The sequence below is a fragment of the Streptomyces drozdowiczii genome (assembly GCF_026167665.1).
Taxonomy (GTDB): domain Bacteria; phylum Actinomycetota; class Actinomycetes; order Streptomycetales; family Streptomycetaceae; genus Streptomyces; species Streptomyces drozdowiczii_A.
Genome location: NZ_CP098740.1, coordinates 3,779,357 through 3,837,027, shown reverse-complemented (window position 1 = coordinate 3,837,027; position 57,671 = coordinate 3,779,357). Strand labels below are relative to the sequence as shown.

Here is a 57,671-nt window from a genome sequence, read left to right as displayed (position 1 = left end):
AGTTGTTCGCGAGCGGGGTCTCGTCGGCGGTCACTCAGCCCCGGATACCCGGCGCCTCCCCGCCCATTCGGGCGCGGTCCGCCGCCTCCGTGCCGTGCGTCCAGCCGTCCAGGTCCGTCGCGCCCCTGACCCGGGTGGTCGTGGTGCGGGGGAACATCTGCTCGGCGGTCTCGGTGACCGCGAGGTCGCGGGCGGCGAGGACGGGGAGCAGTGCGGTGTCGGCGGCCGTGTCGCTCTCCGCCTCGGCCGTGGCGCGGGCGGTGCCGTCGGCGAGACGGCTGCCCAGGCGCTGGGCGTAGGCCATCAGGAAGGACTGCCGGAACGTCTTGGTCCGCTTACGTCCGCCGGCCCGCTGGCCCGCCTCCGCGCGGGTCATCGCGGCCGTGCCCTGGACGAGCAGCGAGGTGTGGAGCAGTTCCACGGCCTCCAGGTCGGCCTCGAAGCCGACGACCGTGGTGAAGCCCAGGTCGCTGTTCCACACGGCCCGGCAGCGGTTCGCCGAGGCCACCGCGTCGAGCAGGATCGCCTTGGCCGTCTCGTACGGGGCGTCCACGCCGATCCGGCAGGCGCCGGGGGTGCGGTCGCCGTGGGTACGGGCGGCGAGCAGGGCCTCGTCGATGCTGTGCCGGGCCATCAGCTCCTGCGCCTTGGTGGTCAGCGCCTCGGCCTCCTTCGGGTAGCCGGTCGCCTCCGCCTTCGCGAGCAGGGCGCGGATCCGGGTCAGCATGCGGGGTTCACCGGCGGCGGGCGGCCGGGTCAGGGCCTCGCGCGCCGAGCCCGGCGGGGGCCCGACGGGCTCGATGGCCGGGAGGGCGAGCAGCAGCCGGTAGAGGGCGAGGAGCGCGGAGGCGTACGAGAACCGGTCGGGCCTGTTCGCGGGCGGTGCGGCGGGCAGCTCGTCCAGCTGGGACCGCCAGCGCGGCGGCAACTCGTCGTAGCGGCGGACCTCGGAGACGATGAGCCCGGCGGCCAGGCCCGCCGCGTGCTCGTCCAGGTCGCGGCGGACGAGGCGGACGACGTCGGCGGGGAGCCAGCCGCGCTGCCAGGCCCGGCGGACGAACTCCTCGCCCCGGCGCATCAGCTCCGCGTCGGCCTTCGGGGCGGCGGCGAGCAGCGAGGCGCCGGTGTCGAGACCGGCGTCGCCCTCCGTGTAGAGGGCGGCCGCGAACGCCTGGTCGATCACCGATTCCATGAGGTCAGGGTAGGCGGCCCACTGTCCACAGGCTGTGGATATCGAACGCGCGCACGAGAGTATCGGCTCCCGGCCGCTGTCAGTGCCGGGTGCCAGACTCGGCCGTATGACCGAACGCTGGGCGCTGGCCGTCACGGAGGGCGGGGGCGCGCGCCTCGCCCCGCTGGACCGCGCCGGCCACCCGGCGGGCCCGGTCCTGACCGAGCCGGACCTCGCGCGGGCGGTCCGCTCCCGGCCGGACGTGGCCCGCTGGGTGTGGCGCTCGACGGCCGAGGTCTACCCCCGGCTGCTGGCCGCCGGGGTGCGGGTCGAGCGGGCCTACGACGTGGAGGCCGCCGAGTCCCTGCTCCTCGGGCACGAGGGCCGGCTCGGCGAGCCCCGCTCGGCCGCCGCCGCGCTCGCCCGGCTGCGCGGCGGCCCGGTGCCGCCCGATCCGCCGCCCCGGTCGGCGGAGCCCGGCTCCCAGTCCTCCCTGTTCGATCCGCCCTCGGGCCCGGAGCTGCCGTTCGAGGCGCTGACCGAGGTGTACGCGGCGCAGCTCGCGCGCCACGACGCGGCGGACCGGCCGGACCGGATGCGGCTGCTGACGGCCGCCGAGTCGGCGGGGATGCTGGTCGCCGCCGAGATGAACCGGGCGGGCCTGCCCTGGCGGGCCGACGTCCACCGCGAGGTGCTGCGCGAACTGCTCGGCGAGCGGTACGCGGGCGGGGGCGAGCCCCGCCGCCTCGCCGAGCTGGCCGACGAGGTGTCCGCCGCCTTCGGGCGCCGGGTGCGCCCGGATCTGCCAGCCGACGTGGTGCGGGCGTTCGCGCAGGCCGGGATCAAGGTCCGCTCGACGCGCCGCTGGGAGCTGGAGTCCCTGGACCACCCGGCGGTCGCTCCGCTCGTCCAGTACAAGAAGCTGTACCGGATCTGGACCGCGCACGGCTGGAGCTGGCTCCAGGACTGGGTGCGCGACGGCCGCTTCCGCCCCGAGTACCAGCCGGGCGGCACCGTCACCGGGCGCTGGACGACCAACGGCGGCGGGGCGCTCCAGATCCCCAAGGTGATCCGGCGGGCCGTCGTCGCGGACGAGGGGTGGCGCCTGGTCGTCGCGGACGCCGCGCAGATGGAGCCGCGGGTGCTGGCCGCGATCTCCCGCGACCCGGGCCTGATGGAGGTCGCGGGTCACGAGGGCGACCTCTACACCGCGCTGTCCGACCGCGCCTTCCACGGCGACCGGGACCACGCCAAGATCGCGCTGCTCGGTGCCGTCTACGGGCAGACGTCCGGGGACGGCCTGAAGAATCTGGCGGCCCTGCGCCGCAGGTTCCCGCGTGCGGTCGCCTATGTGGACGACGCCGCGAAGGCGGGCGAGGAGGGCCGTCTCGTACGCACCTGGCTGGGCCGGACCAGTCCGCCGGCGGCCGGGCACGGGGAGGACGGGGAGGCGGGCATCCCGCAGGAGGCGGACGGCGAGCGCGGGGATTTCACGCCCGGTTACGCCTCGTCGGACGCGCGGGCGCGCGGCCGGTTCACGCGGAACTTCGTGGTGCAGGGGAGCGCGGCGGAGTGGGCGCTGCTGCTCCTGGCGGCGCTGCGCCGGGCGATCGCCGCCGCCGGGCTCCGGGCCGAGCTGGTCTTCTTCCAGCACGACGAGGTGATCGTGCACTGCCCGCTGGCGGAGACGGACGCGGTCGTGGCGGCGCTCCGGGAGGCAGCCGGGGTGGCCGGCCGGACGGCCTTCGGGGAGACACCGGTGCGCTTCCCGTTCACCACGGCGGTGGTGCAGCGCTACTCGGACGCGAAATGACAGCGGAGCGCTGCTCCGGCGCGGCGTGAGATGAAACGGCCCGGGACCGAACCCCCTCCGGCCCGGGCCGTGCGCCGTACGCGCCCCGGGGAGAGAGCCCGGGGCGCGTGGCGCGGCGGTTACGACCGCCCTCCGCAGGTCTGCGTGTCTACCCGCGTTCCCACAACGCGGGGACATTCGGCGGCTCCCAGCCGGTCAGGGCGGTGTGAGCCTGCAGACAGCGGTAGGCGGCCCCGCCGTATGTGACGCGGTCTCCCGCGGTGTAGGCCGTCCCGGCCGCCCAGGTGCCGCCCGGGGTGGTCGGCGGGTCGGTGGGGTCGGTGGGCGGATCGGTCGGGTCCGTGGGGTCCTGGGCGACGTCGAGGACGAAGTCGAAGGTGCCCTGCTTGCCGGAGCCGACCGTCCGGACGTTCATCAGCAGCGCCGCGTCGTACAGCATGTCGGTGCTGTTGCGCGGCTCGCCCGGGAAGTACAGCTGGGTGGTGAGGATGCCCGTGCCGGGGGCCTGGGCCTTCACATGGATGTGCCGGGTGCGGCCGGGGTAGAGGCCGGGCACGATCGTGATGAGTGTGAACGCGCCGTTCCGGTCGGTGAACTGGTGGCCGCGGAAGTTGAATCCGCTCATGTCGTACGCGCCGTTGGTGTCGGCCTGCCAGAAGTCGAGCAGCACGCCGGGGATCGGGCGGCACTCGCGCCCGAAGACGTAGCCGCTGACGGTGAGCGGGACGCCGGGCGTCGACGAGGTCACCAGGCTGGTGCGGAGCGGGGAGTTGGGCTTGTAGTACGGGCCCTCGATCTGGTCGTGCGTCGGCTCGTCGCCGTCGTCGCAGTCCGGGGTGGGGGCGAGCGGGGCGCCGCTCGCACCGGTGTCGCGCGCCAGTGCCACCCCGCCGCCCGCCAACAGCGGTACAGCGGTGGCCACGAGCGCCGCCCTGAGGAGGGACTTGCGGCTGATCGCGGGGCCGCCGGCGGCTTCGGCGGAGGGCTCGTTGTTCTCGTAGCTCTCGTAGCTCTCGTTGCTCTCGGGGATGCGGGGATGCGGGGGATGCGGGGGCATGGTTGACGGACTCCTCGGGGTGGTGGGGGAAGGGGCACGCACGCGGTGCGGGGGCCCGGGGCGGTGCCGGTCGCCCCGGGCCCGTTCCTCGATCGCCTGAGGGGCGGGGGTTTCCCGGTGCTACACGGCCTGCCAGAGGGCCGGCACGTTCGGCGGGGTCCAGCCGGGCTGGGCCTGGTGGCCCTGGAGGCAGCGGTAGCGCGCCGAGCCGTACGTCACCACGTCACCGGCCGCGTAGGTGGTGCCGGCCGCCCAGGTGCCGCCCGGGTCGGTCGGCGGGTCGGTCGGGTCCGGCGGGGTGGTGGAGCCGTTGGTGACCAGGGTCAGCCCGTACGCCTGGAGCGCCGGGTTCAGCGGCTGGAAGTAGGTCACCCCGCCCTGCGAGCAGTTGCCGGTGCCGCCGGAGGTGACGCCCTGGGCCTGGCTGCCGGAGATGAACGAGCCGCCGGAGTCGCCCGGTTCGGCGCAGACGTTGGTCCGGGTCACCCCGGAGACGGTGCCTTCCTGGTAGGTGACGCTGCTGTTGCGCTGCTGGACGGTGCCGCAGTGCCAGCCGGTGGTGGAGCCGGAGCGGCAGACGGACGAGCCCTCGATCGCCTCGGTGGAGCCGGTGACCGTCACGTCGCCGTTGCCGTAGCCGTTGACCAGCGGGCGCGGGGTCCAGTTGGTGTTGGTGGCGACCCAGGAGTAGTCGCGGCCGGGGAAGGTGGAGCCCTGGAAGGAGCCCTGGGCCTGCTGGTTGTAGCCGCTGGTGGAGACGCCCGGGGTGCCGCAGTGCCCGGCGCTGACGAAGCCGCCCTGGGTGCCGCGCTTCACGGGGAAGCCGATGGAGCAGCGGCCCGAGCCGTTCATGTAGTACGCGTCGCCGCCGCGCAGGTCCGTGAAGGTGCGGGGCCGCTCGGTGGACCGGGCGACCGTCACCAGCTCGCGGGAGACGCCGGCCTTCGCGAGGAACGCGTCGGCGGCGGACGCCTTCCCGGCCTGGACGACGACGCGGTTGCTGCGGACGTCGACGTACCAGGCGGTCACGTCCTTCGGTGCGGTGCGCAGCGCGACCGCGTCCAGGGCCGCCTTGGCGGCGTCGAGTTCGGCGAGGCTGTGGTCGACGACCTCGGCGCGGGCACCGGCCTTCGTGATGCGGGCGGCGTCCGCGGCGTCGGTGGTGGCGACGGTCAGGTCCGCGTCGTCACCGCTGACCCGGGCACCGGCGAACCGGTTGCCGAGCGAATACCGCAGCCCTGCGGTGAGCGCGGCGGCGCGCGACTCGCCGGCTATGCGGTCACGGGCCTCGGCGGCGGTGAGCCCGAGGTCCCGCTGCATGGCTTTCAGCAGACCGGGCGAGAGGTGGGCGGAGCCGGCGGCGGGGGCGGGGGTGCCGGCGGCGGGGGCGGGGGTGCCGGCGGCGGGGTCGGCGGACGCGGTGCCGGTCAGACCGGCGAGGGCGAGTGCGCCGACGGCCACGGTGGCGGTACAGGCGGCCAGAGCGCGCTTGCGGAGCATGGGTCTCTCCACGGAACTCTCCTTGACTTCAGGGGAATCGCTTCGGAGGAATCGCTTCGGGGAATTGCTCGGGGCGGGGGAAGCGTTTCGGGGGAATCGCCGCCAAGGTAGCCGCGTACACGTCAGCTTCAGGAGATCCCGTCCGCCCCATCGCACCGCGTTATGGGGCGCCGGATCCAGGCCCGAACTCCCTTTGTATACGGGACCGAAGTAGGTTCCCCTCATGCGAATAGGCCGACTGCTGGGCAGTGGACGCAACGCGGACGTGTACGAGCTGGACGAGGCGTGGGTGCTGCGGCGTTACCGCGACGGGATGGACGCCTCCCGGGAACTCCCCGTCATGTCCTACCTGTCCGCCTCGGGTTACCCGGTGCCCCGGCTGGGCCCGCGGCCCCCGTCCGCCGGCCCCGGCGACCTGGTCCTCCAGCGCCTGCACGGTCCGACGATGCTGGAGTCCCTGATGTCCGGGGCGGTGGGCGCCGAGGAGGGCGCCGACCTGCTGACCGGGCTCCTCACCGAGCTGCACTCCGTCCCGGCCCGGCTCTCGCCCGACCCCGAGGACCGGGTGCTCCACCTGGACCTGCACCCGGACAACGTGATGCTGACGGCGGACGGGCCCGTGGTCATCGACTGGAGCAACACCGAGGAGGGCCCGCCCGCCCTGGACCGCGCCATGTCGGCGCTGATCCTGGCGCAGGTCGCGGTGGACCCCGGCCACCCGGCGGCGGACGGGGCCCGGGAACTGGTCACCGCGCTGGTGCCCCGCCTGGCCGCCGACGACGGCATCCCCGCCCCCACCTTGCCGACGCGACCGCCCGGCGCACCCGCAACCCCACGATGAGCCCGGCCGAGTCGGCCCTGATCGGCGAGGCGGCGGACCTGGTCACCGCGCTGGCGGGCCGGTGACACCCGTCAGATCGGCCGGGTGCGCAGGGCGATCCGGGCGGGCAGCACGGCGAAGACCACCGCCAGCGCCGCGCTGACCGCGACCACGAGCCCTATCGCCTCCCACGGCACGACGACCGCCGCCGGGACGTCGAGCCGGCCGAGCGCGGCCCGTATGCCGAGCAGATTCAGCGCGGCCACCGCTCCGCCGAGCACCGCGCCCACCGCGACCACGGCCAGCGCCTCCGCCCCGGCCAGCCGCAGCACCTGCGCCTTCGTCGCCCCGGCGAGGCGCAGCACGGCGAAGTCGCGAACCCGGTCCGCGGTGGCCATGACCTGGGTGTTGGCGAGGGCTATCCCCGTGTAGACCAGGGCGATGGCGAGGATCATCAGCAGCCCGGTCCGGGTGGAGCCGCCGCCCGGCACCTGGGTCGCGGACCACTGCTCACGGGTCAGCACCTCGGTGCCGGTGGCCCGCCCGGCGGCGCGCAGCCCGCGTTCGACGGCCTGCCGGTCGGCCCCGGCGCGTATGGCGATCCCGACGCGGTCGACGGGGGCGCCGGCCGCGTTGTGCGGGGTGAGGTAGACGCCGTTGTCGCCGGTGCCGACGGCGAGCACGGCCGCGATACGGAGGGTGGCCTCGCGGCCGTCGCCGAGCCAGACCCGGACGCGGGCGCCGACCCTGTGCACGGCCCACTCCTCGTTGACGACGATCGAGCGGTCGTCCAGGTCGGCGAGCCGGCCGGCGACCACGGGCAGCGCGGACACGGCGGCGAAGTGGGCCGGGTCCACCGCCCGGGCGTCGGAGCGGACGAGGGCGGTGCCCTCTTCGAGCACGGTGACGGAGGTGGCGCGCGAGGCGCTGACCCGGGCACCCGGAACGCGGCGGGCGCGGTCGGTGAACTCCGCCGGAATCCCGGAGCGTTCATCCACGGCCACGAAGTCCGCCGTCACCTGGCCGCGCGCCTCCGCCGCCTTCGCCGCGTCGATCGTCGCCTTGGTGCCCATCAGCGACGCGGCCAGGGCGACGGTGACGAGCACGGGCGCGGCGACGGCGGCCGTCCGGCGCAGCCCGGCCGAGGCGTTCTCCCGGACCAGGAGGCCGGTGGCGCCCGGGAGCCGGGCGGGCAGCCAGGCCAGGAACCGGATCGCGGGGCGCACCAGGACGGGCGCGAACAGGGCGCATCCGGTGATCAGGAGCATCGGCTGTGTGGTGTACGTCTTGCGCTTGAGGAGCCCCGCCGGGTCCTGGACGAGCCCGAGCACCACCAGCACCGCTCCCGTGAGCAGGACGGCGGCGCCCAGCACTATCCGTACCGGCGGCATCGTGCCGCTGTCCACGGCGGCGTCCCGCAGCGCCTCGGCCGGGCGGACCCGTCCGGCGCGGTGTGCGGCGGCGACCGCTCCGGCGAGGGCGACGGCGAGGCCGGTCCAGAAGGCGGTGTGCAGCGGCCAGTTCTGGTCCCCGATGGTGAACCAGGCCGGGGCGAGGCCCTGTTGGACCATCCAGTCCGCGAGCCGGGGCGCCCCGGAGATCCCCAGCCGGCAGCCCGCCGCCGAGGCGAGGACGCCGACGAGCGCGGCCTCCGCATAGACCAGGCGGCGCACCTGGCCGGGTGTCGCGCCCGCCATGCGCAGCAGGCCGAACTCGCGGCGGCGCTGGGCCACGGCGAAGGAGAACGTCGAGGCGACGACGAACACGGAGACGAAGGCGGTGATGCCGGCGGCGGTGCCCAGCAGGGCGTTCACGGAGGCCAGCGCCTCGGCGTCCCGGTCCGGGTCGCGGTCGGCCCTGCGCCGCTCGTCGCCCGTCAGGACGTCGAGGCCGGGTCCGACGGCGGCGCGTACGGCGGCCGGGTCGGCGTGCACCACGACGGCGTCGATGTCCGGGGAGAGCCGGGCGGCCTCCGCCTCGCCGAAGAACACGGCGCGCTCGAAGGGAGCGGGGCGCACGGTCCCGGTCACCGTCCAACGCCCCTTGCCCGCAGGCGTTATGAGCACGATCCGGTCTCCGACGGCCCCCTCCCCCGCCGCGACCACGACCTCGCCGGGCGCGGCGGGCGGACGCCCGGAGAGCAGCCGGTACGGGGTCGCGGCGGCGACTGCCCAGGGATGCCCGACCGCGTCGCCGGTCCCGTTCCCCGCCGACACCGGGAACGTGCGGTCCACCGCCGTGCGCCCCAGCCCCGCCAGCCGCGCGGCCACCTCGGCCGGAACCGGACGGGGATCGGGGAGCTTCCGCGTACGGACGCCGATCGAGGTGCGTACGCGCACCTGGTCCGCACCCCGCACCACCACCGGCGCCGCCGCGAACCGTTCCGGCGCCTGGTCCGGGCCGTCGAAGGTGGCGGCGAGGGCCAGCCCGGTCGTGGCGATGATCCCCGCGCCGAGGGCCAGCGCGATGAAGGAGCCGGCGAGGGTGACCCAGCGGGCCCTCACGCCCTGGAGCAGGAGCTTCAGCACGGGACGGCTCCCATCCGGGTCATCCGGGACGCGATCTCCTCGGCTGCCGGGGCGTGCAGCTCGTCGCGCACGCGGCCGTCCGCGAGGAACAGCACCCGGTCCGCGTAGGAGGCGGCGACCGGGTCGTGCGTCACCATGATCACGGTCTGGCCGTCGTCCGCCATGGTGCGGAGCAGGGTCAGCACCCCGCGGCCGGTCGTGGAGTCCAGCGCGCCCGTCGGCTCGTCGCCGAAGAGCACGTCGGGCCGGGTGACCAGGGCGCGGGCGAGCGCCACCCGCTGCTGCTGGCCGCCGGACAGCTCACCGGGGCGGTGCCCCGCGCGGCCCCCGAGGCCCACCCTCTCCAGCACGGCGAGGACTTCGGCGCGCTTCGGGCGGCGGCCCGCGAGCCGGAGCGGCAGGGCCACGTTCTGCTCGGCGGTGAGGGCGGGGAGCAGGTTGAACGCCTGGAAGACGAAGCCGATGCGGCTGCGGCGGAGTAAGGTCAGCCGGCGCTCGCTCAGCCCGGTCAGCTCCGTGTCTCCGAGGAACACCTCTCCCGCGGTGGGCCGGTCGAGGCCGGCGGTGCACTGGAGCAGGGTGGACTTCCCGGAGCCGGAGGGGCCCATGACGGCGGTGAAGGAGCCCCGGGGGATGTCCAGGGTGACCGCGTCGAGCGCGGTGACGGCACCGGATCTGCCGGCGTAGGACCGGGTGACCGAGCGGAGTCGGACGGCTGCGTGATTCATGCCCTCAGCCAACCCCGGCCGCCTGCCCGGCACATCGCAGCGGTTTCTACTCTTGAGGTGGAGCTATCTCCACCTCAAGAGTAGAAACCGCTGGGTGGTCCGGGTCCGCGCGCGCCACCTACCGTTTCCCCATGTCCTCCTCCCCCGGCCTCCACCAGGCCCTGTGGCAGCGGCGGTACGTGCGCGGCCCCTGGCCGTGGCGGGCGACGCTCTATCTGCTGACCGGTGCGCTCACCGGCGCCCTGGCGCTCGTCGTCCTGCTGCTGCTCGCGGTCGCCGGCGGCGCGCTCGCCGTGGTCCTCGTCGGTCTCCCGCTGCTGCTCACCCTGGGTCTCTCCGGCATCCCGTTCGCCGCCCTGGAGCGCCGGAGGCTGCGGCTGGTGGATCCCGGCCCGCTCGCCCCGGTCCACGGCGAACCGGACGGCCCCGGGCCCACCGCCTGGCTGCGGACCCGGCTGCGGGAGTGGGCGACCTGGCGGGAGCTGGGGTACACGCTGCTCACCGCAGTCGTCCTGTGGCCGGTGGAAGCGGTGACCGTGGGGGCGGCGCTCACGGTGTGCGGCGGGATGATCGCGGCGCCTGTGATGCTCGTCGTGAGCGGCGGCGAGGAGGCCCGGGTCCTGAAGCTCTGGCTCGTCCACTCCTATCCGGCCGCCTTCGCGACGCTGCTCGCCGGGCTGGCGCTGCTCCCGGTGTTCGCCTATCCGCTGGGGGTGCTGGCGGCCTGGCGCGCGACGGTGGCCCGGGCGCTGCTCACGGACTCCGGGGCGGGGGCGCAGCTGCGGGAGCTGGACCGGTCCCGCACCCGGCTGGTGGACGCCTTCGAGGCAGAGCGGCGGCGCATCGAGCGCGATCTGCACGACGGGGCGCAGCAGCGGCTGGTGGCCCTCTCGATGACGCTCGGACTGGCCAGGCTCGAGGGCCCGCCGGAGCCGCTGGCGGGGCTGCTGGCGAAGGCGCACGGCGAGGCGGACACCGCGCTGGTGGAGATCCGGGAGCTGATCCGGGGCATACACCCCCAGGTCCTCACCGACCGGGGGCTGGGTGCGGCCGTGGAGGACGTCGCGGACCGTTCGGTGGTGCCGGTCGACGTGGAGCTGGACCTGCCGGAGCGGCTGCCGGGGGCCGTGGAGGGCGGGGTGTACTTCGCGGTGTGCGAGGCCCTGGCGAACGCGGCCAAGCACAGCGGGGCGGAGCGGGTCCGGGTGTCCGGGCGGGTGGCGCGGGGGCGGCTGGTGGTGGAGGTCGCGGACGACGGGCGGGGCGGCGCTTCGGCGGGGGACGGGACCGGGCTCCAGGGGGTCTCCGACCGTCTCTCGGTGCTGGACGGCCGTTTGGTACTGTCCAGTCCCCCCGGCGGGCCCACGGTGTTCCGCCTGGAAGTGCCGGTGCCGGCCGCGAGCGAGAGGCCCTGAGCGTGCGGATCGTACTGGCCGAGGACAGCGTGCTCCTGCGCGAAGGTCTCGTCGGTCTCTTGGAGCGGTTCGGCCATCAGGTGGTGGCGGGTGCGGGCACAGCGGACGAGCTGATCGCGGCCGTCGGCGAGCACAGCCCGGACGTCGTGGTGACCGATGTCCGCATGCCGCCGGGCTTCTCCGACGAGGGCCTGCGCGCCGCTCTCCAACTGCGTTCGGAACAGCCCGGTTTGCCGGTGCTGGTGCTCAGCCAGTACGTGCAGCGCACCTACGCGGAGGACCTGCTCGACTCGGCGGACGGGCGGGGCGTCGGCTATCTCCTCAAGGAACGCATCGGCCACGTCGAGGAGTTCGTGGACGCCCTCGCCCGGGTCGCCGCCGGGGACACCGTGGTCGACCCGGAGGTGGTCCGGCAGCTGATCCGGCACCGCAGGGACCCGCTGTCCCGGCTGTCCGCGCGCGAGCTGGAGGTGCTGGCGCTGATGGCGGAGGGCAAGTCCAACGCCTCGGTGGCGGAGGCCCTTTCGGTCAGCGAGGGCACGGTGAGCAAGCACTTCGGCTCCATCCTCGGCAAGCTCGACCTGTCCGTGGACGACACCACCAATCGCCGGGTGCTCGCGGTCCTGGCGTACCTCAGGGGATAACGGGCGGGGGTACGGAGCCGGCCCGCCTCAGGGGCCCGCCTCAAGGGCCCACCTCCACGGCCCGCCTCAGGGACCCGCTTCAGGGGCACGCCTCAAGGCCCCGCCTCAGGGACCCGCTTCAGGGGCACGCCTCAAGGCCCCGCCTCAAGGACCCGCCTCAGGGGCCCGCCTCAAGGACCCGCCTCAAGGGCCCACCTCCACGGCCCGCTTCAGGAAGCCGGGCCCACGGCCGGCACGTCGGAGAGGGCCTGTCGGGCGAAGGCCACCACATGGGCGCGCAGGTCGAGGCCGTCGGCCGCCTCCGCGTCGGGGCCGATGATCAGGCGGGCCAGTTGCGGCACGGCGTTGGGCCAGGCGGCGAGCCCGATCAGGCTCAGCAGACAGGCCGCGACCTGCGGCGACGCCTCGGTCCCGAAGCTCTCCGCGAGGGCGGCGATCTTCTCCTCGTAGCGACTGCGGCGGCCCTCCTCGTTGGGCAGGACGCCGTCGCGGTAGTGCAGGCCCTCCCAGAAGAAGAGCCGGACGAGGACCGGATTGTCGCGGTGGAAGTCGTAGACCCGGCCCACGTACTCGGCGGGGTCGTCGCCGCCCTTCAGCGGGACGGCCGCGGCCAGCTCGTCCAGTGCACGCCCCACGACGGCGTCGAACAGTTTCTGCTTGTTGCCGAAGTAGCCGTAGATCCGTTCCTTGTTCACGCCGGCCAGCTCCGCGATGCGGTCGACGCGCGCCCCGGCAATGCCGTGAGCCGCGAATTCCTCCTTCGCCGCAGCGAGGAGCCGTTCCTTGGTGTGGGTCGTGTCCGGGGCCATGGCACCAGCGTAGAACGAGTTCGCACGGATGCCAACCAACTGGATGGTTGACACCCAACCAGTTGGTTGGCACAGTGGGGCGCGTCACCGAGGGCAGCGCCACCGCCTTCCGCAAGCGTTCACACCGACCCGGAGGGGACTCCTCATGACCACCACCGCCCGCCCCACCGCCGCCCGCCCGACCACCACGTCCGCCACCTCCCCCGCACAGCCGGCCGCACTGCCTTCCGTGCACACGCGGGCCCTGCTCACCTGGATCGCGGTCTTCGCCGCCCTGACGGTCGTGCAGCTGCTGGTCGGCCCGTACGTCAAGGGCTTCCCGATGCTGCTGCGCACCCTGGTGATCACCGGGATCGTCGTTCCGGCGGTCGTCTACGCGCTGGTGCCGAACCTCCTGAAGGTCCGCGCCGCCGTCCTGCGCCGCCGATGAGGGCCCGACGGCACCCCTTGTCCCGTGCGCACCCGGTCACTAGGGTCACCTCGGTCACCCGGGTATCGAAGCGCTTCGACAGACAGGAACGGATGCCATGCCAGTCCGAGACCAGACGGGCACCACCGTCAGCAACCCGGTGATCCCCGGGTTCCACCCCGACCCCAGCGTCTGCCGCGTGGGCGACGACTACTACCTGGTGTGCTCCAGCTTCGAGTACTTCCCGGGCCTCCCGCTCTTCCACAGCCGCGACCTGGTCCACTGGACGCAGATCGGCAACGTCCTGGACCGCCCCGAGCAGTTGCACCTGACGCCGGGGACCCGGGCCTCCGGCGGCATCTACGCGCCGACGCTCCGGCACCACGACGGCCGGTTCTGGCTCGTCGTCACCAATGTCGAGGTGGGCAACCTGCTGTTCACCACCACCGACCCGGCCGGCCCCTGGTCCGACCCGGTCCCGCTGCCCGGCGTGCCCGGCATCGACCCGGACCTCGCCTGGGACGAGGACGGCACCTGCTGGTGCACCGTCGCCGGGGTCTCCCAGGTCCGCATCGACCCGCACACCGGCGAGACCTTCGGCGAACCGCGCCGCATCTGGTCCGGGGCGCCCGGGGCGAAGGCGCCGGAGGCCCCGCACCTCTACCGGATCGGCGACCACTGGTACCTCCTGATCGCGGAGGGCGGCACCGAGCGCGGGCACGCCGTCTCCGTGGCGCGCGGCCCCTCGCCCGCCGGTCCGTTCGAGCCCTGCCCGGACAACCCGGTCCTCACCCACCGGGGCCGCGAGCACCCCGTCCAGAACACCGGCCACGGCGACCTGGTGCAGGGGCCGGACGGCTCCTGGTGGCTGGTGCTCCTCGGGGTGCGGCCGGGCGGCGGCACCCCCGGCTGGCACGTCCTCGGCCGGGAGACCTTCCTCGCCCCGGTGACCTGGGTGGACGGCTGGCCCGTGATCGGTGAGGTGACCACCGAACTCCCGGCCCCGCCCTGGCCGTTGACGCCCGTCCCGGCCGCCGCCGGCCCGGACCGGGACGACTTCGACCTGGCCGAGCCGCGCCCGTACTGGATCTCGCCGCGCCGCTCGACCGCCGGGCGGGCCGGGACGAAGGAGCGCCCCGGCTGGCTGACCCTGCACGGGCGGGGCGGCACGCTGGACGACCCGGACGCGGTGTTCACCGGCCGCCGCCAGCAGCATCCGGCGTGCCGGACGCGTGCGTTGACCGACGCGGCGGACGGCCACGGCGGGCTCGCGGTCCGGCTCGACGAGGCGCATCACTACGCGGTCGAGGCGGGCGGCGGCCAGATCCGGCTCGTCGCCCGGATCGGCCCGCTCCGCACGGTGGTCGCGTCCCGCCCGGCGCCCGCCGGACCGGTGGTCCTCGGGATCGACATCGCCCCCACCCGGGCCCCGCTCGACCCGTGCACAGGCCCGGACACGGTGTCCCTGGGCGTCGAGGAGCCGGACGGCACGTTCACCGCCCTCGGCTCACTCGACGGGCGCTACCTCTCCACGGAGGTCACCGGCGGCTTCACGGGCCGGGTGATCGGCCTGTACGCGGCCAGCGGCACGGTGCACTTCGACTGGTTCGCGTACGAAGCGCTCTAGGCCGCCGAGGTGGCCCCCACGACCGGCGCGTCGGGGAGGGCCTTGAGGATGTCCCGGAGCAGGTCGATCGTCTCGTCCTCCGCGTCGGTCCCCAGCTCCTCGTTGAGCCGGTTCAGCCGGTCCGCCGCCTCGATGACGGCGGACCGGTCGCCGCGTGCCGCGTGGGCCCGGAAGAGGTCGCGGGTGAGCAGTTCGCTCTCCGGGGAGGCGACCAGGCCGCGGGTCGCCGCCGCGACGACGCCGGTGAGGTCACCGGCCGCCAGGCACCGTTCCGCCAGCTCGTGGGCGACGTCCACGACCGACGACACGATGTCGTGGAACATGGTGTCCGCCCACAGGTAATTGCGCGGGTTGGTCCCCGCGAACGGGGTGCCCCGGACCAGCGAGAGCGCCCGCGCCAGCGCGGTGTCGGCGGCGGCGCCCCGGGCGTGCATGCCCTCCTGGTACAGCTCCTGGAAGTCCAGCCAGTCGCACCGCACGTACGGGGCGAGGGCGTACCGCCCGTCCGTCACGAACGGCAGATAGGACTGGCCGCCCATCCAGGCGCGCAGCTTGCTCACATTGGAGTTGCGCAGCGAGTGCCCGACCTCGCGGCCCGGCCAGATCGCCTCGTCCAGGGCCCGGTGCTCCAGACCCGGGTGCAGGACGAGCCAGGCGGCCATCTCGGTCAGGCGGCCGCGGCGGTTGGACTCGACGGGGCCCTCGGCCGACTCCATCTCGACCGGCCCGAGCACCCTGATGTACGGGTGGGCGGGCACCGGTGCCGGAGCGGTGATCGTTTCCTCCACGGGGACGGCGTGCATCGGGTTCCCGTCCTTCCCGGCGGCCTCCGGTTCCGGGGCGGCCATGACGGCGAGCGTGAGTCGTGGGTCCTGCGGCCGGGCCCAGGTGGGCGTCGGCTCGTCCATGGGCCGCTCGGTCACCGCCATCAGCTCCAACAAGGCGGCGTACTGGGCGGGTTCGAGGCGTTGCAGCATCACTTCGAGGTCGGTCTCCGGGATCGTCACGACGACGCCGGGCGCGGCATCGACGCTCCAGGTCTCCGGCAGCCCCAGCTCGGCGTCGGCGCTCGTCACGGCGGCCAGCGAGGTGCGGGGCTGTGCCGCCGTCAGGTCGAGCAGGGCGCGCGCGCTCGGGTCCGAGCCGGTCAGCGGCAGGGCGCACAGCACGATCTGCGGCGCCCAGGCGTCCGCCCCGGTGCCCAGCAGCCGGGCCTCGCGCAGGCTCTCCGACCCGCTCTCCGCCAGCGCCCGCCGCTGCGCCTCGTCGTGGGCGCGGAGGCCGGTGACGGCGGCTTCCAGGGTCGCGTGGTGCACGACGCGGCCCGGGAACGCCGCCCGCAGCTCCTCGCCGAAGCCGACCAGCCGGACGGTGTGCTCGGCGTGCAGCGAGTCGGAGGCCAGCTCCACGGCCAGCGCCAGCAGCACGGACCGTACGTCCTCCGCCTCGCCGTCCAGCCGGAGCATCCCGATCCGCTCCAGGTCGACCAGGACCGGGAACCCCTCGAAGCTCGTGCCCAGGCTGATCAGCGCCGGATACGGCAGCGCGGTCGCCGAAGCGCCCTCGGCGGGCAGCAGCGCCTCCGAGTCCTTCGGGCACCACCAGATCTCGTCCCCGCTCACCACGGGCACGAACGGCGTTACGGGGACGGCCGGTTCGCAGAGGTGGAGCGCGGCCCCGTCCGGGGTGACGACGACGGCGTCGAGCTGCGGCAGCGGCGTGCGCTCGCGCGCCAGCTCGGCGGAGAGGGTGCGCAGGGCGCGGTCCAGCAGGTCGAGCCCCTCGGGCACGTCCGCCGAGGCCGCCCGCATGTCCCTCTCCAGCACAGCGGCATCGCCCTCGGGCAACGCGATGCGGCGCCGGGGGCGCCGACGACGCTGCTGCACGATGCGGCGCGTGCCGAGGACGCCGAGGACCCCGGCGGCGAGCAGGGCGCCGATTCCGGCGCCGGTACGCGCGGAGAACCCGGCGTCCTCGTCACCGGAAGCGGCCCCGGCCGGGGCGGCCGCCCCGGGCTTCTCCTGCCCGGGGGATGGCGTGGCCGTCTCCGCCGGCGCGGGCTTGGCCGACTCGACGGGCTTCGGCGTGGCCGTCTCCGCCGGCGCGGGCTTGGCCGACTCGGCAGGCTTCGGCTTGGCCGTCTCCGCCGGCTTCGCGCTCTCGGCGGGCTTCGGCTTGGCCGTCTCCGCCGGCTTGGCGGGCGCGGGCTTGGCGCTCTCGGCCGGGTTGGCCGACTCGGCCGGGTCCGGCTTGGCGCTCTCCTCCGGCTTCGGCTTCGCCGTCTCCGCCGGCTTGGCCGGCGCGCTCTCGGCGGGCTTCGGCTTCGCCGTCTCCGCCGGCTTCGCGGGCGCGGGCTTCGCCGTCTCCGTCGGCTTCGGCTTGGCGGTCTCCGCCGGCTTGGCCGGCGTCGGCTTCGCCGGTGCGGGCCGGGCCGACTCGTCCGGGGCCGGGTCAGCGGGCTTCGGCTTCGCCGGGCCGGAGGCCGGTAGCTTCAGCTTCTGGCCCGGGATGATCAGGTCCGGGTTCGTGAACGTGCCGCCACCCGGCACCTCCGTACCCCGGTTGAGATCGAAGATCTCCCCGTAGCGCGCCGGGTCGCCGAGTTCGCGGTCCGCGATGGCGCCCAGCGAGTCGCCGGGGCGGACGGTCGCCGTCCCGCCCGAGGACGCCGCCGCCTCGTGGGCGGCACCCGTGCCGGCCGGCATCCGCAGCTTCCAGCCGGGCTGGAGGAAGCCCTGGGCGTGGAAGACCGTGCCGTCCGTCATCACCCGGCCCTCGTTGAGCGTGGCGATCTCGTGCCAGCGGTTGCCGTCGCCCAGCCGGTCCTCCGCGATGCTCCACAGGCTCTCGGCAGGACGGACGTCCCGCACGGTGTACGAGTCGGCCGACGCGGCCTGCCGCGTGGTGCGGGCGTCCGTGGTGTGCGCGGTGTCCGTGGTGCCGGTGTGGGCGTACGACTGGGTGGCGGAGACCGGCGCGGCGGCCGGTGCGGCGAGGGCCGAACCGGCCGTCGGCAGGAGCACCAGGATGGAGCCGATCAGCGTCGCGGCGGCCCGCTGGCTCGCCCCGAGGCCGCTCAGCCGGCGGGCCGTACGGCCGCGCAGCTGGGCGGGGATCTCCAGGAGGACGGAGAAGGCGAAGCCCGCCCAGCCGACCCAGCCGGCGGCGGCGAGCAGGAGCAGGAAGGCGCCCCCGGTGTCCTGCCGGGAGAACAGGTGGGTCAGGTCCTCGATCCCGTTGTCGAGGACGACGCCGGTCGCCCACCAGAGCAGCACCGGCAGCCCGGCGAGCAGCGCCGCGAGGACGACGAGGCTCAGCAGGGCCCGTATCAGCTTGCCAACCGAACGCACCGCGATCACGACCCTTCGGGGGCGACGACACCGTGGATGAGCGTGGCGTGCCCCTCCCCGTGGACGGACATGGAGGAAATGCCGACGACCGTGAGGAAGCGGGTGTCGTACGTGTCGGTCACGGTGACCGTCACCCGCTTCCCGTCGGCCGACACCGTCGCGCTGCCGTGCGCCCCGGCCGCCGAGAGGTACGCCTGCGCGGCGGCCTGCGCGGCGGCGGGCTGGGCGACGACGGCCTTGCCCGGGATGGCCTGGGCGGGGTCGATGGCCTGGCCGCCGGCCCGGGCGGCCTCCATGGCGATGGCGTCGGCCCGCTCCGTGGCGCGCAGCTTGCCGCCGCCGTCCACGGTGATCCCGATGACCGCGAGGAGCGCCACGGTGATGATCGCGCTGTAGACGGCGATGCCGCCCCGGTCGTCGTACGTACGCATCAGTCGCGCTCCCGGTACGCGTCGACCGCCGAGGTGAACGTCGACGTGAGGGTGTGGCTGCCGGGGGCGCCCGGCAGCATCAGGTCGGACAGCGGCACGGTGCAGGCGACGGTCACGCGGACCGTTCCGACGGTGCCCAGGGGGGCGTTGAGCCCCGAGGCGTCCACGCTGACGCGGGTGCCGGAGCAGGTGAGGCCCTGGTCGGCCAGGGTCTCCTGCGCGGCGGCCAGCGCGTTGCTCCGCGCGGCCCCGGCGGTGCGCGAGATGGACGCCTCGCGGGCCGCGTCCTCGGCGGCGGCGTCCACCTTGTTGCCGGCGGTCACCACCCGGCCGCCCGCGAGGGCCAGGCAGAGGAAAATGATCATCAACGGCGTGACGATCGCGGCCTGGATCGCCTCGCTCCCCCGGTCGTCCCAGTTCACTTCATCCCCCGGTCGTCCAGCGCTCCACGGGTCCGGACGCGCTCTGCGTGATCGTCAGCCCCGGCACCCCGGGCAGCAGCGAAGGGGCGCGTCCGGTGACCTGGACGCGGATGCGCTCCGCCGTGCTGCCGCCCGTGGAGACGGACGGGCCGAGCAGCGTGTTGCCCGCGATCCGGCCGAGCACGGCCCGCGCGCGCTCCGCGCCGGCGCCCGGGCCCGACTCGTAGACCCGGGCGGCCGCGACGCCCTCGCGCGCGGCGGTCAGGGCCACGTTGCGCGCGTAGTACCAGAGCGACACCTGCACCACGGCGATCGTCAGCAGGATGATGAACGGGAAGACGATCGCCATCTGGACCGAGGTGTCGCCGCGGTCGTCCAGCGGGCGGCGCGCGACGACCGCGGGCTTCATCAGATGCCCGCCAGCTTGCCGTTGTACCTGGCGATGACCGTCGCGATGGTGCCGGCGATGAGCAGCGCGCCCGTGACCGCGGCGACCCAGATGATCACCGTGGTGATGGAGACGTCACCGCGGTCGGGGTCCTTGGCGCCCTGCTCGACGCGGTCGGCCAGCACCGCCAGGACCATGGTCAGGGATACAGCGGCCCGGTTCGTGAGCTTGTTGATCGCGTTCATGCTGCGAGCCTCCTCGTTCCTTCTCTTCGTGTGCGTCGACTCCCTTGTGAGGAGACGCGGTTGGGTGTGACGGCGGTTCGGCCCGTAGCCGGTTGTTACCGCTGTTACGTGGCCATGATGTTGATCACCGCGGGGAAGGCGACCATCAGCATCACGAGGACGGCGAGGAGCGCGCCGGGGGCGGTCATCTTCTCGCTGTTCTCGTTCGCCTCGGCGGCCTGCTTGGCGAGCAGTTCGGTCCGCAGGGACTTGGACCGGGCCCGCAGCGTCGTGTAGACGGCGGCGCCGTCGTGCGCCGACATCCGCATGATCTCGGCGACGTCCTCCAGGACCGGCAGGTCCAGCTCCTGGGTCAGCTGGACCAGCGCCTCCCACGGCGGGACCTTGTCCACGCGGGCCCGCATCATCGCCTCCTGGAGCCGGGTGAAGGCCCAGCCCCGGCCGACGGCGGCGGCCCGCTCCAGGGCCTCGGTGGGCCCGGAGTCGGCGGCCCGCTTGAGGGCGACGAGGTCCAGATAGGCGGCGATCGCGTGCGAGAACTCCTCGCGCGCCCGCGCCGCCTGGTCCCGTACGGACAGGTCCGGGATGAACCAGAGCAGCGTGCCGAGCACCAGGCCCACGACGACGGGCAGGTAGAACGGCACGCCGAGCCCCATCAGCGTCCAGGCGCCGACGACGAACGGCGGGATCAGCAGACCCCCGCCCGCCAGCGCCGCCTTGAGCAGCAGGAACCGCTCGGGGGTCTGGCCGACCAGCGCCAGGTCCTTGCGCGGGATCGAGACCCCGGGCAGCCCCTGGAGGTGTTCAAGCAGCCAGGCGCCCCACTCGTCGTCGCGGCTGGCCGGGCCCGTCTCCTGGTCCGGTTCCGGCGCGGTGGCGTTCAGGCGGCGCAGGCTGGCCGCCAAGTCGGGTTGCGGGCCGACCAGTTCACGTATGAGCAGAGCGAGGCCGCCGCCCACGGCGAGGCCCGCGAAGATCGCGGCCGGGGGTATCACGACTGGGCCTCCTGGAGCGGTTCGGGCGGTTCCGGCAGCTTGACCCGGCTGCGCGGATCGGCGATCAGGAAGCGGGCCACCGGGCGGTGGTCGGCCAGCGAGCGCATCCAGATCAGCACCCCGGCGAACGCCGCCGTCAGCAGGGCCAGGACGAGCTGTCCGAGGAGCGTGCCGTAGGGCGCGGTGTAGCTGGGGACGAGGAAGCCGGCCCCGACCACGCAGAGCGTGATGATGGTCATCCACCGCACGGTGGTGCGCGGCTTGGCCCGGTCGGCCTCGATCTGGCGGCGCTTGCCGACCTCTTCGCGTACCGCTTCGGACAGGTCCTCCAGCGCCTGCGCGAGGCCGGGGCCCCGGTCCGAGGCGCAGAGCATCAGCGCGGCGAGCACCTTGTCGGCGGTGACGTCGTCCAGCGCGTCGGCGAACGACTCCAGCGCCTCGGCGGGGCGCCAGCCGACCTGGAGGCGGTCGGCGAGGTCGGCGATCTCGTGCTCCAGCTCGGCGGGCGCGCCGCGCCGGCTGGCGATCATCGCCTGTTCCAGGCCCATGCCGAGCCGCAGCACGTCGGACAAGCGCTGGGTCCACTCGCCGAGCGCCTCCAGCTTGTCGATGCGCACGGTGGCGTTCTTCGTGGGCGAGAGCAGCCAGGGCACCCCGACCACGGCGGCGCCGACGAGCACCCCGCCGATGAAGACGCCGGTGATCACCCAGACGGCCAGGCCGAGGACGCCGCCCGCGATCCAGCGGGTGCGGCGGCGCATGGCCGCGTCGTGCGCCACGCCGCCGCCGAGGCCCTTGCGCGAGCGGCGGACGGGGCGCGGGGCCGTCGTACCGACCAGGCCCACGACCAGGCCCACCAGGCCGCCGGCGACGGCGAGTCCGGCGAGCACCCACATCAGCATGAGGTTCATCCGGCCATCACCTGGAGGTCCAGCGGGCGCGGCCAGGAGCCGTGCGGATGGTCCAGCAGGTGGGCGGGGAAGCCGACCCGGACCAGGTCCTCCAGGCAGGAGGGGTGCATGTGCGGGACGGCCCGCGGCTCGCCGGGGCGGGGCGCGAAGATCCGGTTGGTGGCGGGGCGGCCGTTCTCGCCCATGCCGGTGACCTCCAGGACGTGCGAGACGAACCGGTGGCGCTTGCCCTCGATCCGGGTCTCGTCGCGCATGGAGACGAACACGATGAAGTCGAGCCCGTTGGCGGCCTGGCGGTATGCCAGCTGCTCGGTCATGTTGTCCTGCGCCAGCAGGTACAGCTCCGCGATGCGGTCGAAGACGATCTCGGGGCGGCGGGCGTGGATGGTGCAGAGGTTGCCGCCCTTGCCGTTGGTCATCGCCTGCATCATGGCGACGATCTCCTGGCCGCGGACCTCGCCGACGACGACCCGGGACAGCGACATGCGCAGCGCGCGGTGGATGAGGTCGAGCAGGGTGATCTCGCCCGCGCCCCGCCCGTCGGCGCCGCGTTCGCCGTTGGACTCGCGGGACTCCATCGGCACGACCTGGCGGTGGAAGCCGTTGGTGTGCGCGAAGAGTTCGAACTCGGTCTCGATGGTGGCGAAGCGCTCGTCCGGGTCGATCTCCTTGAGCAGGGCGCGCAGCAGCGAGGTCTTCCCGACCGCCTGCTCGCCCGTGATCATGATGTTCTTCTCGGCGCGCACGGCGGCGGCCAGGAAGGCGGCCAAGGTCTCGTCGATGGCGCCGAGTCGGATCATGCCGTCGAGGTCGACGTCCTTGACGCGGTGCCTGCGGATGGTGACGAAGGTCTTCGGGGTGACCCCGGTGACGGCCTGGAGCCGCGAGCCGTCGGCGAGGCGCAGCGCGAGGAACGGGTCGGCGGTGGACAGGGTCCGCTCGCTCTGCCCGGTGCGGCGCGCCAGGTCCCGGAGCATCTCCTGGAGCTCCTCGTCGGAGTCGGCGACGGGCGCGACCCGGACCCGCCCGCTGTCCCCGTAGTCGAGCCACACCTCGTCGTAGCCGTTGATGAGGATGTTCTCGACGCGCTCGTCGTCCAGATAGGGCTGGAGGCGCCCGGCCCGGAAGAGCATGTCGTAGACGGCGGAGGCCAGGGCGGCGTCCTCGGCCTGGGTGGTGCTCGCCCCGCGCTCGACGGCGATGGCGTCGGACCAGACGGCGACGGCCTCGTTGATCAGCGCCCGGCCGCGCTGGGCCTGGGACTCCGGGCTCATCCGGGCCGACGACTTGATCTCCTGGGCGAGCCGGTCCGCGACCCGCTTCTTGATCTCGCCGGCGACCCGGTAGTCCACGGTGGCCTGCGGGAGGCGCGTCTCGCCGATCGCCCGGATCGAGGAGACCCCGGCGGTGGGCCGCTGCCCGGCGCGCGGGTCGGTCCGGGGCGGGACGGGCGGGCCGAACTCGCCGCGCTTGAACGCGACGGTGTGCTCGGCCGCCGGGCTGGGGTGCATGACGGGGTCGGGGTGCAGCGGATTAGCGCGCATGGGCCATGTCCCCTTCCCCGTACGGGCCTTGCTGCTGGTAGGTGCCCTGGTTGTACGGGCCCGGGGCGCGGGGCGCGAGGCGGTCGCGGCGCAGGGCGACCCGCTCGCGCAGCGGTCCGGTGGCCGCGCGGGCGGCGCGCATCAGGTCCGAGCGGTCGAAGCGGCTGCCGCCGTCCACCCCGTCGGACAGGACCTCGGCCTGCTTGGGCCGCCACGGGATCGTGGCGAGCACCGGCACCCCGAGCGCCTTCTCCACCTCGCCCGACTTGTAGGGGCCGCCCTCGACCAGCAGGACGGCGAGCGCGTCGGCGCCCGTGCCGCCGGGGCCGGCCAGCGACTTGCGCAGCGCCTCGACGCGGACCTGGGCGCTCTGGACCCCGCGCAGGGTGTTGCGCACGACCATCACGACGACGTCCGCCCGCTTGGCGAGCACCGCCGAGGCGCCGAACGCGCCGCGCCGGCCGAGGTCGACCAGGACGTCGTGCTGGTGGTCCTCGATCCGGGCGAAGAGCTCGGCGAGGCTGCCCCAGGCGGGGTCGAGCCCGGCGGCCTGCGCGGGGTCGGTGATCCCGGGCAGCAGGAGCCGGCTGCTGCTGTTGTCCTCGGAGATGTCGACCAGCTGCCGCCAGAACGCCTCGACCAGTTCGTCCTTCCGCTGGGCCACGGCGAGGTTGCGCAGCCCGTAGCGGGCGTCCATGCGGCCCTGGAGGGCGCCCGCGAGCACGGCCCCGCCGTCGGGGTCGCACTCGGCGAGGATCATCCGGCGTCCGGGGTCCAGGGGCCAGGCGAGCAGCAGGGCGAGCGCCGTACTGGTCACCCCCGGGGCCCCGGTCCCGCCGGCCAGCGCGATCACGGACATCAGGAACCGCTCCCGCTCTTCACGACGATCGCCACCCGGCCGGTGGCGGCCCGTGCCGCGAGGGCCGGTCCGTCGGTCGCCGGGACGGCCACGTCGATGGTGGCGACCCCGGTGGCGTCGGCGGGGTCGCCGACCGCGACGACGGTGGCCGCGATGGTCTGCGGCGGGGCGTCGGCCGCCTCGTCGTTCTCGCCCGGGGTGCTGACGATGAGGACCTTGCGCCCCGGGAACAGCCCGGAGGTGGGCCGCTGGGACGGCTTGGTGGCGACGCCGACGAGGGTGTCGCCCTGCTTGAGGAGGCTGGTGGCGGTGTACTGGTCGCGGGCGAGCAGGGCGCCCGGGGTGAGCGCGACCGCGGCCCGCTTGCCGACGACGCTGCCCCGGTCGGCCGCCTTGACCGGCTTGAGGGCCGGGTCGAGGGATATGGAGACCTCGGTGAGGTCGCCGTCCTCGATGACCTCGCCGGCGGCCACCTCGTGGCTGACGGCGAGCACGTCGGTGCGCTCGCCGGTCGCCGTGAACAGCAGGGCGCCGGAGAGCCCGCCGACCGCGGTCAGGGCGAGGGACAGCGCGATGAGCGCCGGGCGGCGCCGTCGCTGCTTCAGTGCCCGCGGCGGAGCCACGGGGGTGGGGCCGGGGGTGCCCGGCGCGCCGCCCTGGTGGGGCGGGGCGGCGGTCTTGGTCCTGCTCAATGGGTGCCTCCAGCAGTGCTTTCGCTGCGCGCGCTCGTCATCGGGCGGTGGTGCGTCCCGGTCGTCAGCCGACGACCTGGAGTTCGCCGATGGCCACGGTGGTGGCGGACTCCCGGGTCTCGGTCAGGTCGCCGCTCTCACCGCCGCCCTCCCAGTGGATGGTCCACGTGGACGTGGCGGTGACCTTGAACTTGTTTCCGGCCTCGCCGCGCGAGGTGTGGCGGTAGACGTGCCCGCAGTCGGGCGACTCCCGCTTCCCGTACGACGCCTGGTAGGGCTCGCCGGGCTCGGTGCAGGTGACGGATGAGCCGTCGCCCATGTTCCACACGACCTTCGACACCTTGGCGGTGGCGGTGACCGTGACGGCCCCGGCGGTGACGGACTTGACCTGCGGTCCGGTGGTGTTCGGGTGCTGCTTGTTCCACATCCAGACCGGCAGCCCGACCAGACCCGTGCGGCCCGGCTCCGGCGCGATGCCGATGTCGGCGCCCTTGAGGGTCATCTGCGCGACGGCGCGCTCGGCCAGCTCGGCCGGGGTGGGCCCGGCGTCCTTGCCGATGGTGCCGTTGGGGAAGAACGTGTCACGGGGTACGAAGGTCCCGGCGCCCTTGTACGGGAAGTCGGGGCATGAGGTGGGGTGGTAGATGTCGCCCTCGTCCGGCTTGTGGTTGCCCCACATCATGTAGTCGTCGGCGGGGGCTGCGGGTCGAGGATCTTCCAGTAGCAGCTGGTGTTCCAGTAGCCGAGCGACGGGACGTAGCAGGGGATCTCCTGGCCGTTCTCCCGGTGGCAGCCGGAACCGCCGCCCGAGCCGCCTCCCGTGCCACCGCCGGAGCCGCCGCCGTCACCGGGGTCGCCCGGGTCCTCGGCCGTGATGTCGCACTTGGCCGCGCCGGGCGGGCACTTCACGCCGGTGTCGGCCGAGGCCGCCTGCGTCCCGGCCGTCATCAGCGCCCCGGCGGCGAGAGCCGCGAGTGCGGCCCGTACAAACCGCCCCGTCGTCAGCATGGCCGGTCCCTGTCGATCGTGTAGTCGGTGATCCGCCAGCCGCCCTTGCCGTCCTTCGCGGTGGTGGCCCGGGCGGTCCACGGGTGGCGGTCGCCCTCCTTCGCCCTAGCAATGGGCTTGCCCGACGAGCGCCGGATCAGCACACCGGTCATGTCGACGCAATCGTCGATCGTGGCCGTGTGGACCGAGGAGGCGACATCGACGGCGGAGACCTTCGGCGAGGTGTCCGGCCTCCCCTTGAAGGCGAGGTCGTTCGCGTTGTAGTAGGTGAAGCTCTCGATGATCATCGCGGCGGCGTCGCCCGTCGTGTAATCGCCCAGCTTCGCGTTCTTCATGCTGCCCGAGGAGTACGCCTCCACCTGCGCGTCCCACATTCCGCGATACGCGGCCAGTGCGTCGCGCTCGGCCGCCGCGCGCTTCTTCTCGCCGTCGTCCTTGCCGGCGCTCGCCTTCGGCTCGGGGTGCTTCTCGTCCCCCGACGAACCGCAGCCCGCGGCCAGTACGAGGAGACACACCGCCGCCCCCGCACAGGCCATCAGGCCGGACTTCTTCCCGCGTGCCATCGGACCCCCCTGGTCATGCTCCGTCGCGTCGCACTGTCGTCTGCATCCGGAAAGTGATGTGCCGTCATTCTGCATGAAGGCCCTGCGGCGTAGAGGCGCCGTTCTGTCACAACTATGTCCGACTGCGGTGACAGCAGGGCCGGTTGGAGACCCATGTGTGAGCAGAATCTGATCACCTCACCCGCCACACCGACCACTCCGCCCACACCGTGACACATCAGACGGGAAGGCGCACGGCGGTATCCGCCGACGCGAGCCCACCTGCTGCCGAGGCTTTCCGGCCAGTGCGGCGGAGGTGCGCGCGCCGCCGATAACCGTGTGACAGCGCCCGGTTGGCCGGACAAGATCTTGTCCGGCCCGCCTCCGGTGCGGCAGCCACCCTTGACCGGCACGCGGCACCGCACGGACAAGGGGGTGGTCAAGGGGTGAGGAGCAGCATCAGCCGTGTTCCGCAGCACGTCCAGGGGGAGACCATCCAATGCGCACCGTCGCACCACGCATCAACACGCCCCGCCTCGGCGGCCAAGGGCTCGTGGGCAGCCTCAACACCGAGTGGGAGCACCTGAGTCAGGACGCGACGCTCCTGCTGCACCTGCGCCACTGGTACGGCGACCCGTCGCTCACCGGTCCGCAGTCCGTACTCGACAGCCTGCGCGCCTGCCGGACCGCAGACGGCCAGGACCGCATCCTGCTGCCGCTGCTCCGGGCGGCCGTCGCGGGCGGTCCCGGCTCCCAACTGGCCGCGCGCACCGTGGTGCAGACGATGCTCCCGAAGGCGATACGCATAGCCCGCAGCCAGCTGCGCCCGCAGTACGACTGGGAGGAGACCGTCTCCCTCACGGTCGGCGCCCTCTACGAGGTCGTCCGCACCTACCCCGTACACCGCCGGGGCCGGCGCGTAGCCGCCAATCTCGCCCTGGACACCCTGCGCCTGACGCGCCGCCTGATCGGGCACGACCCGACCGCCGTACCCCTGGACCCCGACAGCGCCGCCGGGCTCTCCGCCGCTTCCGACCCCTGCCCCGCGTCCCAGGCCGAACTGACCCTGCTCCTCGCCCGGGCCGGCGAGTACCGCCTGCTCACCGAGGACGAACCGATGCACGCGGCCGGCTGGGACGCCCGCGCCGAACTCGTCGAACTCCTCGTCTGGGCCCTCGAATCGGGCGCCCTGGATGTCGAGGACGCCCGCCTCATCACGGGCTACTACCGGGACCGCCCGGCGTCCCACCCGGTCGCCCCGCGGCCCTCCGCGCGGGACGGTGCACGCCAGCGTCAGCGCCGCAGCAGGGCCGTCCGCCGGCTCGCCGTTGCCGCCTCTGACAGGTTCGCAACAGCGAAGTGACGATCCAGTGACACAAGTCACCCAGGATGTAGGCCAGTTGAAGTCACACCCGCACGGCCGGAGTCACCTCCCCCGTACGCGCCCCTTGTCCAGCCCGGCGCACCACCCACCCAGAGGCCCCGGAGGACCCCCGTGACCACCAGCACCACCGCGTCCTCGGACGAGGACGGACACGACGTCGTCGATCCCCGGCACCCGGTGCTGCGGACCGCTCAGGGAGACATGCGATGAAGCGCGGCCTCAGGCTCACGAAGAAGCAGAAGACGGAGCAGGCACCGCCCCCGCAGCCGAAGGCCACGCGCACCTCGCGCTACGCCCCGGCACCGCAGGCGGTCCCGGACATGGCCGACGAGGACGGGACCGACGAGCTGGACGAGGCGTCCACCGGCTGGCAGCAGACGACCGTCAAGCTGGCGGGCCTCACCAGGATGGTCACCGTCGTCGTGTGGATCCTGGTCCTGGCGGGGCCGCTGCTCGCGTTCTTCGCGATCGCCGTCGCGAGTTCGTCGCGGGCGACGACGGCGACGCAGACGCAGAGCCGGGCCGACTCCGCCCCGTCGGCCACCGGCCCCTCCGGCTTCGCCGAGCTCTACGTCGCGGCCTATCTGGCCGCGGGCGAGGGCACGGAGGACGACCTGCTGCCGTACTACTCGGAGCCCGTGACGTTCGCGAACGAGCCCGGCTCGCGCTCCGCCTCCCGGGTCGTCACCGTGGCGGCCGAGCAGGTGGAGAAGGGCTACTGGTCCGTGACGGTCGCGGCCCGGGTCTCGGCGAAGAACAAGGCCGGCAAGATGACCGACCGGGGCATGCACTACTACCGGGTGGGCGTCCAGGTCTCGGGCACGCCGGAGGCCGGCGGCACGATGGAGCCGTCGAAGCCGGCCAAGGCCCCGGCACAGGCGGCCCCTTCGAGTTCGGCCTCGGGACCGGCCCCCGCCTCCGCCGCGGCCTCGCCGACGCCGGCCGGCTCCGCGTCCCCCGCCGCGTCCGGCGGTCCGGTCCCGCTGTACGCCGCGACCTCCCTCCCGGCCGAGGTCAACGCCCCGGCCTCCGCTTCGCACGGAGCGCTCGACTACGGATCGGAGAACGGCAGCCGCCACGACGACGCGGTGTCCGACACCGTGAGCCGCTTCCTCTCCGCCTACCTGACCGGCCGGGGCGAGCTGAACCGTTACGTCTCCCCCGGCCTCCAGGTCGCGGCGATCTCCCCGGCTCCGTACGAGTCGACGCTCGTCACCGGTCTCCAGGACGACGCACCGGAGGACGAGGACGAGGACGACACCGTCCCGCAGGACGGCACGCAGCGGCACGTACTCGTCTCCGTGAGCGCGACGACCGGCGGCCAGGACTACCTGCTCAGCTACGCACTCACCCTGACCACCCGGGACGGGCGCTGGGAGGTGGCGTCGTTCGACTCCGCCCCGGCGCTGTCCCCGGAGCAGACCGGACCGGTCGCCGACGAAACCGAGTCCGCACCGGACGCCTCGTCGGACGAGTCCTCAGACGCCTCGGCGGACACCGCCGGGGAATGACGCACCACCCAGCTGATCACACGAGGGGAAGCACAAGTGAGTTACGCGAACACCGAAATGGTGCAACTTGCGGCCAATGGCAAGGTCTTCACCTGGGTCCAGGACACGATCTCCAACGTCCAGACCCTCGCCGTCTCGGCGGCCATGGCCATGGCGATCGTCGGCACCGTCCTCGCCTACGTGAAGACGAAGTCGTGGGCGGGCACCCTGACCGCGGCCATCCTGGGCGCCGTCGTCGTCTTCGCTGTGAGCAACATGGACGCGCTCAGCAACATGGTCGACAGCGAGGTTCCCAACGCGCCCCAGGACAAGGCGGCGATCTCGGTCGTCCAGCCGCACGCCCCGCTGGACACCGCGGTGAGCCCGGCCGACCTGCTGTGAGCGGCGGGCAGCCGTCCGGCGAGAAGCCTCTGATCGGGCGTTCCTACACCCGCGCACGCAAGCACCCTCTCGTCATCGGCAAGCTTCCCGGCGGCGGACGGATCCCCGGAGGGCCGTACACGATCACCCAGATCGTCACCATGGTGGTGGTCTTCGTGCTCCTGCTGGCTCTCCGGGATCTGTGGGCGTACTTCGGACTCGGGAACGCCCTGGTCCTGGTCGCGGTCCCGTGGGGACTCGCGTGGCTGATGCGGTACGCCCGGATGGACGGCCGTGACCCCGCGCGGGCCCTGCTGGGGCTCCTGGCCTACGGCACCTCGCCGCCGGGGGGCCGGCTGGCCGGCCGCCCGCAACGGACCTTCAAGACCAAGCTGGTGACGGGACGGGTGACCGTCAACGTGCGGCTCCCCGAGGAGCCCGCGCCGTCCCCCGCCCCGAGGCCCGCCCGGTACGGCTCGTCACCACGACGGGCCGTACCGGAGGGCCCCCTGCCGAGGCGGCACCGCCCGCGACCGGCACCGCGCCGGCCCGGCCCCGTACCCGCCTCCAGGAACTGCTCGACGAAGCAGAGCGGCAGCACTGAACCGAAGGATGGATGAACTGCCATGCGTCTTCCCGTGCGCCACATCAGCGGCCATCTGATCTGGACCACCAACGCGACGGTGTGGGCCGTGTGGCGGGTCGATTCCGACAACTACAGCCACGCCTCCAAGGCGGCCAAGCACGAACGGCTCAACGCCCTGGAGTCCCTGTTCAAGGCGATCAAGGGCGAGGCCCTGCTGCTCAGCCTCTGCCCCCAGGTGGACGCGGCCAGCGTGGTCACCCGCATGACGGCGGGCATCGACCTGGACGCGTCCCCGGAGTACGTGGACCTGTCCCTGCGGGTCCTGGACGAGCTGGAGGAGATGGAGCTCTCGGGGCGGGTCGACTTCCTGGCCGTCCCGATGAAGCACACCGACTTCAAGCAGGGCGCGCTCGCGGTCCTGTCCTCCGCCCACTACGAGGTCATGAACACCCTCGGGCTGCCCACCACCCCGGTCAGCAGGGCCGAGGAGGAGCGCCGGATCGAGCAGGCCCGGCACCTCGCGGCGACCTGGCCGACCGCCATCCGGCTCCGGCCCGCCACCGAGGGCGAGATCCTCTGGATCTACGGCCACTGCGCGCGCCGGGGCCTGGCCGAGCCGCTGCTCCCGGAGCACGACGAGCCGCGCTCGGTGGTGGGACGCGGGCGCCCCGTGGCCGCGTACAGCGAGGTCATCCTCGACGAGGGCGGGCGCGGCGACGGCATCCAGGAGCGGCGCGGCGTCCCCCTCAACCCCTTCCGGCACCGCTATGTGAAGGCCGCCACCGAATTCGGCGACAGCTACCAGTCGTTCTCGATCCTGGCCGAGATGCCGGACTCCTTCGCCTTCCCGGGCAGCGAATACCTGGCCGCCCTGGACGACTTCGGCTTTCCGGTGGACTGGGCGGTCCGGCTGCACATCGAGCAGGGCGCCAAGGCCGAGCCCAAGTCGCGCCGGCAGGCCCGCGAACTCGCCCACCAGCGCGGTGAGTACGACGGGGAGACGGCGGGCGTCCCGGCCAGCCTGGACAAGGCCAGCACCGCGCTCAACGAGTACCGCTCCCGGCTCACCTCGTCCTCGACGGAGGTCGAGATCAGGGCGAGCGTGGTGACCTGCGTATGGGGCGGGACGCCGGAGGAGACCGAGGAGAAGGCCGCCGCGCTGATCAACCACTTCGGCGGCAACGACTACACGCTCGTCCGCCCGATCGGTGAGCAGACGTCCCTCTTCCACAGCATGCTCCCGGGCACACCCACGCCCCGGGTCATGAACGACTACGCCCAGTTCCTGCTGGCCAAGGACTTCGCGATGTCCCTGCCGTTCTGCGGCCAGGCGCTCGGCGACGACGGCGGCTCGCTCTTCGGCCTCCAGCTCAACGGCGGCGGCGCCCGCCCGGTCCTGGTCGACTTCAGCCTGGGCCCGCGCATGAACGCCTCGGCGTCCGCCGTGTTCATCGGCGAGCTGGGCTCCGGCAAGTCGGTCGCCATGAAGACCGCGATGTACTCGATCCTGACGACCGGCCGGCGCGTCGGGCGCTCCCGCAGCCGCGGCCGGGCGCTGGCCATCGACCGTACGCCCCAGCAGGAATGGGCCCGCTTCGCCCGCGCCTGCCCCGGCGAGACCCAGGTGATCACCGTCGACGAGGACGCCTCGGTGTCGCTGGACCCGCTGCGCGTCTTCAAGGGCCCGCGCGCCGCCCGTTACACCGAGTCCTTCCTGACCCCGCTGCTGGACATCGCCTCGATGTCCACCGAGGGCGTGACGCTCGCGGACGCCATCGACGCCACCCACAAGGCGCCCGAGCCCAGCATGCGGCTGCTCCTGGAGACCCTGACGGAGCGCGCGCAGACGCCCGATACGCAGGACCCGGACGACCACAACGTCCGCGCGGCGGCGAGCGAACTGGCCCGGAAGCTGCGGTCGCTGGCCAAGAAGGACCTGGGCCGGGTGATCTTCGACCCGACGCTGCCGATCGTGGAGATCACCGACGCCGACACGATCATCTTCTCCGCCGCCAACATCGGTCTGCCCAAGAAGACCGAGCTGGAGGGCCACCGGCTGTCCAGCCTGGAGGTCGAGAAGAAGTTCGGCTGGCGCCTGATGTATCTGGTGGCCGCCCTCTGCCGCGAGATCGCCTTCGCCGACCCGGAGGAGTTCGTCGGCGTCTTCCTGGACGAGTGCTGGTGGCTGACCTCGTCCGCCGAGGGTACGGAACTCCTCCTGGAGATCATCAACGACGGCCGCAAGCACGGCTGCGGCGCCTTCGCCGGCTCCCACGACCCGTACGACGTCGGCCCGGCCAACTCCGAGTACGGCGAGAAGATCCGGGGCCTGGTCTCGCACCGGTTCCTCTTCCGCCACCGCAACCGCCAGCTGGCCGCGCGCGGGCTGGAGTTCCTGGGCCTGGACGGCACCGATCCGGAGCTGCTGAAGCTGGTCACCGAGAACCTCTCGCCGATCAACGTCTCCGACGACGAACGGCTGCTGCGTTCCGGCGAGTGCCTCTACTACGACCTGAAGAAGCGGATCGGCGGCATGAAGGTGCTGATCCCGGCGGACGAGCACGCGGCCGAGGCCATCCACACGACCCCGGGCCGCGCCACGCTGGACGAGCCCGCCGAGGCCATCGAGGCGGCCGACGCCGCCATGGAAGCGGTGGAGGCGCAGCGCATATGACCGCGCTCACAGGGGTGATCCGGCAGCCGCGCACCTGGCTGCGCCTGCTGGTACTGATCGGCGTGCCGATCGTGCTCACGCTCATGTTCACGCATGGCGCCTGGGCCGAGGAGTGCAAGTCGGTGGAGCCCGGCACGGTGCTCGATCTCCGGTGCACACCGCCGACCAAGACCCCCGATCCCGGCAAGGTCATGGGCATCTTCGACGTCGTGGACAGGAACGGCGTCCCGATCAGTTCGTACGGCCTCAATGTCGACTCGGGCGGCATGCTCGACGTCATCAGCAAGATCATCTCCTTCCTGATAGGCGTCGGCTTCAGCGTCATCAGGACCGTGATCGGCTTCGCCTGCTGGCTGGTCGACTGGGCCCTGGACTTCGGCCTGGCCAAGACCCTCCTGACGCCCGTCTCCGACATCGCGGCCACCGTCAAGGACCAGGTCATCGACAACCTGGCGCTGAAGACCCTCTTCCTGACGATCGTCGCGCTCTGGGGTGGCTACCTCATCCTCTTCAAGCAGCGCTCCAAGGGCTGGATGGAGATCTGCACCTCCCTCGTCGTCGCCTCCATCGCCACCGTGACCCTGGCCAGCCCCGGAACCTTCCTGATCGGCAACGGCGACGACACCGGCGTGCTCGGGAAGACCAAGGAATTCTCGCTGGAGATCGCCGATGTGATCCTCACCCAGCGGTGTGACGACGACACGAAGCAGGCGGAACCGGACTCCGACGGCAAGAAGATCGAGCCGACGACCTGTTCCGGGCGGGACGACGGCCGTGAGAAGGGCGTGAGCCGCCCGATCACCGACGGACTGGTCGACGCGTTCATTCAGCGGCCCATCTGGGTGCTCTACACGGGCAAGGGCATCAGCAAGGAGTGCAGTTACGCGTACGGGCAGGCCACCCTCGCCCGTTACAACTTCAACCGCTTCGTCCTGCCCGGCCTGGTCAAGAAGGAGCAGAAGGACTCGAGCGGGTGGCTCGACACGCTCGGGAAGGTGTTCGCCAACACCTTCTCGCTCGACGGCCTCGCCAAGAACCTGCTGGCCGCCACCGGTAATCCCTGGGCGATCTACACCGCGGTGGACGACGCCCAGCAGGCCGCGATCGAGAAGTTCAAGAAGGACGTCGTCAAGAGCGACCCGTCGTGGAAGACGTACATCGACGGCGAGGGCAGCAAGAACGTCAAGGGCACCGACCCTGCCGTGCAGGACGCGTGCGGCGGCGACGTCCCCATGGACGACCAGAAGATCTCCGCCTCGCTGGACAACCTGCTCAGCGTCTGGTTCATCGCCCTCGCCGCGATCATCGTCGTCGCGCTGGTGCTGGCGGTCTCCTGCACCTTCCTGATGTCCCAGATCTGGATGGCCGTCGAAGTCATCCGGGCTCAACCGGCCCTGGTCGCGGGCATCCTGCCGGGTGGCGGCCGGCAGATGATGTGGAAATGGGTGTCGGGGGTCGTACGCGTCATCCTGGCCGTCTTCCTGTCCGTGATGTTCCTGGCCTTCTTCCTGGTCATGATCATCGCGGTGCTGGACGCGGACACCGGCCAGGTCATGACGATCAAGTTCCTCTCCATCGACTTCATCGCCCTCGGCTTCCTGGTCTTCCGCAAGAAGGTCACCGCGGCGGCCAAGAACGTCTCGGCGAACTTCGGCCAGAAGATGGCGGCCAAGACCGGAGGGGAGGCCAGCACCTTCAAGGGGGCCGCCAACGGCGCTCCGTCGGCGCTGGACCAGTTCAAGAAGGACGGAGCCACCTTCAGCAAGGTGGGCGGGAAGACGCGCGATCTCTGGCGCGGCAAGGTGCCCGGCGAAGAGGGCGAGGGCGAGGGCGGGGGCGAGGGCGGTGACGGCGCCGGGAAGGCCGCCGGGAAGGGCGCGGGCCAGAAGAAGCCGAAGAAGGGGCTCAAGGACCGGGTCCAGGGCGCGGTCAAGCTGGGCACCACGGTCGCCGCCGCGGTGGGAACCGGCGGTACGTCCGCCGCGCTGCAGACGTCGGCCAAGGCCGCACTCAAGGCACGGCTCAAGAACGCCGCGAAGAAGCGTGCGGCCAACGCCCGCAAGGCGGCGACGCAGCGCCTGAACAAGAGCCGTGTCGGCCGGGCCACGCTGGCCACGGCCCGTACCGGCCGCTACCTGGCCAAGGACGCCCCGATCACCAGGAGCAGGTTCAAGAACGCGGTGGCGACCGAGAGGCGCAACCTTCTCAGGACCAGGCCGGAGCCGAGCCGGGCACAGAACCTCTCGCGGGACGCGTCGCGGCAGATGCGGCAGACGAGGAGCCAACAGCGCAGCGAGAGCCAGCGGTTGAACCGCGCCGTGAACGGCAGGCGGGACCAGCACCAGAACCGCCGCCGCTCCACCGCCGGCCGCCCCCGTGCCCGCCGCCCGCGCAGCGGAGGCGGTGGAGGTAGTGGCGCGTGAGCACAGCCACCAAGCCGAAACCGACGAGCTCGGCCGGCACGTCCGAGCCGATGAGCAGTGGCAAGAAGTGGGCCATCGGCCTGGTCATAGCCGGGCTCCTGCCCTGGCTGTTCTTCATCCTCGCCATGTTCATCGGCACGGGCCTGCTGCCCGGGGGCGGTGCCAGCCTCCATCAGGACCCCGTGCCCACCCAGACCAGCTGCGTCGAGGTGGCGGGCATCCCCAAGCCCACCTGTGAGGCGTACCTGTCGGCGGAGCAGAAGATCAAGAAGGTCCGCCCCAAGTGCAAGAACCTCAAGTGGACCCTGCTCGCCGGCATCGGGAAGATCGAGTCCCACCACGGCACGTTCATGGGCCGCAAGGTCAACGACAAGCCCGGGGCGAGCTACGGCGACGTGGAGCCGCCGGTCATCGGGCCGGTTCTGGACGGCACCCACAACACCCAGCGCATCCCCGACACCGACGGCGGCAAGTACGACAACGACACCACCTACGACCGGGCGGTCGGGCCCACCCAGTTCATCCCGCAGACCTGGGAGAGCGTCGCCCAGGACGGCGACGACGACGGTGACACCGACCCGCAGAACGTCTTCGACTCCGCCCTGAGCACGGCGGCGCTCCTCTGCGGCAAGAACAGCGTCGACATGTCCGACCCGACGACTGAGCACGACGCCATCTACCGCTACAACCATTCCGAGCAGTACGTCAAGGATGTACGGAACGCCAAGGCCGAGTACGACGCGCTGGGCGACATCACCGAGCCGGTCAACGCGACCGGTGACGCCAAGAAGATCATCGCGGCGGCCAAGTCGCAGAAGGGGGTGCCCTACTCCTGGGGCGGCGGGGACACGCTGGGCCCCTCGTACGGCATCTGCTGCTCCCCGGGCGGGTATTCCGGCCGGTTCATCAAGGGGTTCGACTGCTCGGGCCTGACCGAGTACGCCTATGGGAAGGCGGGCATCATGATCGGCGGCACCGCCCAGGCGCAGCACGACAGCGGCAAGGTGAGAGTTACCCACCAGACGAATCTGAAGGGTGCGGAACCGGGTGACCTGCTCTTCTTCTCGGACAACCCAGGGAGCGGAAAGGGTATTTTCCATGTCTCCATCTATCTGGGGGGAAACAGACAGATCGAGGCACCGCGAACGAATGACGTCGTCAAGGAGTCCGACGTCCGCATGGGATCGCTCGACAGCATTGGACATCTGAAGTGACGAGCAGCGCGGAGCGCTCGGGCCTCATCATGCTCGCCATGGCCGCGGTTCTCTCGATCGTCGGTGTCGTCCTGCTCTGGCCCGACATGAGTGCCGACCGGGCACCGGCGGCCCGCCCGCCGGCCACCTCGCCGGCCCCTTCCCGCGCCGGGGACGCCCCGGCGTCCCCGGCCGCGCCGAGCCCGACGCCCACCACCGCCGCCCCCTCGGCGTCGCCGTCCCCTCCGCGTCACGGGAGGGGGACGCCCTCGCCGGGACGGTCAGCGACGGCGCCCTGCAACGCTCCCTGCAACTGACCCGCCAGGCGAACGTCCCGCCCACGCTGGAGAAGCGCCTCGTCGACCTCGGCGGCAAGGTCCTGCTCGCCGACGTCACCGGCAAGGGCCGCAAGGCGTACCCCGACTACTTCAAGGGTGAGTCGGCCACCGACCGCTGGCGGGACTGCCGCATCCGCGCGGGTGTAGCGGAACGCTACGACAACCGCTCGGACGCCGTCCTCGTCCATCTCGTCTGGGCCGGTACGAGCCCCGAGGGCGAACGCGACGACCGCAGGCCGACCGCTGTCCTGCTCGTCAGGGACGTGAACGGCGAGTGGGGGCCGCAGCCCCTGCCGGTGGAGGAGAACTGAGGACGGAGGACGGAGACCGCTGCCTGATGGCTCGGAGCGTAACGCGTCCCGCGCGTCCGGTAGCCTTCCGTAATGCGCTATTTCATCCAGTACCCGGCCGGAACCAGTGCAATCGTCGCCGAGGCGATGACGCATTTCGTCGAGGATTTCCAACCGGAATACCAGGATGACAGCGCCACGCTTTTCCGTTCCACCTCACCGATGGAACGAGTGGCATCCATTCCGTTCGCCAAAAACGCCTTCGCCGTGATCAGTGAGACCCGCCGCGGTGACATCGACGCGAATGTGGCCCAGTTGACCGGTTCGCTCCGCACCCGCCAATTCCCCGCTCTTCTCGGGGAACGCTCCCGGGGCTTCCGCGTCATGGTGCATGTGGACGGCGAGCTGGCGTCCATCGGCGGCGCCCAGAAGCGCGAGCTCGAGCGCACGATCTCCGCCTGCACGGGGCTGCGCCTGGAGGCCGGCGGCCGCGGGCAGGAGTACTGGGTCATCGGCCGCCTGGACATGGACAGTCTGATGTTCTGCGCCCGGCTCCCCAAGCCGGCCCAGCCCAGGAAGGCGCGCGGCGCCCTCTCCCACGAACTCTCCTCGATGCTCGTCCTGGCCTCCGACCCGCATCCCGGCGACACCTTCCTCGACCCCTTCGCGGGCAGCGGCTCCTTCGTCGTCGCCCGGCTCGGCATGCCGGCGCGGGAGATCGTCTACTCCGACCTGGACCTCGCCGAACACCGCGAGAACCTGCCGCCCGAGGCACTGAGCGACGGCCGCGTCCGGCTCCTCGCCGAGGACGCCCTGACCCTCCCCTCCGTCGCCGACGCCTCGGTGGACGTCGTGGTGACGGACCCACCGTGGGGCGAACACGAAGAACTGCCCATGCCTTACGAGGAGTTCGCGGACCTCACGAGCCTCTCCCTCGCACGGGTCCTGCGCCCGGAAGCGGGCCGCTTCGTCCTCCTCTGCGCCCGCCGGGGCGTCCCGGCCTTCGAGGAAGCCCTCGAGAGCGCCGGACTCCGTGTCGCCGCCACCCACGACATCCTGGTCAACGGCCACCCGGCCACGGTCTTCACCGGCACCCGCGACGCGGCGCCGCAGCCCGAGCGGGCAGCGACCGGCGCCTCGCGGAAGACCCCCTCCAAGCCCCTGCTCATCGGCATGGGCACCTACCGCCGCTCCCTGAACCGCTTCTCGCGCTGAACCCGGCCCGCCCACGCGATCGACGTCGTAGGGTGCGGCTCATCGCACCTTCCGGCACTCACAGGGCGGAGTTCCCATGGACCACCCCGTCGATCCCCGGCAACCGCGTCAGCCCGCGGGTCCCGGCGGAGTGCCGGGCGCGAACGCCTTCCGGTCGCCGCCGCCCCACCCGCACGAGCAGCGGGCCCGCCCGCAGCCCCCGCCGGACCACCCCGGCCCCGTTCCGCCACCGCCGCCTTCCGAGGATCCCCACATACCCGGCGTATGGCCCCCGCCCCCGTACGACCCCGCGGCGCCGCCGCCCACGCGTCGCAGGGTGGACTCGTCGAGCATCACCACGCTCCTGCTGCACCTGCCCCACCTGCTGGCGAGCCTCCTGATCGTCTGGATGATCTCCCTGATCCTCCCGACGTGGCTGGGCACATCGCTCATCCTCGCCTGGCTCGCTTCCGGCGCCCTGATGTTCCACCGCCCCACCGAGCGCGTGGTGGCAAGGCTCTTCTACAAGGTGCGCCCGCCCACCGCCGCCGAGCTCGCGCGCCTTCAGCCCCTGTGGGACGAGGTCACCCGGCGGGCCGGCCTGGACGGCTCGCGCTACGACCTGTGGATCGAGGACAGCGACGAAGTCAACGCCTTCGGCGCGGCGGGCCACATGGTCGGCGTGACCCGCGATTCCCTGAACCGGCTCACTCCGGACCGGCTGTCCGCCGTCCTGGCCCACGAGTTGGGGCACCACGTCAACGGCCACACCTGGGCCGGACTCCTCGGCGTCTACTACGGGCTCCCTGCCCGGATCGCGATGATCATCGCGACGTACGTGACGGTGTTCGCCGTGGCCGTGGCGGCGGAGTTCTCCGTCCTGGCCGCGGCCATCCTGGTCCTGGTGATCGGCGGCTTCGCGATCGCCATCGCCTTCGCCTTCCCGCCGGCGCTCGCCCTGCTCGCGATCCCCCTGCTCGTCGCCCGGACCGGCCGGCACGGCGAACTGCGCGCCGACAGGTTCGCCGCGGAGATCGGGTACGGCCCGATGCTGATCACCGTATTCACCGACTACCTGAACCGGGGCGCCGACATGGAGGAAAGGGCCCAGGGCCCACTGGGCCGGCTCATGTCCACGCACCCCCCGCTCCACACACGCATCCGGGCACTAGAGATCTCTACTACCGGACCCCCCGGCAGCCGCCCCTCATGACGTTCCGCCCAACAGCCGGCCGCGGCCCTCATGCCAACGAAACCAAAAAACCCCAGGCCGGATGCCCGACCTGGGGTTCAACGGAGCCGCCTTCGGGATTCGAACCCGAGACCTACGCATTACGAGTGCGTTGCTCTGGCCAACTGAGCTAAGGCGGCGCGCCCTGTTCGCACCATGATGCGATCAGCAGCGACGCCAAGTCTACACAGTTTCCGGGGGTGCTCCGAACCACCCCGCTTCGGCACCGTTTACGCAGGTCAGGTGCACTTCTTGGCCTCGGTCGGCGGGGTGCCCTCCAGGAGGTACGTGTTGATCGCCGTGTCGACGCAGTCGCTGCCGCGCCCGTACGCGGTGTGGCCGTCGCCCTCGTAGGTGAGGAGGGTGCCCGAGGAGAGCTGGTCGGCCAGGGACTCGGCCCAGGCGTACGGGGTGGCCGGGTCGCGGGTGGTGCCGACGACGACGATGGGGGCGGCGCCCTTCGCCTCGATGCGGTGGGCGGTGCCGGTGGCGGGGGCGGGCCAGTGGGCGCAGTTCAGGGCCGCCCAGGCGAAGCCCCTGCCGAAGACCGGGGACGCCTTCTCGAAGGAGGGGAGGGCCTTCTCGACGGCCTCGGGGCCGGTGAAGGCGGGCGGGAGGTCGAGGCAGTTCACCGCGGCGTTGGCGAACATCAGATTGGTGTACTTACCGCTCGGCTCCCGCTCGTAGTAGCTGTCGGCCAGGGCCAGCAGCCCGGAGCCGTCGCCGGACTCGGCACCGGTCAGCGCCGCGCGCAGCTGGGGCCAGGCCGACTCGTCGTACATGGCCGCGATCACGCCCGTCGTGGCGAGCGACTCGCCCAGCTCGCGCGATTCGCCCGTGGGGATCGGGTCCGCGTCCAGGCGGTCGAAGAGCTTCTTCAGGCGGTCCGCCGCATCGGAGGCGGACGTGCTCCCGAGCGGGCAGTCCTTCTGCCGCACGCAGTCCTTCGCGAACGACTGGAACGCCGTCTCGAACCCCGCCGTCTGCGCCCGGTTCATCTCCACGGACGAGAGCGAGGGGTCCATCGCCCCGTCGAGGACCAGGCGGCCGGTGCGGCCGGGGAACAGCTCGGCGTACGTCGCCCCCAGGAACGTCCCGTACGACGCCCCCACATAGTTCAGCCGCTCGTCGCCGAGCAGGGCGCGCAGCATGTCCATGTCGCGGGCGGTCTCCACGGTCGAGACATGCGGCAGCACCTCGCCCGAGCGCTTCTCGCAGCCCGAGGCGAACTTCTCGAAGGCGCCGCTCAGCTTCGTGACCTCGGCGGCGTCGTCCGGGGTCTGGTCCACCTGCGTGTACGCGTCCATCTGCGGCCCGGTCAGGCACTCGACGGGCTCGCTGCGCGCCACCCCGCGGGGGTCCACGGCCACCATGTCGTAGCGGGCCCGCACTTGAGCCGGGTAACCGATTCCCGCGTAGCCCTGGAGGTAGCCGATGGCCGATCCGCCGGGGCCGCCCGGGTTGACCAGGAGGGAGCCGATCCGCTTGCCGGGGCCGGTCGCCTTCTTGCGCGAGACGGCGAGCTTGATCGCGTCGCCGTCCGGCTTCGCGTAGTCCAGCGGCGCCTTCATCGTCGTGCACTGGAAGCCGCTGACACCGCAGTCCCGCCAGCTGAGGTGCTGCGCGTAGTACGGCTTCAGGCCGGCCGGGACCGCCGACGGCGACGCGGACCCGGCGTCGGCGGAGGACGCGGCTCCGGACGACGAGTCTCCGCCGCTGCACCCGGAGACGAGCAGGCCGGCAGTGCCGAGCGCGAGGGCAAGAGTGCGGAACGGGCGCCTGGTGTCCATGCCCGGAGCGTAGCCGCCCCCTCACCGCACACCCGATTCCCGCCTCTTTCGGGTGATGCGCCGCGCCCTGCCCCTCAGCCGGCGCGCAGCGCCATCGTCATCGCCTCCACCGCGAGCAGCGGCGCCACATTGCGGTCCAGGGCGCGGCGGCAGGCCGACACCGCCTCGATCCGGCGCAGCGTGCGCTCCGGGGTGGACGCGCGGGCGACGCGGTCCAGGGCGTCCTCGGCATCGGCGTTGGCTATCGCGATCCGCGAGCCGAACTGCAGGGCGAGCACATCGCGGTAGAAGCCGGTCAGCTCGGTGAGCGCCAGGTCGAGGCTGTCGCGCTGGGTGCGGGTCTTACGGCGCTTCTGCTTGTCCTCCAGCTCCTTCATCACCCCGGCCGTCCCGCGCGGCATCCGGCCCCCGGCGGCGGCCCCGAGCGCCGCCTTCATGTCCTCGGTCTCCTTCGCGTCGACCTCCTCGGACGCCTGCTTCGCGTCCTCGGTCGCGGTGTCGATCAGCTCCTGCGCCGCCTTGAGGCAGCCCCCGATGTCCTCGACGCGCAGCGGCAGCTTCAGCACCGCGGCCCGCCGCGCCCGGGCCCGCTCGTCCGTGGCGAGGCGGCGCGCCCTGCCGATGTGCCCCTGCGTCGCGCGGGCGGCGGCGGCGGCCCGCTCCGGGTCGATGCCGTCCCTGCGCACCAGGACATCGGCGACCGCGTCGACCGGCGGCGTCCGCAGCGTGAGGTGGCGGCACCGCGACCGGATCGTCGGCAGCACGTCCTCCAGCGAGGGCGCGCAGAGCAGCCACACCGTGCGCGGGGCGGGCTCCTCGACGGCCTTCAGCAGGACGTTGCCCGCGCCCTCGGTGAGACGGTCGGCGTCCTCCATGACGATGACCTGCCAGCGCCCGACGGCCGGTGAGAGCTGGGCGCGTCGGACCAGCTCACGGGTCTCCTTCACACCGATGGAGAGCAGGTCGGTGCGGATCACGTCGACGTCCGCGTGCGTACCGATGAGGCTGGTGTGGCAGCCGTCGCAGAAGCCGCAGCCCGGCGCCCCGCCCAGCGCGCGGTCGGGGCTCGTGCACTGGAGCGCGGCGGCGAAGGCCCGGGCGGCGGTGGAGCGCCCGGAGCCCGGCGGGCCGGTGAACAGCCAGGCGTGCGTCATCTTCGAGCCGGGCGGCACCGGCTCCCCCGCCGCGTCGGCGGTGACCAGCACATCGGCGTCCCGGGCGGCGGCGCTCAGCTGCTCCTGCACCCGGTCCTGGCCGACCAGGTCGTCCCACACGGACATGGGGGCACCGCCTTTCCGCTTCGCTCGACGCGTGGCTCTCGTCGCTCCGGTCTCCCATTGTGAGGGACGGGTCTGACAACACGGACGCCGATGGCCCCGCACCCGTGGAGGGCGCGGGGCCATCGGCGTACTTCCGTCGGCGCCGGAAGGTCAGCGGCGGGGCCGTCGTCCCCGGCCGCCCGAGGACTCCGGGCCCTCGTCGTCGTAACCGCCGAGCAGCTCGTCGGCCAGGCTGGGCAGGTCGTCCAGCGGGGTCTCCTCCGCCCAGTCGGGCCGGGGGCGCCGGGGCCGCTGCTGCTGCGCATCCGGGTCGGTGATCTGCGGCAGCTCACGGGTGCGCTCGTTGTCGCCCTCCGCCTGCCGCTCGTCCCGGAACATGCCGCGCGGCACGCGGTCGGCCGGGTCGGAAACCGGTACGGCCGGCAGCACCGTCGTCTCCTCGGAGTCGTCCGAGAACTTCGGGATCACGGTCGTCTCGTCCTGGTCGGACGGCCAGGGCCCGCGTCCCCGGCCGGAACCGGAGGCCGGCTTCCCGGGCGCCGGTACGGGCTGCGTGATCTCGTTCGGGTCCACGATCGGCGTGGGCACGGTCAGCTCGTTGTCGGGCCCGGCGGCCTCGTCGCCGCTGCCGGAACCCTTGCCTTCCGAGGGGCCCCCGGAGTCCTGCCGCAGCCGGGACTCCTCCTCGCGGGCAGCCCGGGCGCGGGCTTCCTGCTGGGCGGCCAGGGCGCGGGCCTCCTCCTCGCGGGCGGCCCGCTCACGGGCCCGCTCCTCGGCGGCAGCCGCATCGGCCCGGGCCTTCGCCTGGGCCTCCGCTTCCGCCTGGCGACGGGCGGCCTCGGCCCGGATCAGGGCCTCCTCGGCCTTGCGCTGCTTCTCCAGTCGCGCGGCCTCGGCCTCCTTGCGGAGCCGGGATTCCTCTTCCGCCTGCCGGCGCAGACGGGCCTGCTCCGCTTCGTACGCCGCCTCCTCGGCCTCGCGGCGCGCGCGCTCGGCCTCGGCGACGCGGCGGGCCTCCTCGGCCTGCTGCCGCTCCTCCTCGGCCTTGCGGGCGGCCTCCTCCTCGGCCCGGCGCCGGGCCTCTTCGGCGCGCTGCCGGGCCTCCTCCGCCTGGCGCTCGGCCTCGCGGCGGCGGGCTTCCTCCTCCTCGCGGCGCTTGCGCTCCTCCTCCTCGGCGCGGAGCTTGGCGAGCTGTTCCTGCCGCTCGCGCTCCAGCCGCTCCTCCTCGGCCTTGCGGGCGGCCTCTTCCTCGGCCCGGCGCCTGGCCTCCTCCTCGGCGGCCTTGCGGGCCTCCTCGCGGGCCTTGATCTCGGCCTCGGAGAGCGGCAGGACCTGATCGAGGCGGTGGCGTACGACGGTGGTGATGGCCTCCGGTTCCTGCGCGGCGTCCACCACGAGGTAGCGCGTCGGGTCGGCGGCGGCCAGGGTCAGGAAGCCGGCACGCACCCGGGCGTGGAACTCCGGAGGCTCGGACTCCAGCCGGTCGGGCGCCTCGGTGAACCGTTCCCTCGCGGTCTCGGGCGCGACGTCCAGCAGGACGGTCAGATGCGGTACGAGGCCGCTCGTCGCCCAGCGCGAGATGCGGGCGATCTCGGTGGGCGCCAGATCGCGGCCCGCGCCCTGGTAGGCGACGGACGAGTCGATGTAGCGGTCGGAGATGACGACGGCGCCGCGCTCCAGGGCCGGGCGAACGACCGAGTCGACGTGCTCGGCGCGGTCGGCGGCGTACAGCAGGGCCTCGGCCCGGTTGGAGAGCCCGGCCGACGACACGTCGAGCAGGATGGACCGCAGCCGCTTACCGATCGGCGTCGCGCCCGGTTCACGGGTGACGACGACCTCGTGGCCCTTGGCCCGGATCCACGCGGCGAGCGCCTCGACCTGGGTGGACTTGCCGGCTCCGTCGCCGCCCTCCAGGGCGATGAAGAAGCCGTTCGCGGCGGGCGCGACGGCCGGATCTCCGCCGCGCAGCGCCTCCCGCAGATCGCGCCGCAGCGGTACGCCGGAACGGTCGTCGGTCTTCGCGAGGACGATGACCGCGACGGGCAGCAGCAGGGCGCCGACCAGCATCAGGGTGAACGCGGCGCCGCCGTGCGCGAAGACAAAGTCGCCGATGGTCAGCCGGTGGGTGCCGATGGCCGCGGCGACCAGGGGCCCGCCGACCGCGCCGAGGGCGATGAGGATCCGGACGACGGCCTGGAGGTGCTCGCCGATCCTGGACCGGCGGGCCTCCTCGGTCTCCTGGTCGACGAGGACATGACCGGTGTTCGCGGCGACGCCCGCCGCGTATCCGGCGAGTACGGCGAGCAGGACGACGGTCGCGGTGTCCGGGACGAGGCCCATCGCCAGGAGGGCGATGCCGGTGACGGCGGTGGCGAACGAGAGCATCCGCCGCCGCGACAGGGTGGGCAGCACCTTCCCCGCCGTACGGATACCCACACCCGTACCGCCGGTGAGGGCGAGGACCAGCAGGGCGAGGGTGACGGGCCCGCCGCCGAGGTCGCTGGCGTGCAGCACGGCGACGGCGGCCGCGGCCGCGACGGCTCCGGCGACCGCCGCGCAGGTGGCGACGATCAGCGGGATGGAACCGGTGCGGCCCTTGTCGGGGCCGTTCCCCGCGGACGGCCGGCGCAACCCCTCCAGGGGCGAGCGCGGGCGGGGCGTCTGCGTACCGGGCAGTTCCAGGAAGTACAGGATGGAGACGGAGGCGGAGAACAGCCCGGCCGCCACGTACGAGCCGAGGGCCGCCTGATGGAACGAGAACCAGTCCAGGCCGGAGCCCAGCAGACTGCCGATCACCGTGGCGACCAGCAGGACGGCCGCGGCGAGGGGAACGGCCGCGAAGTCCGTACGCAGGGACAGCCGGCGCAGCGCGTCGAGGTGGTCCGGCAGCGGCCGCACGGCGGCGCCCTCGATCGGCGGGGCGGGCAGCAGCGCGGGCGCCGCGCTCTCCTTGGCGACGGTCCAGAGCCGCTCGGCCACCCCGGACACGAAGACGGTGACCAGGATCATCGTGAGCGCGTTGGAGGGCGTCCAGTCGATCCACAGGGGCGCGACGACGAGCAGCAGGAGCCGCACCGCGTCGGCCCCGATCATCAGCCACCGCCGGTCGACCGGCCCGCCCGGCGCCGTGAGCGACGTCAACGGCCCCAGAAGTACGGCTCCGAAGAGCAGGGTGGAAATGATCCGGGCCCCGAACACGGCGGCGACGGCAAAGGCCGCCCCCCGGTATCCGGTCCCGAATGAGCCCTCGAGAACCGCCGCTTGCAGCGACAGCAGCACCAGCACGAGAAGGGCGAGTGCATCGCCGGTACCGCCGACGAGCTGTGCGCTCCACAACCGCTTCAGCGGAGGAACACGCAACAGGGCTCGTACGGCGCGCTCGCGTGAGTCTGCGGCAAGTGCGTCGGAGGTGGGGCTCACGACCGTAGGCTGCTCGGCTCGCGTCATCCGCCCAGCCTAACGGGACACCCACACCCCCCGTGCCCCCACCCGAACAAACACCCAACCAGGCCCCGCCGCGGAACCCAGCCCCGCCGGCGTTTGAGGCGCGGGGCCCGGGGCAGAGCCCCGAAACCCACCCCGCCGCGGAAACCCAGCCCCGCCGGCATTTGAGGCGCGGGGCCCGGGGCAGAGACCCGGTTTCGGGAAGGGGCGGGTAGGGGAACAGCCCGCCGCAGGCGCCCCGCCCCGCCCCGCCCCCTACTCCTCCGCCGCAGCCTTCTTGGCGACAGCCTTCTTCGCCGCAGTCTTCTTAGCCGCCGCCGCCGTCGTCTTCTTCGCCGCAGCCTTCTTCGTAGCCGCAGCCTTCTTCGCCGGCGCCTTCTTCGCCGCAGCCTTCTTCGTCGTCTTCTTCTTCGCCGGCCCCTTGGCCCGCTTCTCCGCCAGCAGCTCGAACCCCCGCTCCGGCGTGATCTCCTCGACGCTGTCCCCGGTACGCAGCGTCGCGTTCGTCTCCCCGTCGGTGACGTAAGGACCGAACCGCCCGTCCTTCACCACGACCGGAGACCCGCTCACCGGATCCGTGCCCAGCTCCTTCAGCGGCGGCTTCGCCGCGGCCCGCCCCGCTGCTTCGGCTGCGCGTAGATCGCCAGCGCCTCTTCGAGCGTGATGTCGAAGATCTGGTCCTCCGACGTCAGCGACCGCGAGTCCGTGCCCTTCTTCAGGTACGGCCCGTAGCGCCCGTTCTGCGCCGTGATCTCGACGCCTTCGGCGTCCACCCCGACCACCCGCGGCAGCGACATCAGCTTGAGCGCGTCGGCCAGCGTCACCGTGTCGATCGACATCGACTTGAACAGCGAGGCCGTCCGCGGCTTCACCGCGTTCTTGCCGGTCTTCGGCGTGCCCTCGGGCAGCACCTCGGTGACGTACGGCCCGTAGCGGCCGTCCTTCGCGATGATCTGGTTCCCGCTGACCGGGTCCGCGCCGAGTTCGAAGTCGCCGCTCGGCTTGGCCAGCAGCTCCTCCGCGTACTCGACGGACAGCTCGTCGGGGGCCAGGTCCTCGGGGACGTCCGCGCGCTGGTGGCCCTCGGAGTCCTTCTCGCCCCGCTCGATGTACGGGCCGTAGCGGCCGACGCGAAGCTTGATGTCGTTGCCGACGGGGAAGGACGAGATCTCCCGCGCGTCGATCGCGCCGAGGTCGGTGACGAGCTCCTTGAGCCCGCCGAGGTGGTCGCCGTCGCCGTTGCCCGCGTCGGAGGCCGCCCCCGCACCGGCCGCGTCGTCGCCCTCCTGCGTACCGAAGTAGAACCGCTTCAGCCACGGCACGGACTGGGCCTCACCGCGTGCGATGCGGTCGAGGTCGTCCTCCATGCGGGCCGTGAAGTCGTAGTCCACGAGCCGGCCGAAGTGCTTCTCCAGCAGGTTGACCACGGCGAACGAGAGGAACGACGGCACCAGGGCCGTGCCCTTCTTGAACACATAGCCGCGGTCGAGGATCGTCCCGATGATCGAGGCGTACGTCGACGGCCGGCCGATCTCGCGCTCTTCGAGCTCCTTGACCAGCGACGCCTCGGTGTACCGGGCCGGCGGCTTCGTCGCGTGGCCGTCGACCGAGATCTCGTCGGCGGACAGCGCGTCGCCCTCGGTGACCTGCGGCAGCCGCCGCTCGCGGTCGTCCAGCTCGGCGTTCGGGTCGTCGGCGCCCTCGACGTACGCCTTCATGAAGCCGTGGAAGGTGATCGTCTTGCCGGACGCGGAGAACTCGGCGTCCCGCCCGTCGCTCGCCCGGCCGCCGATCTTGACGGTGACCGAGTTACCGGTCGCGTCCTTCATCTGGGAGGCGACGGTCCGCTTCCAGATCAGCTCGTAAAGGCGGAACTGGTCCCCGGTGAGGCCGGTCTCGGCAGGGGTGCGGAAGCGGTCGCCGGAGGGGCGGATCGCCTCGTGCGCCTCCTGCGCGTTCTTGACCTTGCCCGCGTACGTACGCGGCTTCTCGGGCAGGTAGTCGGCGCCGTACAGCTGTGTGACCTGCGCCCGGGCCGCGGAGACCGCGGTGTCCGAGAGGGTCGTGGAGTCGGTACGCATATAGGTGATGAAGCCGTTCTCGTACAGCTTCTGCGCGACCTGCATGGTGGCCTTCGCCCCGAAGCCCAGCTTCCGGCTCGCCTCCTGCTGGAGGGTCGTCGTACGGAAGGGCGCGTACGGGGAGCGGCGGTACGGCTTCGACTCGACGGACCGCACGGCGAACGAGGAGTCCGCGAGCGCGGCGGCCAGGGCCCGGGCGTTCGCCTCGTCCAGGTGCAGCGTCTGGCCGGAGGCGGACTTCAGCCGGCCGTCCGCGCCGAAGTCGCGGCCCTGGGCGATGCGCCGCCCGTCGACGGCGCTGAGCCGGGCCGTGAAGGTCGAGGGGTCGGAGGCGTCGCCGCCCCGGCCGGTGGCGAAGGTTCCGGTCAGGTCCCAGTACTCGGCGGAGCGGAAGGCGATGCGCTCGCGCTCCCGCTCGACGACGAGCCGGGTGGCGACGGACTGGACGCGGCCTGCCGAGAGCTTCGGCATGACCTTCTTCCACAGGACCGGCGAGACCTCGTAGCCGTAGAGGCGGTCGAGGATGCGGCGGGTCTCCTGGGCGTCGACCATGCGCTGGTTCAGCTCGCGCGGGTTGGCGACGGCGGCGCGGATCGCGTCCTTGGTGATCTCGTGGAAGACCATCCGGTGGACGGGGACCTTGGGCCGCAGGACTTCCTGGAGGTGCCACGCGATGGCTTCGCCCTCGCGGTCCTCATCGGTGGCGAGGAAGAGTTCGTCGGACTCGGCCAGAAGCTGCTTCAACTTCCTGACCTGGGCCTTCTTGTCCGCATTGACGACGTAGATCGGCTCGAAGTCGTTCTCGACGTCGACGCCGAGCCGGCGCACCTCACCGGTGTACTCGTCGGGCACCTCGGCGGCGCCGTTCGGGAGGTCGCGGATGTGCCCGACGCTCGCCTCGACCACGTATCCGGGGCCGAGGTAGCCCTTGATCGTCTTCGCCTTGGCAGGGGACTCGACGATGACGAGTCGGCGGCCGCCCTGTGCGGTCTCGCTGGTCGGGGACAACTTCGCTCTTCTCTCCGGTCGACGCTCGGTGGGCATCCGGGGCAGCGCGAGGGCGCTGCCGACAGTGCTGTCGCTGCGGAGTGTGACGGTACAACCCGCCCCCGTGTCAAACGGCAAAAGCCCGCAACGGCCACTCGAACGGTAACCCGACTTCCGCCATTCCTGCCGCCCGGCCCGCTCGGTCCGCCGCGCGCACGGCCACGGCCTGCGGGTTTCGGTACGGTCCGGACCGCCCTGCGGGCGCGGGGCACGAGGGGCACGCGGCCCGGGCGTGTTTCCGGCCTCACTCCCAGCTCCCGGAGCGGCCCGGCCTCGTACGCCTGCCACATGGGCGCACTCACACGCGACCGAAGCACCACACCCCGAGGACGAGGAAAAGTACGCCGAACACGGTGGCGAGTGCGGTGGAGAGGAGGGGGCGCACCCCGTACGCCACCGGCGCGCGGTTCAGCACGCACGCCCCCGTCCACAGCAGCAGCGCCGCGCCGAACAGCGCGAACGTCGTTCCGGCGAGGACAGCGGGCCCGCTCTCCATTCCGTACGCCTCCCTCTTCCCCTGCCACGTCTCGGATACGCGGGGAGGCTCCCACCGCGGAGCGTCGCGGACGCCAACGCGGGGTGAACAGCAGATCCCGTCACATCACGTCGAGCGTGGCGCGCCGCCTGCTCCCCCGTTCGAACAGGGCGAGCAGTACGACGGCGAGCAGGGCGTATCCGGCGCCGGTCAGCAGTTCCGCGGCGATGCCCCGGCCGTCGAGCCCGGCCCCGGCGGACAACTGACGCGCCGCGTCGGCGGCGTGAGTCAGCGGCAGCACGTCCCCGACGGCCCGCATCCAGCCCGGCAGGGCCTCCCGCGGCACGTTCGCCCCGGTCAGGAGCAGGAGCACGGAAGCGGCCACGTTCGATACGAGGAAGACGTCCCGGAACCGCAGCCCCAGCGCCCCCAGCGCCAGGCCGAACGCGGAGCATCCGGCAGCGGCGGCGAGCAGGACCGCGCCGAGCCCCGGCAGAGCCCCAAGCGGAATACGCAGACCGAGCAGGAGGCAAGCGGCGGAGAGCGTGAAGACGCTGATGACGAGACCGTTCAGCACATACGGGAGGGCTCGGCCGAACCAGAGCGGAGCACGGTGGCGGGGGCTGAGCAGGACCGCGCCGAGCGTCCCGTAGCGCCGCTCGTTGGCGACGGCCATCGTGCCGCCGTACACACAGGCTGTGGACGAGGAGATCACGGCGTTGCCGAGCAGGTAGAAGCGGTCGTCGGCGACGCCCAGCTGCCGCCCCAGGAAGACGAAGAAGAGGAGTTGCAGCAGCGGACCGCCGAGCAGGGTGCCGATGAACATGGGCGGTGTCGTCCAGTTGAAGAGCGCCCGGTACGAGAGGGCACCGCCGATCACCACGAGCCTGACCGAGGAAACGATCCGGCGGTGGAGGCCGGGTGCGGAACCGGAATCCGCGTGGGGGATACGGGTGGGCATGCGGCAACTCCTGGGGTGGGGCGGAAGGGGGAGGCGGGGCCCGGGCGGCGCGCCGGGTCAGGCCAGGGCGAGGGTCGCGGCGGCCCGCGCGCGCTGTTCGACGCGTCCCAGCACGAGGACGGCGAGCAGCGCGTAGAGCGCCCCGAGTCCGAGGGCGGCGCCCATGGGGACCAGCACCTCGGCCGCGCCCGCCCCGCCGGAGGTCGCCGCGTGCACCGCGCGGGAGCCCCAGGTGGTGGGGAGCGCCCAGGAGACCGGACGCGTCCAGTCCGGCAGCACGGTGATGGGCACGAGCATTCCGGAGAGCAGCCACACGGGGGCGTCCAGCGGGTTGGCCAGCGCGTTCGCGTTGCGCAGCAGGACGAAGGTGGCGGCGAGCAGCAGCCCCATCATCCCGAGCGAGAGGACGCAGACCGGGACGGCGGCCAGGAAGAGCACCGGATGCGCGAAGTCCAGCGGCACGTCGAAGAGCACGGCGCCCCAGAGCACCGTGGCGCCCATGGCGTAGGTGCCGATGACGGCGGTGGCGAGGGTGATGGGCAGCAGGACGAGGGAGAGCGGGGTGGGCGAGGCGACGAGCGTTTCCAGGGTGCCCAGCCAGCGCTGGTTCTGGACGGCCCCGCCGGATCCGAAGAGGACCGACGACCAGATGCCCATCAGCCCGGCTCCGACGGCCGCGGTCAGCAGCCGGTCGGGGTCGTCGGCGGCGCGGAAGAGGTAGACGGAGAGCGTCGCGTAGACCAGGGGCACGAGGACGGCGAAGGTGATCTCCAGCGGCGAACGGCTCATGTACGAGACGTGCGTCCGCACGCCGACGGCGGTCAGGCGCAGGGCCCGGGCGGGCGTCATGCGGCGACCTCGCCGCCGAGGCGGTGGTCGGTGTCGGAGCCGGAGCCCGGTTCGGCGGGGGCCGGTTCGGCGGGGGCTGGCCCGGCGGGGGCTGGTTCGGCGGGGTCCGGCCCGGCGTGGTCCGGCCCGGTCGGTGCGGGCTCCGCGCGGGAGGGCTCGTCCGCCTCCTCCACGATCGCGATGTAGGCGTCCTCCAGCGTCGGTTCCCGGGTGACGACCCGTCCGATCCGGACCCCGTCGAGCGCCGCGAGGACCTGTCCGTGCAGGTCGGCGCCGTGTTCCGTCTGCACGATGACGGCCTGCCGGCTGCCCCGGTCCTCGGCGGCCACGCCGTGCACACCGGCCAGGGCGCGGATGCGTTCGAGGTGGTCCTCGCCCGCCCCGTACGCCTCGATCTCCAGGATGCCGCGTTCCTGGACGCGGGACTTGAGCCGGTCCGGGGTGCCGAGCGCCCTGATCGTGCCGCCCGCGATGACGGCGATCCGGTCGCACAGCTCGTCGGCCTCCGCCATGTAATGCGTGGTCAGCAGCACCGTGGTGCCGTCGGCGCGCAGATCGGCGACGGTGCGGCGGAGGTCGCGCGCCGCCACCGGGTCCACGCCGATGGAGGGTTCGTCGAGGAACAGGACGTCGGGGCTGTGCAGCAGGCCGCGCGCGATGTGCAGCCGCTGCCGCATGCCCCGCGAGTACCCCTCGACGCGCTCCTTCTCGCGCCCGGCGAGGCCGACCAGGTCGAGGAGTCCGGCGATCCGCCGCTTCTTGTCCCGGGGCTCGACTCCGTACAGTTCGGCGAAGTAGCGCAGGTTGTCGAGGGCGGAAAGCCGGTCGTACAGGCCCCGGTCGCCGCCGAAGACGTAGCCGATCCGGCGGCGTACGGCGACCGGGTCGGACGCCACGTCGTGGCCCAGCACCCGGGCCGTGCCGGAGGTGGGCAGCAGCAGGGTGTTGAGCATCTTGATGGTGGTGGTCTTGCCCGCGCCGTTCGGCCCGAGGAGCCCGAAGAGCTCACCGCGCGCCACCTCGAAGGTCACCCCCCGCACGGCTTCGGTCTCGGTGCGGCGCGGACGCAGGAAGCCGGTCCGGCTGGTGTAGGTGCGGCGCAGGTTCTTCGCCTCGATCGCAAGCATGGCCCGGACGCTAGGTCCGCCGTCGCCGCCCCCGCCATCGATTCGGAAGCCCCCGAATCGTCCGCGCCTCCTCCTACGAGACCGCGCGCAGAACGTCTTCCCCCGAGAGCAGTGCGAGGAGGGCACGGCCGGTGTCGGTGAGCTGGTAGTAGACGCTGCGGCCTATCCGGTGCCGGGTGACGACATCGGCCTCGGCCAGGGCGGACAGGTGCTCGGAGACCGTGCTCGGCGCGAGCCCGAGCCGGTCGGCTATCCCGGCGGTGGTGAGCGGTCCGCCGAGCTGGCGCAGGACGGAGGCCCGGCCCCGGCCCAGCAGCAGCCCGAGCCGGTCTCCGCTGTCGGCGCGCTCGGCCGGCCGCTCGCGCAGGGCGCCCGCGCCACGCGCCTGGAAGGACACCGTCAGGACCTCGGGGTCGTCGGTGGAGTAGAGCCGGCAGCCCTCCGCGAAGACGAGGGGCACGAGCAGGAGCCGCCGCTCGCCGGCCCGGTACTCCGCGTCGATGTGCTTCGTCAGCTCCAGGACCGGCGGCTGCCACTTGGCCCGGCTCTCCAGGCCGGTGAAGAGCGCGTCGATGCCCTCGGTGGCGAAGGTCCGCGCCCGGATGAGCACTTCGTCCTCGACCAGGCGGCGCATGACGGGCCAGTGGGCGGCCATCGCGCCCTCCCAGTACGCCGCGTACGCATCGGCGAGCTCCGCGCACGCGCCTTCGGGATCGGCGAGATAGGGGCGTACGTACGGATGGTCCTCGAGGCCCGCGTAGTGCTCGGCGATCCCCGCGCGTACGACGTCGGCCGGCGTCGTCCGTACGGCGTTCAGCTCCGTCTCGACGGCGGTGGCCCCGACCGGCCGGGGCAGCATGAAGTCGGGGAACTGGTGGGGGCCGTCGATCAGCAGCCGGAGCGGATGCGTCCGGTCGTCCTCGCGCAGCACCTCGCGGGCCCGCACCACCCACTCCTCGTAAGGACGGGAGGGATGGCGGTGCGGCATCGCGAGGTGGAGGCTGCAGAAGGCGTCCCACAACGGGCTGATCGCGATACGGGTCGCGCCGAGCGACGCCTCGTCCAGCTCGATCCGGATCATCCGGTCACCGCCCGCCCGGGGGCAGCGGCTCCAGGAAGCCCTCCTCGACCAGCAGCCGGATGGCCTGCGGGGTGCGGTCCCTCAGCAGCACCGGGTCCTCGTTCATCAGCTGGGCGATGGCGTCGAGGATGCGCCCTGCGGGCAGCGAGCCGTCGCAGACACCGGCGAACCCGGCGCCGACCGCGTCGACCTTGGTGGCGCGGCGCATGCCGCGGTTCTGACGGAGCACCACATGCTCCGGGTCCTCCGCGCCGGGGAGCCCCACCTGCTCCTGGACCACCTCGGCGGCCAGGGTGAAGTGGGCGGCGAGGAGCGCGGCGTCGTCCTGCTCGCGCAGATAGTCCTGGCGGGCGAAGTGCGCCTCGACGGCGGGTCCGAGCGGCTGCTCCACCGCGTGCGGCCACTCCTCGATCACGACGGAGGGGCTCCCGGCGGCGGCCGCGGCGGACTTCCGCAGCGTGATCCAGCCGAAGCCGACGCCCTTGGTCCGCCGCGCCTCGAACTCGTCCAGCCAGGCGTCGTACCGCGCTTCGTACTCAGCCGGGTCCGTGCGGTGGTCGCCGCTGTCGCGCAGCCACAGCTCCGCGTACTGCGTGACGTCCTGCACCTCGCGCTGCACGATCCAGGCGTCGCACCCCTCCGGGACCCAGGTGCGCAGCCGGTCCTGCCACTCCTCGTCCTCGGTGTGCTCCCAGTTGGCCAGGAAGTGCGCGAAGCCGTCCTCATTGAGCCGGTCGCCGGTCTGCCGCACCAGGGTCCGGCACAGGTCGTCACCGGCCATCCCGCCGTCGCGGTAGGTGAGCCGGGCGCCCGGGGAGATGACGAACGGCGGATTGGAGACGATCAGGTCGAAGGTCTCGGCGCCGACCGGCTCGTACAGCGAGCCCTCGCGCAGGTCGGCCGGGGCGGCGCCGGACAGGGCGAGGGTGAGCCGGGTGAAGGCCAGGGCGCGCGGATTGAGGTCGGTCGCCGTGACCCTGGTGGCGTGCTGCGCGGCGTGCAGTGCCTGGATGCCGGAGCCCGTACCGACGTCGAGTGCGGAGCCGACGGGCTTGCGGACGGTGATCCCGGCCAGGGTGGTGGAGGCCCCGCCGATGCCGAGGACGACGCCCTTCTCGCGGGAGCCGATCCCGCCGGCGCCGCCGACCGCGCAGCCGAGGTCGGAGACGATGAACCAGTCCTCGCCGTCCGGCCCGCCGTACGGCCGCACATCGACGGTCGCCCGCACCTCGCCGGCCGACTCGGTCAGCCAGCCGTCCGCCGCGCACTCCTCCAGCGGGAGCACGGCCGCCGCCCGCTCGACGGGCACGGGCCGCTGGAGGAGGAAGAGACGCACCAGCGTGTCGAGCGGCGTGTCACCGCGCGTGGCCCGCAACGCCGGAACCGTCTCGCTGCGCGCCAGCGCGGCGTAGGCGGGCGCACCGAGCAGGTCGAGGAGCCCGTCGGCCGTGAACGCGGCCGCGAGCAGGGCTTCGCGGAGCCGGTGCGCGTGGTCCGCCGCGGGAAGGTCTGCTGCGAAAAGGCTGGTCTTACTCACGAGCCCCATTGTGACGGCTCCCACTGACAACGGCAGCGACCCGGCCACCGCACCGGGCATCCCCGGGGTGGCCGGGCCGCTCACCCGGTTTCCGTACGTTCTGCGCGGGCCGTGACGCCGACCGCCCGGTTACGCCTTCTTGTCGGCGGACGCGGAGGGAGACGCTTCCTTCGACGGCTCGGTCGAAGGCTTGGCGGAGGGCTCGGAGTCGTCCGACGAGCCGCCCGAGGGAGACGCCGAGGCGGTCGGCTTCTGGCACCCCTCCTGCTTGGCCATCGCGGTGCCGACATCGCCGGACTGCAACTTCTGCAGCGCCTGGTCACCGTTGGTGCTGATCTTGTTCAGCTCCTCCGCGACGCCCTTGAGGCCGTCGGCGAACTTGCCCTGGTCCTTCGTCTCCAGATCGTCGACCTTCTTCTGGAGCTTCGCGTAGGCCGCGGAGGAGGCGTTCAGTTCCTTCACGGCCTCCTTCTGCGTGGTCTCTCCGTCGTCCACCGGCGGCGGACCCGCCGAATCGACGGCCGATCCCAGTGCCTTGTACGCCTGCGAGATCTGCTGGAAGGCTTCGGAGTCGGTCTTCTGGACGTCCGCGGGCTTGCTGTTGTCGGAGGTCTGCTGCTGGATGGACGCGTTGGCGTTCGCGATCTTCTGCAGCTGCGGCTGAACCTGGTCGCAGACCTTCTTCGCCCAGTCGTTCACCTTGTCGTCGCTGTCGTCGCTGCAGCCCGACAGTGCCAGTACGAGTACCGCACCGCCGGACAGCGCGGCTGCAAGCTTCTTGTTCACCGGTTTGGTCCCTTCCAAGGCTCTCGGCCCCGGAACTTACACGCCGAACGCCCTCCATCCGGGTGCCAGGCGCCCGGTAAGGGGGCTTTTGCAGCCATTTGCACCAAGGGAAATGAGGGATACGCAACTCACCCGGACAGCCCTCACCAAGGGGGAACACGCGAGCGATTCCTCACTCGGGCGAGAAGGGGCCGACCAGATGTGGCGTCAGAAGGCCACGCCGGAAGGGGAACTGATCACGCATCGCTCACGACGCGCATCGGCACCGCTCAGGGAAGGACGGCGACCGGCGTCTTCGGCCAGCTCATCCGGATGACTCCGCCATCCGCACCGGACCTGACCTCCACGTCGTCCACGAGGCCACTGATGACCGCGAGGCCCATCTCGTCCTCGTCGTCCGCTTCGGGCTCGGGTTCATCGAGCCCTCCGCCGCGTCGCCCGGAGACACCACCGGGAACGGAGCCGTCGGCGCCGGGGCCCGGCACCTCGTCCCCCACCTCGATGGCGAAGGTCTTCTCCTCCTCGATCAGGCGGACCGTGACAGGAGCGGTGATGCCGTGGCTGCGGTGCAGGCCGACGGCGCGGCTGCACGCCTCGCCCACGGCGAGGCGGACCTCGTCGAGCACGGCCTCGTCGACTCCGGCCCTGCGCGCCACGGCCGCCGCCACGAGACGGGCGGTCCTGACGTGTTCGGGCTGGGCGCTGAAGCGGAGTTCAACGGTGGCCATGCGATCCCCCTCGAACGTACGTATGTGCATGCCGGGGACAGGCCGCGCGGCCCGAAGCCCCGGTTCCCTCTGCGGGCCCTGGCTCCCGGCGCCAAGCGGTCTCTCCCGGACGGATCGGGCGGCTGACGAATACGGCTGACAAATAAATCGGCCCCGGGCCGCCGACCGGGTGATCCCGGCAGCCCGGGCGCACCCCGCCGACCGCGGCGGGACGAACACCGCCGCCCCGGCGGACTCCCGGGGGAGCCGCCGCAGGCCGGCCACCGCCGGACCGGCACGAACCGGCCCGGCGCCGGACCGGAGGTCAGTCGGTGGCCGCGACGGCCTCGTCGACCGTGGTGTGAATCGGGAACACCTTGGTCAGACCGGTGATCCGGAAAATCTTGAGAATGCGCTCCTGGTTGCACACCAGGCGCAGCGAGCCCTCATGGGCACGCACCCGCTTCAGGCCGCCCACGAGCACGCCGAGGCCGGTGGAGTCGAGGAAGTCGACGCCTTCCATGTCGACAACCAGGTGGTAGCTGCCGTCATTCACCAACTCGACCAACTGCTCGCGCAGCTTGGGCGCGGTATACACATCAATCTCGCCACCGACCTCGACGACCGTACGGTCGCCACCAGGGCCGGACACATTGCGAGTCGACAAGGACAGGTCCACGGATCCTCCAGCACCTTGCTATCGAGCGGTCGCCCCTCGGTCTCCCCGACGGAGCCGGGGGACGGATCGCCAGCCGCGATGGCATTCAATCACTTACCGGCAGCCATGCACGACGCCTTCGGACCATTGTCCGCCTCGCCAGTGACACACTCGGTGCCGATGGCCAAGAATCAACGCCCCAGTCGACCCCCGGGGAGTGGGGGCTCCCGCCCCTCTCCCGACATGGTCCTCGACCGGCTCGCCGCAGGGGCGGGCCGGTCCGCGCGCATCACTCATACGGAGCACTTGCCCCCTCGTACGGGAACCCATGCAGTCTGGCCCGACCGCATCCGTCCGGAAGTGATCGCCGCCATCCAGAAGGCAGGCATCGACCACCCCTGGGCCCATCAGACGGCCGCCGCGGAGCACGCACTGGACGGCACGTCCGTCGTGATCGCCACCGGAACGGCGTCCGGCAAGTCCCTGGCCTACCTCGCCCCGGTCCTCAGCGCCCTCCTGGACGGCTCCGAGGCCCCGAACGGGCGCGGCGCCACCGCTCTCTACCTCTCCCCACGAAGGCGCTGGCCGCCGACCAGCGACGCTCGGTCAAGACGCTGGCCGCCCCGCTGGGCAACGGCATCCGGCCCGCCGTCTTCGACGGCGACACGCCGGTCGAGGAACGCGAGTGGGTGCGCCAGTACGCCAACTACGTCCTCACCAACCCCGACATGCTGCACCGGGGCATCCTCCCGTCAC

Annotated in this window: 45 protein-coding genes, 1 tRNA gene and 3 pseudogenes (1 of these 49 cut by a window edge); 16 read left to right on the top strand and 33 right to left on the bottom strand. The window is 72.7% G+C overall.

What is annotated here, in order from left to right; translation table 11 throughout:
- Window positions 1-34: 34 nt before the first annotated feature.
- Window positions 35-1,192 carry a DUF2786 domain-containing protein gene (locus tag NEH16_RS17445; protein ID WP_265543504.1) on the bottom strand — a complete coding sequence of 386 codons (1,158 nt, stop codon included), beginning with the start codon at window positions 1,190-1,192 and terminating at the stop codon, window positions 35-37.
- Between the two features lie 106 nt (window positions 1,193-1,298).
- On the opposite strand from NEH16_RS17445, the gene NEH16_RS17440 reads away from it, so the two are divergent.
- Window positions 1,299-2,984: a bifunctional 3'-5' exonuclease/DNA polymerase gene (locus NEH16_RS17440; RefSeq protein WP_265543501.1), complete on the top strand. Its 1,686-nt coding sequence runs from the start codon at window positions 1,299-1,301 to the stop codon at window positions 2,982-2,984.
- Between the two features lie 148 nt (window positions 2,985-3,132).
- Here NEH16_RS17440 and NEH16_RS17435 read toward each other — a convergent pair whose 3' ends face one another.
- Together NEH16_RS17435 and NEH16_RS17430 are read right to left on the bottom strand one after the other, a co-directional pair.
- The gene (locus NEH16_RS17435; RefSeq protein ID WP_265543499.1) at window positions 3,133-4,041 is read right to left on the bottom strand and encodes a carbohydrate-binding protein; all 909 of its coding nucleotides are present in this window, start codon (window positions 4,039-4,041) and stop codon (window positions 3,133-3,135) included.
- Between the two features lie 120 nt (window positions 4,042-4,161).
- Window positions 4,162-5,541, bottom strand: coding sequence for an alpha-lytic protease prodomain-containing protein (locus NEH16_RS17430; RefSeq protein ID WP_265547233.1), 1,380 nt, complete (start codon window positions 5,539-5,541; stop codon window positions 4,162-4,164).
- 223 nt (window positions 5,542-5,764) lie between these two features.
- Here NEH16_RS17430 and NEH16_RS17425 point away from each other — a divergent pair.
- A pseudogene (locus NEH16_RS17425) lies at window positions 5,765-6,447 on the top strand (phosphotransferase).
- A gap of 6 nt (window positions 6,448-6,453) precedes the next feature.
- Here the strand turns inward: NEH16_RS17425 and NEH16_RS17420 are convergent.
- Both NEH16_RS17420 and NEH16_RS17415 read right to left on the bottom strand, forming a co-directional pair.
- Window positions 6,454-8,889 (bottom strand): FtsX-like permease family protein, encoded by a 2,436-nt coding sequence (locus tag NEH16_RS17420; RefSeq protein WP_265543497.1) that lies wholly within the window; start codon window positions 8,887-8,889, stop codon window positions 6,454-6,456.
- Window positions 8,883-9,617, bottom strand: a complete 735-nt coding sequence (locus tag NEH16_RS17415) for an ABC transporter ATP-binding protein (protein ID WP_265543495.1) — start codon at window positions 9,615-9,617, stop codon at window positions 8,883-8,885. Before NEH16_RS17415 ends, NEH16_RS17420 begins: the two co-directional genes overlap by 7 nt.
- A gap of 131 nt (window positions 9,618-9,748) precedes the next feature.
- Between NEH16_RS17415 and NEH16_RS17410 the strand changes: the two genes are divergently transcribed.
- Both NEH16_RS17410 and NEH16_RS17405 read left to right on the top strand, forming a co-directional pair.
- A complete protein-coding gene (locus NEH16_RS17410; RefSeq protein ID WP_265543493.1) occupies window positions 9,749-11,032 on the top strand; it encodes a sensor histidine kinase in 1,284 nt (427 codons plus the stop codon).
- Window positions 11,033-11,034: 2 nt separating this feature from the next.
- On the top strand, window positions 11,035-11,676 hold the full coding sequence (locus NEH16_RS17405) for a response regulator transcription factor (protein WP_265543491.1): 642 nt from the start codon (window positions 11,035-11,037) through the stop codon (window positions 11,674-11,676).
- Between the two features lie 209 nt (window positions 11,677-11,885).
- Here NEH16_RS17405 and NEH16_RS17400 read toward each other — a convergent pair whose 3' ends face one another.
- The gene (locus NEH16_RS17400) at window positions 11,886-12,485 is read right to left on the bottom strand and encodes a TetR family transcriptional regulator (protein WP_265543489.1); all 600 of its coding nucleotides are present in this window, start codon (window positions 12,483-12,485) and stop codon (window positions 11,886-11,888) included.
- Window positions 12,486-12,630: 145 nt separating this feature from the next.
- Here NEH16_RS17400 and NEH16_RS17395 point away from each other — a divergent pair, with 145 nt between their 5' ends.
- Together NEH16_RS17395 and NEH16_RS17390 are read left to right on the top strand one after the other, a co-directional pair.
- Window positions 12,631-12,915 carry a hypothetical protein gene (locus NEH16_RS17395; protein WP_265543487.1) on the top strand — a complete coding sequence of 95 codons (285 nt, stop codon included), beginning with the start codon at window positions 12,631-12,633 and terminating at the stop codon, window positions 12,913-12,915.
- Between the two features lie 97 nt (window positions 12,916-13,012).
- Window positions 13,013-14,521 (top strand): glycoside hydrolase family 43 protein, encoded by a 1,509-nt coding sequence (locus NEH16_RS17390; protein WP_265543485.1) that lies wholly within the window; start codon window positions 13,013-13,015, stop codon window positions 14,519-14,521.
- Here NEH16_RS17390 and NEH16_RS17385 read toward each other — a convergent pair.
- The 13 genes from NEH16_RS17385 to NEH16_RS17325 form a co-directional block, all read right to left on the bottom strand.
- Entirely contained in the window at window positions 14,518-17,871 is a 3,354-nt protein-coding gene (locus NEH16_RS17385) for a BTAD domain-containing putative transcriptional regulator (RefSeq protein WP_265543483.1), read from the bottom strand. The two genes, NEH16_RS17390 and NEH16_RS17385, sit on opposite strands and share 4 nt — an antisense overlap.
- 5 nt (window positions 17,872-17,876) lie before the next feature.
- Window positions 17,877-18,302 carry a hypothetical protein gene (locus NEH16_RS17380; RefSeq protein ID WP_073966376.1) on the bottom strand — a complete coding sequence of 142 codons (426 nt, stop codon included), beginning with the start codon at window positions 18,300-18,302 and terminating at the stop codon, window positions 17,877-17,879.
- Window positions 18,302-18,724, bottom strand: a complete 423-nt coding sequence (locus NEH16_RS17375; protein ID WP_073966377.1) for a TadE/TadG family type IV pilus assembly protein — start codon at window positions 18,722-18,724, stop codon at window positions 18,302-18,304. Before NEH16_RS17375 ends, NEH16_RS17380 begins: the two co-directional genes overlap by 1 nt.
- Window position 18,725: 1 nt before the next feature.
- Window positions 18,726-19,133, bottom strand: a complete 408-nt coding sequence (locus NEH16_RS17370; protein WP_079192924.1) for a TadE family protein — start codon at window positions 19,131-19,133, stop codon at window positions 18,726-18,728.
- Window positions 19,133-19,357 carry a hypothetical protein gene (locus NEH16_RS17365; RefSeq protein ID WP_018102192.1) on the bottom strand — a complete coding sequence of 75 codons (225 nt, stop codon included), beginning with the start codon at window positions 19,355-19,357 and terminating at the stop codon, window positions 19,133-19,135. Before NEH16_RS17365 ends, NEH16_RS17370 begins: the two co-directional genes overlap by 1 nt.
- A 104-nt stretch (window positions 19,358-19,461) precedes the next feature.
- Window positions 19,462-20,352 carry a hypothetical protein gene (locus tag NEH16_RS17360; RefSeq protein WP_265543477.1) on the bottom strand — a complete coding sequence of 297 codons (891 nt, stop codon included), beginning with the start codon at window positions 20,350-20,352 and terminating at the stop codon, window positions 19,462-19,464.
- Entirely contained in the window at window positions 20,349-21,263 is a 915-nt protein-coding gene (locus tag NEH16_RS17355; protein ID WP_265543475.1) for a type II secretion system F family protein, read from the bottom strand. The genes NEH16_RS17360 and NEH16_RS17355 overlap by 4 nt, the downstream gene beginning before the upstream one ends.
- Window positions 21,260-22,807, bottom strand: a complete 1,548-nt coding sequence (locus NEH16_RS17350) for a CpaF family protein (protein ID WP_265543473.1) — start codon at window positions 22,805-22,807, stop codon at window positions 21,260-21,262. Before NEH16_RS17350 ends, NEH16_RS17355 begins: the two co-directional genes overlap by 4 nt.
- A complete protein-coding gene (locus NEH16_RS17345) occupies window positions 22,797-23,666 on the bottom strand; it encodes a hypothetical protein (protein WP_073966381.1) in 870 nt (289 codons plus the stop codon). The genes NEH16_RS17350 and NEH16_RS17345 overlap by 11 nt, the downstream gene beginning before the upstream one ends.
- A complete protein-coding gene (locus NEH16_RS17340) occupies window positions 23,666-24,358 on the bottom strand; it encodes an SAF domain-containing protein (protein WP_265543471.1) in 693 nt (230 codons plus the stop codon). The genes NEH16_RS17345 and NEH16_RS17340 overlap by 1 nt, the downstream gene beginning before the upstream one ends.
- A 64-nt stretch (window positions 24,359-24,422) precedes the next feature.
- Window positions 24,423-25,040, bottom strand: coding sequence for an ATP/GTP-binding protein (locus tag NEH16_RS17335; protein ID WP_265543469.1), 618 nt, complete (start codon window positions 25,038-25,040; stop codon window positions 24,423-24,425).
- A complete protein-coding gene (locus NEH16_RS17330; protein ID WP_265543466.1) occupies window positions 25,037-25,366 on the bottom strand; it encodes a hypothetical protein in 330 nt (109 codons plus the stop codon). Before NEH16_RS17330 ends, NEH16_RS17335 begins: the two co-directional genes overlap by 4 nt.
- Entirely contained in the window at window positions 25,360-25,929 is a 570-nt protein-coding gene (locus NEH16_RS17325) for a hypothetical protein (RefSeq protein ID WP_073966384.1), read from the bottom strand. Before NEH16_RS17325 ends, NEH16_RS17330 begins: the two co-directional genes overlap by 7 nt.
- 478 nt (window positions 25,930-26,407) lie before the next feature.
- Here NEH16_RS17325 and NEH16_RS17320 point away from each other — a divergent pair, with 478 nt between their 5' ends.
- The 9 genes from NEH16_RS17320 to NEH16_RS17280 all read left to right on the top strand — a co-directional run bounded on the left by NEH16_RS17320 (window position 26,408) and on the right by NEH16_RS17280 (window position 39,074).
- Window positions 26,408-27,271: a hypothetical protein gene (locus tag NEH16_RS17320; protein ID WP_265543462.1), complete on the top strand. Its 864-nt coding sequence runs from the start codon at window positions 26,408-26,410 to the stop codon at window positions 27,269-27,271.
- 227 nt (window positions 27,272-27,498) lie between these two features.
- Complete coding sequence (locus NEH16_RS17315; protein ID WP_265543460.1) at window positions 27,499-28,803, top strand: conjugal transfer protein; 1,305 nt, start codon at window positions 27,499-27,501, stop codon at window positions 28,801-28,803.
- A gap of 36 nt (window positions 28,804-28,839) precedes the next feature.
- Window positions 28,840-29,184 carry a hypothetical protein gene (locus tag NEH16_RS17310; protein WP_242442080.1) on the top strand — a complete coding sequence of 115 codons (345 nt, stop codon included), beginning with the start codon at window positions 28,840-28,842 and terminating at the stop codon, window positions 29,182-29,184.
- The gene (locus tag NEH16_RS17305; RefSeq protein ID WP_265543457.1) at window positions 29,181-29,783 is read left to right on the top strand and encodes a hypothetical protein; all 603 of its coding nucleotides are present in this window, start codon (window positions 29,181-29,183) and stop codon (window positions 29,781-29,783) included. Before NEH16_RS17310 ends, NEH16_RS17305 begins: the two co-directional genes overlap by 4 nt.
- A 6-nt stretch (window positions 29,784-29,789) precedes the next feature.
- Complete coding sequence (locus NEH16_RS17300; RefSeq protein ID WP_265543455.1) at window positions 29,790-32,423, top strand: ATP-binding protein; 2,634 nt, start codon at window positions 29,790-29,792, stop codon at window positions 32,421-32,423.
- Window positions 32,420-34,846, top strand: coding sequence for a hypothetical protein (locus tag NEH16_RS17295; protein WP_265543453.1), 2,427 nt, complete (start codon window positions 32,420-32,422; stop codon window positions 34,844-34,846). Before NEH16_RS17300 ends, NEH16_RS17295 begins: the two co-directional genes overlap by 4 nt.
- Window positions 34,843-36,060, top strand: a complete 1,218-nt coding sequence (locus NEH16_RS17290) for a C40 family peptidase (RefSeq protein ID WP_265543451.1) — start codon at window positions 34,843-34,845, stop codon at window positions 36,058-36,060. Before NEH16_RS17295 ends, NEH16_RS17290 begins: the two co-directional genes overlap by 4 nt.
- Before the next feature lie 829 nt (window positions 36,061-36,889).
- A complete protein-coding gene (locus tag NEH16_RS17285; RefSeq protein ID WP_265543449.1) occupies window positions 36,890-37,882 on the top strand; it encodes a hypothetical protein in 993 nt (330 codons plus the stop codon).
- A 316-nt stretch (window positions 37,883-38,198) separates the two neighbouring features.
- Window positions 38,199-39,074, top strand: a complete 876-nt coding sequence (locus NEH16_RS17280; RefSeq protein WP_265543447.1) for a M48 family metalloprotease — start codon at window positions 38,199-38,201, stop codon at window positions 39,072-39,074.
- An 84-nt stretch (window positions 39,075-39,158) separates the two neighbouring features.
- Here the strand turns inward: NEH16_RS17280 and NEH16_RS17275 are convergent.
- The 14 genes and pseudogenes from NEH16_RS17275 to NEH16_RS17210 form a co-directional block, all read right to left on the bottom strand.
- A tRNA-Thr gene (locus tag NEH16_RS17275) sits at window positions 39,159-39,232 on the bottom strand.
- Window positions 39,233-39,331: 99 nt separating this feature from the next.
- Window positions 39,332-40,882, bottom strand: coding sequence for an alpha/beta hydrolase (locus NEH16_RS17270; protein ID WP_265543445.1), 1,551 nt, complete (start codon window positions 40,880-40,882; stop codon window positions 39,332-39,334).
- 74 nt (window positions 40,883-40,956) lie between these two features.
- Window positions 40,957-42,162 (bottom strand): DNA polymerase III subunit delta', encoded by a 1,206-nt coding sequence (locus NEH16_RS17265; protein WP_265543443.1) that lies wholly within the window; start codon window positions 42,160-42,162, stop codon window positions 40,957-40,959.
- 150 nt (window positions 42,163-42,312) lie between these two features.
- Window positions 42,313-45,609, bottom strand: a complete 3,297-nt coding sequence (gene tmk / locus NEH16_RS17260) for a dTMP kinase (protein WP_265543442.1) — start codon at window positions 45,607-45,609, stop codon at window positions 42,313-42,315.
- A gap of 252 nt (window positions 45,610-45,861) precedes the next feature.
- Window positions 45,862-48,695 (bottom strand): annotated as a pseudogene (gene topA / locus NEH16_RS17255) (type I DNA topoisomerase).
- A gap of 337 nt (window positions 48,696-49,032) precedes the next feature.
- Complete coding sequence (locus tag NEH16_RS17250) at window positions 49,033-49,230, bottom strand: hypothetical protein (RefSeq protein WP_265543439.1); 198 nt, start codon at window positions 49,228-49,230, stop codon at window positions 49,033-49,035.
- A 100-nt stretch (window positions 49,231-49,330) separates the two neighbouring features.
- Window positions 49,331-50,170: an ABC transporter permease gene (locus tag NEH16_RS17245; RefSeq protein ID WP_265543437.1), complete on the bottom strand. Its 840-nt coding sequence runs from the start codon at window positions 50,168-50,170 to the stop codon at window positions 49,331-49,333.
- Between the two features lie 57 nt (window positions 50,171-50,227).
- Window positions 50,228-51,019, bottom strand: a complete 792-nt coding sequence (locus NEH16_RS17240) for an ABC transporter permease (protein ID WP_073966420.1) — start codon at window positions 51,017-51,019, stop codon at window positions 50,228-50,230.
- On the bottom strand, window positions 51,016-52,146 hold the full coding sequence (locus NEH16_RS17235) for an ABC transporter ATP-binding protein (RefSeq protein WP_265543435.1): 1,131 nt from the start codon (window positions 52,144-52,146) through the stop codon (window positions 51,016-51,018). The genes NEH16_RS17240 and NEH16_RS17235 overlap by 4 nt, the downstream gene beginning before the upstream one ends.
- A gap of 73 nt (window positions 52,147-52,219) precedes the next feature.
- Entirely contained in the window at window positions 52,220-53,227 is a 1,008-nt protein-coding gene (locus NEH16_RS17230; RefSeq protein WP_265543433.1) for a helix-turn-helix domain-containing protein, read from the bottom strand.
- A gap of 4 nt (window positions 53,228-53,231) precedes the next feature.
- Entirely contained in the window at window positions 53,232-54,773 is a 1,542-nt protein-coding gene (locus NEH16_RS17225; protein ID WP_265543431.1) for a N5-glutamine methyltransferase family protein, read from the bottom strand.
- A 120-nt stretch (window positions 54,774-54,893) separates the two neighbouring features.
- A complete protein-coding gene (locus NEH16_RS17220; protein WP_073966424.1) occupies window positions 54,894-55,550 on the bottom strand; it encodes a small secreted protein in 657 nt (218 codons plus the stop codon).
- A 269-nt stretch (window positions 55,551-55,819) separates the two neighbouring features.
- Window positions 55,820-56,278 carry an ATP-binding protein gene (locus NEH16_RS17215; RefSeq protein ID WP_073966842.1) on the bottom strand — a complete coding sequence of 153 codons (459 nt, stop codon included), beginning with the start codon at window positions 56,276-56,278 and terminating at the stop codon, window positions 55,820-55,822.
- Window positions 56,279-56,582: 304 nt separating this feature from the next.
- Window positions 56,583-56,936, bottom strand: coding sequence for an STAS domain-containing protein (locus NEH16_RS17210; RefSeq protein WP_003967428.1), 354 nt, complete (start codon window positions 56,934-56,936; stop codon window positions 56,583-56,585).
- Window positions 56,937-57,014: 78 nt separating this feature from the next.
- Between NEH16_RS17210 and NEH16_RS17205 the strand changes: the two are divergent.
- Window positions 57,015-57,671 (top strand): annotated as a pseudogene (locus tag NEH16_RS17205) (DEAD/DEAH box helicase); it runs 1,841 nt beyond the window's last position.

Excerpts from the sequence above, each read along its gene's own strand:
- NEH16_RS17445 (WP_265543504.1), bottom strand. The coding sequence starts at position 1,192 with ATGGAATCGGTGATCGACCAGGCGTTCGCGGCCGCCCTCTACACGGAG.
- NEH16_RS17440 (WP_265543501.1), top strand. The coding sequence starts at position 1,299 with ATGACCGAACGCTGGGCGCTGGCCGTCACGGAGGGCGGGGGCGCGCGC.
- NEH16_RS17435 (WP_265543499.1), bottom strand. The coding sequence starts at position 4,041 with ATGCCCCCGCATCCCCCGCATCCCCGCATCCCCGAGAGCAACGAGAGC.
- NEH16_RS17430 (WP_265547233.1), bottom strand. The coding sequence starts at position 5,541 with ATGCTCCGCAAGCGCGCTCTGGCCGCCTGTACCGCCACCGTGGCCGTC.
- NEH16_RS17415 (WP_265543495.1), bottom strand. The coding sequence starts at position 9,617 with ATGAATCACGCAGCCGTCCGACTCCGCTCGGTCACCCGGTCCTACGCC.
- NEH16_RS17410 (WP_265543493.1), top strand. The coding sequence starts at position 9,749 with ATGTCCTCCTCCCCCGGCCTCCACCAGGCCCTGTGGCAGCGGCGGTAC.
- NEH16_RS17400 (WP_265543489.1), bottom strand. The coding sequence starts at position 12,485 with ATGGCCCCGGACACGACCCACACCAAGGAACGGCTCCTCGCTGCGGCG.
- NEH16_RS17395 (WP_265543487.1), top strand. The coding sequence starts at position 12,631 with ATGACCACCACCGCCCGCCCCACCGCCGCCCGCCCGACCACCACGTCC.
- NEH16_RS17390 (WP_265543485.1), top strand. The coding sequence starts at position 13,013 with ATGCCAGTCCGAGACCAGACGGGCACCACCGTCAGCAACCCGGTGATC.
- NEH16_RS17380 (WP_073966376.1), bottom strand. The coding sequence starts at position 18,302 with ATGCGTACGTACGACGACCGGGGCGGCATCGCCGTCTACAGCGCGATC.
- NEH16_RS17370 (WP_079192924.1), bottom strand. The coding sequence starts at position 19,133 with ATGAAGCCCGCGGTCGTCGCGCGCCGCCCGCTGGACGACCGCGGCGAC.
- NEH16_RS17365 (WP_018102192.1), bottom strand. The coding sequence starts at position 19,357 with ATGAACGCGATCAACAAGCTCACGAACCGGGCCGCTGTATCCCTGACC.
- NEH16_RS17355 (WP_265543475.1), bottom strand. The coding sequence starts at position 21,263 with ATGAACCTCATGCTGATGTGGGTGCTCGCCGGACTCGCCGTCGCCGGC.
- NEH16_RS17350 (WP_265543473.1), bottom strand. The coding sequence starts at position 22,807 with ATGCGCGCTAATCCGCTGCACCCCGACCCCGTCATGCACCCCAGCCCG.
- NEH16_RS17345 (WP_073966381.1), bottom strand. The coding sequence starts at position 23,666 with ATGTCCGTGATCGCGCTGGCCGGCGGGACCGGGGCCCCGGGGGTGACC.
- NEH16_RS17335 (WP_265543469.1), bottom strand. The coding sequence starts at position 25,040 with ATGATGTGGGGCAACCACAAGCCGGACGAGGGCGACATCTACCACCCC.
- NEH16_RS17330 (WP_265543466.1), bottom strand. The coding sequence starts at position 25,366 with ATGCTGACGACGGGGCGGTTTGTACGGGCCGCACTCGCGGCTCTCGCC.
- NEH16_RS17325 (WP_073966384.1), bottom strand. The coding sequence starts at position 25,929 with ATGGCACGCGGGAAGAAGTCCGGCCTGATGGCCTGTGCGGGGGCGGCG.
- NEH16_RS17320 (WP_265543462.1), top strand. The coding sequence starts at position 26,408 with ATGCGCACCGTCGCACCACGCATCAACACGCCCCGCCTCGGCGGCCAA.
- NEH16_RS17315 (WP_265543460.1), top strand. The coding sequence starts at position 27,499 with ATGAAGCGCGGCCTCAGGCTCACGAAGAAGCAGAAGACGGAGCAGGCA.
- NEH16_RS17300 (WP_265543455.1), top strand. The coding sequence starts at position 29,790 with ATGCGTCTTCCCGTGCGCCACATCAGCGGCCATCTGATCTGGACCACC.
- NEH16_RS17295 (WP_265543453.1), top strand. The coding sequence starts at position 32,420 with ATGACCGCGCTCACAGGGGTGATCCGGCAGCCGCGCACCTGGCTGCGC.
- NEH16_RS17285 (WP_265543449.1), top strand. The coding sequence starts at position 36,890 with ATGGAACGAGTGGCATCCATTCCGTTCGCCAAAAACGCCTTCGCCGTG.
- NEH16_RS17270 (WP_265543445.1), bottom strand. The coding sequence starts at position 40,882 with ATGGACACCAGGCGCCCGTTCCGCACTCTTGCCCTCGCGCTCGGCACT.
- NEH16_RS17265 (WP_265543443.1), bottom strand. The coding sequence starts at position 42,162 with ATGTCCGTGTGGGACGACCTGGTCGGCCAGGACCGGGTGCAGGAGCAG.
- tmk (WP_265543442.1), bottom strand. The coding sequence starts at position 45,609 with ATGACGCGAGCCGAGCAGCCTACGGTCGTGAGCCCCACCTCCGACGCA.
- NEH16_RS17250 (WP_265543439.1), bottom strand. The coding sequence starts at position 49,230 with ATGGAGAGCGGGCCCGCTGTCCTCGCCGGAACGACGTTCGCGCTGTTC.
- NEH16_RS17245 (WP_265543437.1), bottom strand. The coding sequence starts at position 50,170 with ATGCCCACCCGTATCCCCCACGCGGATTCCGGTTCCGCACCCGGCCTC.
- NEH16_RS17240 (WP_073966420.1), bottom strand. The coding sequence starts at position 51,019 with ATGACGCCCGCCCGGGCCCTGCGCCTGACCGCCGTCGGCGTGCGGACG.
- NEH16_RS17235 (WP_265543435.1), bottom strand. The coding sequence starts at position 52,146 with ATGCTTGCGATCGAGGCGAAGAACCTGCGCCGCACCTACACCAGCCGG.
- NEH16_RS17230 (WP_265543433.1), bottom strand. The coding sequence starts at position 53,227 with ATGATCCGGATCGAGCTGGACGAGGCGTCGCTCGGCGCGACCCGTATC.
- NEH16_RS17225 (WP_265543431.1), bottom strand. The coding sequence starts at position 54,773 with ATGGGGCTCGTGAGTAAGACCAGCCTTTTCGCAGCAGACCTTCCCGCG.
- NEH16_RS17215 (WP_073966842.1), bottom strand. The coding sequence starts at position 56,278 with ATGGCCACCGTTGAACTCCGCTTCAGCGCCCAGCCCGAACACGTCAGG.